The 40550-nt window shown below is 56.7% G+C and carries 29 protein-coding genes and 1 pseudogene (1 of these 30 cut by a window edge); 22 read left to right on the forward strand and 8 right to left on the reverse strand.

The window, feature by feature from the left end:
• The 4 genes and pseudogenes from ABH944_RS30760 to ABH944_RS30775 form a co-directional block, all read right to left on the reverse strand.
• Positions 1–617, reverse strand: the beginning of a protein-coding gene (locus ABH944_RS30760; RefSeq protein WP_404610975.1) for an efflux RND transporter permease subunit. 2575 nt of this gene lie to the left of the window's left edge; only the first 617 of its 3192 coding nucleotides appear in the window; the start codon lies at positions 615–617; its stop codon lies beyond the left edge, outside the window.
• A 562-nt stretch (positions 618–1179) separates the two neighbouring features.
• Positions 1180–1349 (reverse strand): annotated as a pseudogene (locus ABH944_RS30765) (transposase); the annotation flags it as partial.
• Between the two features lie 575 nt (positions 1350–1924).
• Positions 1925–3250, reverse strand: coding sequence for an ABC transporter substrate-binding protein (locus ABH944_RS30770; protein WP_404610974.1), 1326 nt, complete (start codon positions 3248–3250; stop codon positions 1925–1927).
• Between the two features lie 259 nt (positions 3251–3509).
• On the reverse strand, positions 3510–4337 hold the full coding sequence (locus ABH944_RS30775) for an alpha/beta hydrolase (RefSeq protein WP_404659593.1): 828 nt from the start codon (positions 4335–4337) through the stop codon (positions 3510–3512).
• Positions 4338–4534: 197 nt separating this feature from the next.
• Here ABH944_RS30775 and ABH944_RS30780 point away from each other — a divergent pair, with 197 nt between their 5' ends.
• From ABH944_RS30780 to ABH944_RS30820, 9 genes are all read left to right on the forward strand, one after another.
• Positions 4535–5428 (forward strand): LysR family transcriptional regulator, encoded by an 894-nt coding sequence (locus ABH944_RS30780; RefSeq protein WP_404610972.1) that lies wholly within the window; start codon positions 4535–4537, stop codon positions 5426–5428.
• 26 nt (positions 5429–5454) lie between these two features.
• Positions 5455–5868 carry a DUF488 domain-containing protein gene (locus ABH944_RS30785; protein WP_404610971.1) on the forward strand — a complete coding sequence of 138 codons (414 nt, stop codon included), beginning with the start codon at positions 5455–5457 and terminating at the stop codon, positions 5866–5868.
• Between the two features lie 363 nt (positions 5869–6231).
• Complete coding sequence (locus ABH944_RS30790; protein ID WP_404610970.1) at positions 6232–7266, forward strand: TauD/TfdA family dioxygenase; 1035 nt, start codon at positions 6232–6234, stop codon at positions 7264–7266.
• Between the two features lie 239 nt (positions 7267–7505).
• Entirely contained in the window at positions 7506–9242 is a 1737-nt protein-coding gene (locus tag ABH944_RS30795) for an ABC transporter substrate-binding protein (protein ID WP_404610969.1), read from the forward strand.
• A gap of 2 nt (positions 9243–9244) precedes the next feature.
• Entirely contained in the window at positions 9245–10252 is a 1008-nt protein-coding gene (locus ABH944_RS30800; protein WP_404610968.1) for an ABC transporter permease, read from the forward strand.
• A gap of 2 nt (positions 10253–10254) precedes the next feature.
• Entirely contained in the window at positions 10255–11127 is an 873-nt protein-coding gene (locus ABH944_RS30805) for an ABC transporter permease (RefSeq protein WP_404610967.1), read from the forward strand.
• Positions 11128–11141: 14 nt separating this feature from the next.
• Positions 11142–12173, forward strand: a complete 1032-nt coding sequence (locus tag ABH944_RS30810; protein WP_404610966.1) for an ABC transporter ATP-binding protein — start codon at positions 11142–11144, stop codon at positions 12171–12173.
• Positions 12170–13189 carry an ABC transporter ATP-binding protein gene (locus tag ABH944_RS30815; protein ID WP_404610965.1) on the forward strand — a complete coding sequence of 340 codons (1020 nt, stop codon included), beginning with the start codon at positions 12170–12172 and terminating at the stop codon, positions 13187–13189. Before ABH944_RS30810 ends, ABH944_RS30815 begins: the two co-directional genes overlap by 4 nt.
• 100 nt (positions 13190–13289) lie before the next feature.
• Complete coding sequence (locus ABH944_RS30820; RefSeq protein WP_404610964.1) at positions 13290–14378, forward strand: porin; 1089 nt, start codon at positions 13290–13292, stop codon at positions 14376–14378.
• 32 nt (positions 14379–14410) lie between these two features.
• On the opposite strand, the gene ABH944_RS30825 is transcribed toward ABH944_RS30820, so the two are convergent.
• Positions 14411–15307: a LysR family transcriptional regulator gene (locus tag ABH944_RS30825; RefSeq protein ID WP_404610963.1), complete on the reverse strand. Its 897-nt coding sequence runs from the start codon at positions 15305–15307 to the stop codon at positions 14411–14413.
• A 180-nt stretch (positions 15308–15487) separates the two neighbouring features.
• Between ABH944_RS30825 and ABH944_RS30830 the strand changes: the two genes are divergently transcribed.
• The 6 genes from ABH944_RS30830 to ABH944_RS30855 all read left to right on the forward strand — a co-directional run bounded on the left by ABH944_RS30830 (position 15488) and on the right by ABH944_RS30855 (position 22148).
• A complete protein-coding gene (locus tag ABH944_RS30830; protein WP_404610962.1) occupies positions 15488–16585 on the forward strand; it encodes a TauD/TfdA family dioxygenase in 1098 nt (365 codons plus the stop codon).
• Positions 16586–16621: 36 nt separating this feature from the next.
• On the forward strand, positions 16622–17968 hold the full coding sequence (locus ABH944_RS30835; protein WP_404610961.1) for a metal-dependent hydrolase family protein: 1347 nt from the start codon (positions 16622–16624) through the stop codon (positions 17966–17968).
• 47 nt (positions 17969–18015) lie between these two features.
• A complete protein-coding gene (locus tag ABH944_RS30840; RefSeq protein WP_404610960.1) occupies positions 18016–18840 on the forward strand; it encodes an alpha/beta hydrolase in 825 nt (274 codons plus the stop codon).
• 22 nt (positions 18841–18862) lie between these two features.
• Positions 18863–19273, forward strand: coding sequence for a RidA family protein (locus ABH944_RS30845; protein WP_404610959.1), 411 nt, complete (start codon positions 18863–18865; stop codon positions 19271–19273).
• Between the two features lie 302 nt (positions 19274–19575).
• The gene (locus ABH944_RS30850) at positions 19576–20028 is read left to right on the forward strand and encodes a (2Fe-2S)-binding protein (protein ID WP_404659595.1); all 453 of its coding nucleotides are present in this window, start codon (positions 19576–19578) and stop codon (positions 20026–20028) included.
• A complete protein-coding gene (locus tag ABH944_RS30855; protein ID WP_404610957.1) occupies positions 20028–22148 on the forward strand; it encodes a xanthine dehydrogenase family protein molybdopterin-binding subunit in 2121 nt (706 codons plus the stop codon). The genes ABH944_RS30850 and ABH944_RS30855 overlap by 1 nt, the downstream gene beginning before the upstream one ends.
• A gap of 790 nt (positions 22149–22938) precedes the next feature.
• Here the strand turns inward: ABH944_RS30855 and ABH944_RS30860 are convergent.
• Complete coding sequence (locus ABH944_RS30860) at positions 22939–23643, reverse strand: hypothetical protein (RefSeq protein ID WP_404610956.1); 705 nt, start codon at positions 23641–23643, stop codon at positions 22939–22941.
• Positions 23644–24182: 539 nt separating this feature from the next.
• Between ABH944_RS30860 and ABH944_RS30865 the strand changes: the two genes are divergently transcribed.
• The 7 genes from ABH944_RS30865 (at position 24183) to ABH944_RS30895 (ending at position 37593) form a co-directional block, all read left to right on the forward strand.
• Entirely contained in the window at positions 24183–28589 is a 4407-nt protein-coding gene (locus ABH944_RS30865; protein WP_404610955.1) for a hypothetical protein, read from the forward strand.
• A 794-nt stretch (positions 28590–29383) separates the two neighbouring features.
• Positions 29384–30202: a DNA adenine methylase gene (locus ABH944_RS30870; RefSeq protein ID WP_404610954.1), complete on the forward strand. Its 819-nt coding sequence runs from the start codon at positions 29384–29386 to the stop codon at positions 30200–30202.
• Positions 30199–31386, forward strand: coding sequence for a metallophosphoesterase family protein (locus tag ABH944_RS30875; protein ID WP_404610953.1), 1188 nt, complete (start codon positions 30199–30201; stop codon positions 31384–31386). The genes ABH944_RS30870 and ABH944_RS30875 overlap by 4 nt, the downstream gene beginning before the upstream one ends.
• An 11-nt stretch (positions 31387–31397) precedes the next feature.
• Positions 31398–33278 carry an ORC-CDC6 family AAA ATPase gene (locus ABH944_RS30880; RefSeq protein WP_404610952.1) on the forward strand — a complete coding sequence of 627 codons (1881 nt, stop codon included), beginning with the start codon at positions 31398–31400 and terminating at the stop codon, positions 33276–33278.
• The gene (locus tag ABH944_RS30885; RefSeq protein ID WP_404610951.1) at positions 33271–34200 is read left to right on the forward strand and encodes a hypothetical protein; all 930 of its coding nucleotides are present in this window, start codon (positions 33271–33273) and stop codon (positions 34198–34200) included. Before ABH944_RS30880 ends, ABH944_RS30885 begins: the two co-directional genes overlap by 8 nt.
• A gap of 790 nt (positions 34201–34990) precedes the next feature.
• On the forward strand, positions 34991–35404 hold the full coding sequence (locus tag ABH944_RS30890; protein ID WP_404610950.1) for a hypothetical protein: 414 nt from the start codon (positions 34991–34993) through the stop codon (positions 35402–35404).
• 86 nt (positions 35405–35490) lie between these two features.
• Positions 35491–37593, forward strand: a complete 2103-nt coding sequence (locus ABH944_RS30895) for a hypothetical protein (protein ID WP_404610949.1) — start codon at positions 35491–35493, stop codon at positions 37591–37593.
• Positions 37594–38111: 518 nt separating this feature from the next.
• On the opposite strand, the gene ABH944_RS30900 is transcribed toward ABH944_RS30895, so the two are convergent.
• Together ABH944_RS30900 and ABH944_RS30905 are read right to left on the reverse strand one after the other, a co-directional pair.
• Positions 38112–39281 (reverse strand): IS91 family transposase, encoded by a 1170-nt coding sequence (locus ABH944_RS30900; protein WP_404610948.1) that lies wholly within the window; start codon positions 39279–39281, stop codon positions 38112–38114.
• A 16-nt stretch (positions 39282–39297) separates the two neighbouring features.
• The gene (locus ABH944_RS30905) at positions 39298–40173 is read right to left on the reverse strand and encodes a tyrosine-type recombinase/integrase (protein WP_404610947.1); all 876 of its coding nucleotides are present in this window, start codon (positions 40171–40173) and stop codon (positions 39298–39300) included.
• Positions 40174–40550: the final 377 nt, after the last annotated feature.

Consider the following 40550-nt stretch of genomic DNA (forward strand, 5'->3'; position numbering starts at 1 on the left):
GCAACGTCTTGAGCAGACAGGTCGCGCGCTTGCAAGGCCTTCGGGTCGATGTCGATCTGTATCTGGCGAGACTTGCCGCCGAAAGGATAAGGGATCGACGCGCCGGCAACCGTCACCAGGGCTGGACGCAACTGATTCAGCCCAAGGTCGCCCAGGTTTTGTTCGGAGAGATCCTTGCCCGAGAGCGCGAGCTGGATGATCGGCACAGTCGACGCGTTGTAGTTCAGGATCAGCGGCGGCGTGGTGCCCGGCGGCAATTGACGCAATTGCGTCTGCGCGACGGCGGTCACCTGTGCGTTCGCGTTACTGATGTTCACGCCCGGTTGAAAGAAGATCTTGATAATGCCGAAGCCATTTACCGATTCAGCTTCGATGTGCTGTATGTCGTTGACCGTCGTGGTCAGCGAGCGCTCGAACGGCGACGTGATTCGTCCGACCATCTGGTCCGGCGGCAAGCCCGTGTATTGCCATACGACGCTGATCACGGGAATGCGGATATCGGGGAAGATATCGGTCGGCGTTCTGATCGCGGAAAGCGGTCCGATGATCAAGATGAGGATCGCCAGGACGACAAAAGTGTATGGCCGTCGGAGAGCGATACGTACTAGGCCGAGCATGAGAGTTCCAGGACTTGAGGTTAAACTGAACGGTGCTTTGATGCTGTCAGGCGCGGCAGTCGGCGACGTTCGGCTTTGAATTTGATAGACGCGTTGTTCATCGTCACCTATTGGCAATCCTCCGTTAGCGCTTTGCAAACGCCTTGTCAAGAATCGGAAGAAGCATGACGGTCGAGTGTGCACAGTTGAATGGTCGCCCGTCGCAAGCCCCCTAAAATCATGTCTTTGCGGTGTCGTAGCCTTAACGGGTAGGCTACGCATCAGACTCTCCGCGCATCTTGTTGGAAAAGTTGTCAAAAATTAACGTTGCTTCCATCTTGAGTGTTCACATGCCGGATTAGAACTATCGCGATGGCATACCTAAAATAACACCAGTGCATAGCAATCGAGAACGGTTAGGTCTTTGCCGTTGGAGCATGTCATTAGCCCGCCCCTGCTTTTTTGCTAGGGAAGGTCTGAACAACTCATTTTCAGCCTGACTGTGCACCACATCCGAAATTGGTGGGTCTCGGAAGTCGTTTTCGCGTTGGGAACCGAATGAAAACGAGCCAGAAATTGAGCTCTATATTTGCTTGTGACGTAGCATCCAGAAATTGCACAGCGCGAAAAGCGTTGTCAGTTGCGCCGTGTTTTTCTCCAAACCACGATAGTGTGGCTTCGTGAAGCCAACCGCAGTTTGATCACCCGAAACGGGTGCTCTACCCTGGCTCGTACGCTTGCTTTAGGGTATTCGATTTCATTGATGATGCGATCAATCGCGTCGTTTTTGTCCCGCGCTGCGCGCTTGCCCAGAAACATCGCAATCATCCATTGCACCGCCTTTGCATTCGTACGTTCTTGTGCCGTACGCTAGCCCTCATCACCGTACACAACAAATACGGCAGCGGTTAGTCGTTTCATGACGGTTGTTCCTTGGAGGTCAATTGAATCGGTTTGCTCCTCAACAGCAAATCCAGACTCATATTTTGAGCGCTCGATAGTGGCTTTATACTGACGCCCCGATGACAAGTGTGCCATCTACGACGCATATGCCAACGTTTTACTCGCTACGCCAACGAGCTGAAAGCGCAGTTAGCGAAAAGGTAGGCTGATTGGGATCTCTGACATGCATGTAGGTGAGATCGAACTGGATTTTTCGAACACCCTGCGTCAGTTCCATAATCGCTGGCACTACTGGCTCCGTGACCATCCAGCGCTCAGCTATGCTCACTGGCATCACGAGGCACAAGAAAAGGCGCTGCGTTACACGGCGACTCCTTTGTGCGAACGCGTTTAAACGGAAAGGCTCGCCGGCAGATGCGGCGTATTCAATGTTTGACCACGTTGAAAACGCGCGTGCGGCGCATCGGCCACGAAGCGACGCCTTCAAGTCGATTGCTGACGATTCGCAGATCCGGCGTGTCATACAGAACGATCATCGGCACATCGGCGATCATCATTTTATGCAACTGCTCAAACGTCTGTCTGCGCACAGACTCATCAGTCACGCCGCGCAGGCTGTGCAGAAGTTTGAGTGCTTCTGGATTGTCCCACTGTGCCATCGGGGTCTTGGCCTTGTCGCCCAATACATCGCTGAACATCATCGCCGGGTCGGTTCTTGCCGAGTAAGCGAACGACATGATCTGAAAATGACCGGCACGAAAATCGGCAACCTGTTTGCCCCAGTCGACCACCTCGAGTTCTGTCGAGATGCCAGCTTGTTTCAGCAGCGACTGAACGTACACCGCCAGTGAAAACATAAACGGAAAGCGGCGATTCGTCTCGATCTTCAGCGTCTGTCCACGATAACCCGCTTCTGCCAGCAACCGCTTCGCCTCCGCGATATTCTGTGAGTATCCGGCCTGGTCGCCCGGCCCGAACACACTACTTGTCTCCGGTACCAGTGATGGACTGTAGTGCGCGCGGCCATCGGTAACGGCATTCACAATGCCGGGAAGATCCAGTGCAAGCGCGATTGCACGACGAACCCGCACGTCTGCAAGCGTTGGGTCCTGGCTTTGCATCAGCAACTCGGCGGGATCGGCACTGGGGCCCAGGACGACATGCCACCCGGGATCGCTATCGACGGTCCCGTCTCCGCTCACCGACATCATGTCGATATCCCCTGCGACGATCGCGACCTTTTGTGCCGCCTCGTCCGGGATGACGACAAATCGGGCGTCATCGTGCGCGACTTTCGCGCCCGCAAGACCACTTGGTGGTTCGCCTCTCGGGCGATATTGCGCAAATCGCTTCAGCAGAATATATTGCCCGCGTCTCCAGTCCGCGAATATGAACGGACCCGTTGCGATGGGGCGAATCCATTGTCCAGAGCTGTCGACGCTTGATGGGCTAAGGATTGCCAACGGACAGTGCGTATCGACCATGTCTTTGAGGAACAGTTCATTCGCTCTGTCCAGTTCGAACACCACGGTATAGGCATCAGGCGTCCGCACGCTTACGACCTTGGCACCTCGATGCCCGTCGTAGTTGCCACGGCACATGAATCCGTTTTCCGGCCTCATCAGGAAGTCGAAGCTCCACTTGACCGCACTTGACGTGAATGGTGAGCCGTCGTGAAACAACACGCCATGCCGGAGATGAAACGTGTAAATCCGAGCATCTGAGGAGATGTCCCAACTGTCCGCGAGCATCGGGCCAATGCTGAGATCACCGCGTAGCGCTACCAGCGACTCGACAACGTTGGCCAGAACATTGTCAGTCGCGGTATTGCGCGCGATATTGCCAGGCATGGAGGTAGGTGTGTCGGCGCCTTCCGCGACGCGGATTTCAGGTATCCCGATCGCGGTCGACGAAAGCGTGCGCTGCGTTTCCGATTTCGCGAAATCGGGAACTGCAATGGCGATGACGACGGCCCCGATTCGACAAAGAGTTGTCAGTCTGGACATAAGGTCAGGCAATTGACCCGGGATAACATCCCCGCTTGCTGGCGAGTACGCGCGCGAAGAATGCCTGGACTGTCGGAATCACCTCCGCGGATCGATGCGTGGTGTTCTCGACTTCTTCCAGCGCAACGTTGATCCCATGTGACTCAAAGCTGTTCTTGAGCGACTTCAGTCTCTCGGGACGCGTACGGCCCGCGTCGTTCGCGCCGGGCATGTAGTGCGCGCCACCCGGTTGATGGGCAATCTCCCAGGTCTCGAGATCGGCTTTTCCGACGACCATGTGAATGGGGACCTTTCTCAACGCCTCCACATCGAGCTTTTTTCCGAATTGGGACTCGACGTCTCGCGTGCCAATCCACCAGTCGCGGGTCGGGTCAAGCAGGGTAACCGAGCCGGGCGCGCCAATCGATGCTGCCCACAACCTCTTGGGATGCAACAGGCAAAACCGGTTGGTAAACTGGCCGCCACCCGAAAATCCGAAAAGCCCAAACGTTTCCCATCTGCGTTGATACCTTTTCTCGATCTCGGCGACCATGTCCAGCAACAACTGGTCGTAACGGATCGTTCCTTCGCGCAGCTGCTTGTAGCCGTCACGATTGTCGTCGCCACAAACGTTGGCGGGAAAGAGAGGACTCAGGATGACGCAGTTGTGCCATTTCGCGAACTCAGAAAAGCGATCCCTGAAACCCTCCATTCTGCGGTTCGATCCATGGACGACGACGATGAGGTCAATGACAGACTCAGGATCGAGAATGCTCCTCGGCACGTAAAGGGTATAGGCGAAGCGCGGATCCTTCGTATGCGAATAGACGGTGGTGTTCCCGAAGTTATACATGCGATCCGAGCGCGATGCGGACGCAGAAGTTTTAGTTGTCTCAGAGGTATCCATGGCGTTTCCCTTTTGCAGATGCGGAGAGTATCGTATTGGCCAAACCTAAAGAAAAGCTAAATTTGCTTTCTACGGATTAAACGATTTCTTTTAAATCGGGCATTGCCGAAAACGCGGAGTCCGTTGATCGAAAGGAGATACCCATGAGCACATTGAGGTTCCTCAGGACCTTCGTTGCGATTGCCGAACATGGCAGCTTCGCTGCCGCGGCTGAGCGCGTCGCGTTGACGCACGCCGCTGTCGGTCAGCAGATGCGTGCGCTGGAGAGCGAAATCGGCCGGCCCTTATTCAATCGGGAGAAGCGCTCAGTCACGCTGCGACCCGAGGCTTACCGCCTGCTTCCACAAGTCAGGCAGTTGCTGGCTGACTATGAAGGCATCATCGCAGGCGACGAAACTGAAAACAATGTTGCCGGGCACGTTTCGATAGGCGCGATCATCTCTGGGATGGGGTTGCTTTCGAAGTGCCTGGTCGAGGTTGCGCAGGTTCATCCTGCACTCGAGGTGACTTTGGTAACCGGACGATCGAGCGATCTCATCGCTCGGGTGGGGTCGGGCGAACTGGACGCCGCGGTTGTCATTGAAGACAGTCGCAGGCCCTTTTGCGGTATCGGATGGACTCGCTTGTATGATGAGCCGCTTGTCCTGCTGGCAAATCGTGGGCAGGTCCGTCGCAAGGACGACTTTGATAGCCTGTTGGAAACATCCCCGTTCATTCGGTATGACAGGGCTACGGCAACCGGCGCGCAGATAGAGCGACTATTGCGTCGGGTGGGCACAAGACCACGGCAGATTCTGGAGTTGGACTCGATTCTGGGGATCAGCGAACTGGTCAGGCAGGGAGTGGGTGTTGCCATCGTACCGCTGCTCGCATACTCCGGTTGGCATAAAGACCCCGTGCTCCGCGTGTTCCCTGCGCCCGAGGGCACCTATTTCCGTCGGGTTGGAATGCTCGAGCCGAGTCGCAAAGGGCGCATCATCGAAATCATTCGGCAGCATCTGGTGGGCATCATGGTTAATCCATGCGGCGCTATTTGAACCCGAGCCCTTCATAAGAGGTCACTATGACACTGCGCATCATACGGCTCGGTGAAGCACGGCAAGCGGGGGAGGGGCTGCGGCTGGGTACGGTGCGCCGGCCGCCGCGGGGAGTCCCTCGAAGCGAGTTCGCCAGTAGAAACTACTATGACATCTGGTTGCCGCTGCTGTCGCCAAGCGCAGACCTCGTGAAGCTGGCGCAAGCCGCGCAGACAGATGGAGATGAGAAATCCTGGCGTGCCTTTGCGCGGCGTTTTCGTGCCGAGATGCGCAAGGGCGATGCACCTCGAGTACTCGATATGCTGGCCGCGCTTTCTCACCAGACCGATCTGTCAGTCGGTTGCTATTGTGAGGACGAGGCACATTGCCACCGCTCCGTGCTGCGCGTGCTACTGGAAGAAAGGGGGGGCCGGATTGCTGGCACGGACACCGGCAATTGACCCTGGCGCGAATTGCATTTCCGGTAGAAATTCGCTCGGACAGTTCCGGCTTGATGCAAGCTGAGCGACGTTGCGAGATGAGAGTCCAATGTATCACCCGACCGCGCAAAAAGTATTGGAGATAGTAATTTGTCTTCATCAGAATGTCTCGGACAGGTTCAGCATCCGGTGCCGGATTTCCAGAGAGATATAGCCTGGCTGATTCAGGAATTCAGCTATTTGAAAGTCAACTGGCGAGGCTTCTGCGGCGGCGCAGCACTCGCAGAGTCGCATGATTTGTGCCGATCGATCTTTCCGTTTTTTTATGTGACGTAAATAAAATAATTTCGCATTACTTGTCATGTAACTATCGAAGGAGACAAAATGACGACGTTGGTAAGAAATGAATCCGCTTGGAAAGGTGCATCGTATCGAAACAGAACCGATTGGATTGTCGAGTTTACGAAAGAGGATCTGAGTGAACTCGACGCGGCGCTGTCCGTGGTCCAGTGTGAGGGCCTCGCGCTGGCGGACATTGGCACGCTCGCATTCCCGCTACCCACGCTGCGCGAAAAGTTGGCCGCGTACATTGAGGAAGTTCGCGTTGGTCGCGGCTTCCTCGTATTGCGAGGCATCCCGGTTGAGCAATACACGAATGAAGAAGTAGGCGTTATTTTCTGGGGATTAGGTGCCTATCTGGGTGTGCCAGTGATGCAAACGCCGAAGGGCGATCTGCTCGGTCATGTGAAAAATTACGGACGTACTCCGGGCCAACTCGATGTGCGCGGCTACGAGACCAACGCGCATCTGCATTTCCACACCGATTCGGCCGACGTGATCGGTTTGATGTGTCTGCGAAAAGCCAAATCCGGCGGGATGAGCAGCATCGTCAGTTCGATGTCGATTTACAACACGATCGTCGAGAATCGTCCAGAGTATCTACCGATACTGCGTCGCGGCTTCCAATATATTCGCCGGGAGGCTGCATTCAGCGATGCACCGGTTTCGCCGCACCGCCTACCGATTTTTGGGGAGGCAGACGGTATTGTTAGTTGCCGCTACCTGCGCACTCAGATCGAAGCTGCATGCGTAAGAATGGAGAAGCCGTTGACGCCGGAGGAGACGGAGGTACTCGATTACTTCGATTCAATTGCGGTACACCCTGACTATCGCCTTGATATGTCTCTCGAGGTGGGCGACATTCAGCTAATCAACAACTACACCACACTGCATTCGCGTACTGCTTTCGAAGACTACGACGAGCCAGACAGGAAGCGCCACATGTTGCGCCTTTGGTTGATGCTGCGGGAACGCCGGCCTCTGCCTCCAGAGTTCCCTCCCCACAGCGGTTATGGTCCCGGTCAGAACGTCGAAGTGGCGTTGGCGGATAGCAATGAGATGCCAAGGCATACCGCCTGAATCCAGGCATGGTGTCCAACATGTCTGGCGACGCTGGGCCAACGACGTGGGCGTCGCCAAGTGCAATCGATGAGAATAACACTTGAAATCGATGACCCATTCGGTATGTTCGGTGTGCCTCTGCACGTCTTGAACACCCAGGCCTGCGCGCGTTTTGAACATGTTCCTCAGGTGTGAGTGCGCGATGTGCAGCGCGCTTTGCATTGCATCTTGTGTTGCGTCGACAAAAAAGGGTTGTCATGAAAGCTGGAGAAGTTCCGGTGGCCGCATTGTCTCGCCGCCGCTTTCTGGGTCTCCTGGTTGCGGCCGCCGGCGCGCCGGGCCTCGCCGCCGCCGGGACGGGGCGGAAGACCTTGGTGGGGGCGCTCGAAGAAGATCCTTCCACCCTCAACACAGCTGTTAGTACGCGCCTGTCATCAACCGCAGGCGCTGCTCCGGTCTATAACGCGCTGACACATATTCCTCGCGAAGGCGTCGTGGAGCCGGAACTCGCTGAGTCCTGGATGATCTCGCCTGACGGCAAGACCTACACGTTTCATTTACGCCGTGACGTGAAGTGGCATGACGGGCAGCCCTTCACCTCGGCGGACGTCAAATTCACGATCGAAAACGTCACAAGAAAGTATCACTCTTGGGGCAAAACTGCTTACAAGGTGCTGGATTATATTGAGACGCCGGATGACTATACGGCTATATACCACTTGAAACAGCCGTCCGCTTCGTTGCTGCTTTGCACGGATATTGCAGTAGGCGTTATTCTGCCGAAGCATTTGTGGGAGGGGACGGATATCCTCAAAAACCCGCACAACCAGAATCCGATCGGAACCGGCCCTTACAAACTCGTGGAATACACGCGCGGGAGTCATTTGCGTTATGAGCGGAATCAGGATTATTTCGTTCAAGATGGATCTCATTTCGACGAAATCATCTTTCGCATCATTCCTGACGCCACGTCGCGGCTCGCAGCATTTGAGCAAGGCGAGATTCAGATGCTGTACTCGAATGCTTTGCCGCAAGCCGAGACCCCGCTACTGCGCAATGATCCCAATGTCGTGCTGAAGAAGTGCAAGAACCGTGGTGGCGCTGTTGTGGCCATCTTCAACACGCGCTTGCCTGAACTTGCCGATGCACGGGTGCGACGTGCGCTCGCGCATGCGATCGATCGCGCGTTTATCCGCGCGAATGTGAATGGTGGTACGACTTCTACGCCTATGGTCGGGCCGCTTTGGCCGTCATCTGCGCTGTACAACACATCGCTTATCGACTATGCCTTCTCGCCGCACATTGCGAATGAACTGCTTGATCAGGCCGGCTTTCCCCGGCAAGCGGACGGTACCCGTTTTACGCTCGATATCCTGTGGCCATCCTATGATATGAGCGACGGAAAGATCGCTGACATCATGCAGCGCAATCTGGCCGCCGTCGGTGTTGCGGCGCACCTCAAGCCCCTAGACCGAGCGACGCTCAACCAAGTTGCATATGTGGCAAATAAATTTAGTGTGGCGCTCGAGGGGTTCGCGCTCGGGCCCGATCCGGATATTGGCACGGAGCGCCTGTATGACTCTCGCAATATCATCAACGTGGCATTCGCAAACAATAGTGGCTACGCTAATCCGAAACTCGATGCCTTGTTCGATCAGCAGCGTGTTCAGATGGATCCGGCCAAACGCAAAGTGATCTACGACGAGATCCAGCAGATAATTTGGCGCGATTTGCCGGTGCTATCGCTCTATGCCTATGAACCGAATAACGCGTACAGCGCCCTTGCTGTCCGTGGTGGGTTGTTTGAGGAGACCAGCGGCGCATTCGAAAGCTTTGTGCATACCAAACCGGGCATTGAGCTGGCTAACAAGACGGTCGCCAGCGGCTCCGGCAGCGTTGGTAGTTTTATGGCTGGGGCGGCAAGCATGCTGGCGGTCGGGGCGGGCGTAGCGCTGTGGCGGCGGTCACGCGCCACTGAGGCGGAGGAGTTTTAACCATGACTACCTTGCTAAAACGGGCCCGGCAAAATAGGCGAAACGGCACGCTCGCCGGACTCGTGTTACGTCGACTGGTTGCCTCTATTCCGTTGATCATCCTGGTGATCGTGGCGACGTTCCTGCTCATCCGCCTCGCACCCGGAGATCCCGCGACGCTTCTCGCCGGTGATTCGCCGGCACCCGAGATGGTCGCGAAGATTCGTACCGAGTATGGCCTGGACAAGCCATTAGCGACGCAGCTCGGCCTCTACGTTAAAAACTCGATGACGCTGAATTTCGGTACCTCGATTTATTATCAGGCGCCCGTGATTGACGTCATTTTCGAGCGCGTGCCCGCCACCATGCTACTGACGGGAACGGCGATGCTCATGGCATCCCTGTTGGGCATCGTGCTCGGTGTCTCGGCGGCCCGTCACAAAGGCCGGCGCGAGGACATGATGATCGGTGCCGCGTCAATGCTGGGCTACTCTCTGCCGGCGTTCTGGATCGGACAGCTATTGATTCTGCTGTTCGCCGTGAGCTGGCAACTCCTGCCCGCCGGCGGCATGAACTCGGCGACTAACGGATTAACCGGTCTCGCCTACCTGAGCGATCTGGCGGTCCATCTCATCTTGCCTGCGATCACGCTGATGACGTTCGAACTCGGTCTGATCACGCGTTTCACGCGCACGGCGATGATCGAGGCGCTCGATAAGGAATACGTCCTGGTCGCCCGCGCGAAGGGAGCCTCAATGGATCACGTGGTGTGGACGCATGCCTTTCCGAACGCGGTAGTGACCACCATCACCATCATGGGGCTCGAATTCGGGGTGTTGCTGGCTGGTGCGGTCGTCACTGAAACCGTTTTCTCGTGGCCGGGACTCGGGCGTCTTTTTTACGACGCAATCACGCAACGTGATTTCCCGCTCCTGAACGGCTGCTTCATCTTTGCCTCCGTCATGGTGATTGCCGTTAATTTATTGACCGACGTCGCCACTGCTGCGTTGGACCCCCGAGTGAGGAGGTAGCCATGAGTGCACCGACCCAAACCCGGCAGTCCCCAGCACGCGTGGGTGCCAGATCCCGTGCGTTGATGGGGTCGCTATCCTCATCGACCAAGCTGGCCCTGGCCTGCCTGCTCGTGATCGTTCTGTGTGCCGTGCTCGGACCCCTGCTGTGGCCGCTTGAACCCCTCGCTCTGACCTCGGATGTGTTTCGTGCGCCGTCGCTTGCGCACCCGCTTGGAACCGACGACCTCGGGCGCGACATGTTCGCCCGGGTGCTGTCAGGCGCCCGCGTGACGTTGCTGGTGGGCACGGTGAGCGCGTTGATCTCGGCCGTCATCGGCACCGTCATTGGCGCCATCGCGGCGTATGCGGGCGGCGTCGTCGACGATGTGCTGATGCGTTTTACCGAGCTGTTCCAGGTGATTCCGCGCTTCCTGCTTGCCATCGTCATCGTCGCTATTTTCGGCGGCGGCGAAGTGGTGATCGTGCCGGTGATCGGCTTGCTCAGCTGGATTGGCACGGCACGGATCGTCCGCTCCCGGATCATGGTTCTGAAGAACGAGGAGTTCGTGCTGGCCGCCATCATGGGGGGCGCGAGCGCGTGGCGAGTCGTCACGCGCCACATCTTGCCGAACGTCGCCTCTTATCTGATTGTGAGCGTGTGTCTGCAAATGGGAGCCGCTATCCTGATCGAGTCATCCCTGAGTTTCGTGGGCTTGGGTGACCCGCTCAAACCCAGCTGGGGGCTACTGCTGCAGCAAGCACAGATCTATCTGCAAACCGCGTGGTGGTTGACGGTGTTTCCAGGTTTGGCGCTATCCAGCACGATCCTGTGCCTCAACGTGCTCGGTGACGGGCTGAGTGCGGGCAATGATTTGTCCCGCGCGCGACATTGATCCGAAGGGCCGACATGATGAATGACGTGAGTCGTATCCCGCTGTTATCCGTATCCGGGCTGACCGTTCAATTCGAGACGGCGGATGGACCGTTTCAGGCAGTCGAAGATCTGACATTTGAGATGCACGAGCGGGAACGGGTTGCCGTGGTCGGCGAATCCGGCTCGGGCAAGTCCATGACCATGCGTTCGATTCTGCGCCTCGTGCCGCGGCCGGGACGCATCGTCAGCGGCGATATTCACTTTGCCGGGAAGGATGTATTGCGCATGCGCGCCAAACAGATGATGGCGCTGCGCGGCAGCGAGATCGCGCTGATCTTCCAGGATCCGATGTCATCGTGGAATCCGGTGAGGACCATTGGGGCACAAATTCGGGAGGCGATGACCCTGCACAGCAAGGTCAAGCCACAGGCGATCAGGGCTCGTGCGATCGAGCTGCTGAAGCATGTCGGCATCTCCTCACCGGAAAAGCGTGTCGACGCGTATCCGCACGAGTTCTCGGGTGGCATGCGTCAGCGCGGCATGATCGGCATGGGACTCGCCAATCATCCGCGCCTGCTGATCGCCGATGAACCTACCACAGCACTCGACGTCACCGTCCAGGACCAGGTGATTCGATTACTGCGCGACGTGAACTCCGTGCACGGCACGGCGCTGCTGGTGGTGACGCATAACCTGGCGCTGGTCGCCAGTCTGTGTGACCGCGTGATCGTGATGTATGCGGGAAGGGTGGTGGAACAGGGTACGACCGAACAGATATTCAACGACCCGCAGCATCCCTACACCTGGGGTTTGCTCAAATCGGTTCCGCGCATGGACCATGCGGCGGGAGAACTGCTGTATGGCATTCCGGGGCAACCGATCGATCCGTCACTTCGATTGCAAGGCTGCCGCTTTCAGCCACGTTGCGCATTTAGGGAACCGCGCTGCGAGAAAGAAGAGCCGGCGCTCGAGGCTGTTGGCGAGAATCATCTGGCCCGTTGCTGGGTCACCATGAAGTGCGTGGACCGGGCGGCGGCCGTTATCGTTGAGCAGGCGACATCATGAAAGATATTCTTCTTGAGGTCATCTCATTGACGAAACGCTACCCAGCAAGCGGAGGGGGATTCCGCGCACAAACCGTGAAGGCGGTGGAAAGCGTCAATTTCCAGCTTCAGCGCGGTGAGACGCTGGGACTCATCGGCGAGTCGGGTTGCGGGAAATCAACTTTGGGCCGCGTACTCGGTCAGCTTGCCCCGGCGACATCGGGTCAAATCCGCTTCGACGGCCGTGACATCTCAAAAAGTAGCCGTCGCGAATTGCGGGAGTTGCGCCAGCAGATCCAGATCATCTTCCAGGATCCGTATGGTTCACTCAATCCGCGGATGACGATACGCGACATCGTGGTTGAGCCCTTGCGCAATTTCGGCATTGCGCGCGGCGTTGAAGCAGAAAATATCGCGGTGCGTATGCTCAATTTGTGCGGTCTCGGTCGTAGCGTGCTGGACCGGTATCCGCGCGAGTTCTCGGGTGGGCAGCGTCAACGGATTGGCATTGCGCGGGCGTTGGTACTGAAGCCGAAATTCGTGGTGGCCGACGAGCCGGTCTCTGCGCTGGACGTTTCGATTCAGGCGCAGGTGATCAATCTACTCAAGGACCTGCAGCGCGAATTGGGTATGACGTATCTTTTCATCGGTCACGATATGGCGGTAGTCAAGCACGTGTCGGATCGAGTCGCGGTCATGTATCTTGGGCGTGTTGTCGAAATCGGGACGATGCAGCAGGTTTATGGCAATCCACGCCATCCTTACACCAAGGTGCTGCTGTCTTCCGTGCCGATACCGGACCCGGAGCAGGAGCGGCAGCGGACGTCGATCACGCTTAAGGGGGCGCTACCTTCTCCGCTGTCGCCGCCCAGTGGTTGTCCGTTCCATACTCGATGCCCGTGGGCGCAGCTTCCGCTTTGCAGTACGGTCGAGCCCGCTTCGATTGATGTGGGTGAGGGGCATCTCTCATCCTGTCACTTTGCGGTAGAGGGTGTCACGACTACGCAGCACAAGCCGCCGTTTCCCGTAACCAAGTAGTAGAACGACACTACATCAAGGTAGCCGCGAGGACGACGTAGCAAAAATTTAACTTAGAAGTCCTATTAAATTTAATTTTCTAACAATAAGGGTTCTCAGCATGAAAAAATTACTTCTGTGCCTGCTTTCGTGCGGGATCTGCAGCTATGCGAATGCGCAAAGTAGTGTCACGCTATATGGACTCCTCGACGTCGGAATAACCTACGCCAATAATACGGGAGGTCATTCAAAACTGTATGAGGATGCCGGAGTTCTGAACGGTAACCGATGGGGCTTGCGCGGTGTCGAGGATCTGGGCGGCGGTCTAAAGACGATTTTTGTTTTAGAGAACGGTTTTAACATCTCGACCGGAGCATTGGGGAACGGCGGCACTTTATTCGGACGGCAGGGATATGTGGGATTGAGCTCTCCCACTTGGGGTACGCTCACCCTCGGGCGACGCCCCGATTTGATGATCAACTTGTTCTATTACGCTAATACCGGATACGCCGGGTTCTACGCGGTGCATGCTCTCGATATGGATCGGCTTTCGGGTGAACAAGCGAATAACGCGGTCGAATACGATACCCCCACTTATCGCGGCGTTTCCTTTTCTGCGATGTACGGTTTTAGTGATGTAGCGGGAGCCTTCGCGGGCGATAGCGGATCAGCCCGAGTGATCAGCTTCAGCGGAAAATTTGAGGGAAATGGTCCGCTCTCTCTGATGGGTACCTACACTGACATCAACGGAACCGGCGGTTCCGGGACACAGACTGTCGCAGAAAATATCCTCGGCGCGACCGATATCCGGTCCTATGGGTTTGGCGCGCGGTATACGTTTAAAGATGTTGGGCAGGTGTATAGCAGCGTCACCAGTAATCGGGCAACAGGTGAAGCAGGGGGGAAATCGACTTCAGGCGTGTTTGTTGACGCCGGTGTCAGCTATCCGGTTACGCCGGCATTTTTCGTCAACCCGAGCGTTACCTGGGGACGCGTTGCGGATGCGCGTTACGGGCAGATGAACATGGTGCTCGATTACTTCCTTTCGAAGCGAACCGACGTCTATGTTGGCGGTTATTATCAAAAGTCGATGACCGCTGGACAAGGAGCGGGTCTGCCCGACATCGCAAGTTTTGTGACGCTGAACACCGGCGATTCGACAACGGACAAACAATTAGCGTTGCGTATAGGCATTCGAAGCAAGTTCTGAAGAGCTGAAAGGCACCGGCCATTGAGCACTCGTCATCTGCTACCGCTGACGGCGAGCTCCCATAACTGCAGAACGGCCGGCGCATCATTCTCCTCTCGTCTGGCGACGGCGATGTCGTAAGTCAGAGAGGTTCCTTCCACCGAAACGACGTCGATGAATGCAACGTTCTCGACCATGATTTTGCACATTGGTTGGGGGATAAGAGCGACGCCTACGCCGGCCGAGACCAGTGCTAACTTGGTAAGCAAGTCGGTATCCGGTTGATTGACGCTTGGATAAACGTGCGCTTGATGAAAGGCGGCAAGCATTGCCGCTGAATATCCGAGACTCGCTTCGAAAGGATAAAGCGCGACGAGAATGTCCTTTTGGATTTCAGACAGTTGCACACAACTCTGGCGCGCGAGCTTGTGTTGCTTCGATACCGCAAGGCAAAACATTTCATTGCGGATGATTCTGATCTCAAGGCCCTCAATTTTGCTTGTTGCCGGGACAATGAGCGCCAGGTCGATCGTGCCGTTTTGCAGTGCGATGGCCGAGCCATGACTACTGCTGCTGCTAAGTACGAGACGCACATTAGGGCAGACGGCTCTGAAGTCGCCCAAGAGAGAAGGTAGCAATTTAAACGCCGCGCTTGCTATGCTTGCTATCCGCAAAATGCCGTTGGTTCCTTTTGCCGTAGCCTGAGCAATGTCAATGGACAACTCGACATGGGACAACAGATGTTGCGTTTCCCGTAGAAAAGCCGCCCCCGCAGCCGTGAGCGAAACATGAGTTCGTGAACGTTGCAGTAATTGAACGCCCACTATTTCCTCAAGCCGTTTAATAGCAGCAGAAAGCGGTGGCTGTGTCATGTTCAACCGCTCTGCCGCACGTCGGAAGTTAAGTTCCTCGGCTAGCACCTGAAATTGTTTTAGTTGACGTAGGTCCATAAAAATTATGGTTTGATCCGAGCTGATGAGCGTTTGGAAATGACGGTTTAATGTATCACACGGCCGCGCGAAAAGTATTGGAGATATCGCTGCGTCATGGTCAAAATGTGCCGGATAGAGCAGGTCAGGAAGCGGCTTGCCTCTTGACCCTCACCAGCCTTACCCAACCTTGGACACATTATGACTATTCTCTGCAAAAAGATAGGCGGGCACGCCGCTTGGAAAGGTCCGGAAATCGACTGGAAGCATGATGGACTGCATATATTTACCGATGAAGAGCTTGACGATATCGATCAGGCTCTTCAAAGTTTGAAGGCACGAGGAAGCCTGGATTTTTTGGCAATCACGCGGGAAACTTTTCCGCTGCAAGTGACTGTTTCGACTTTGGAAGTGGTTGGCAGACGGCTTCGCAATGGCAGAGGGTTCGTAATGCTACGGGGGCTGCCGCGTCAAAAGTATAGCGCTGATGATATGGCGCGAATCTACTTCGGACTAGGGTGTTACCTGGGTCAGGCGATGGTCCAATCTTACAAGGGAGAATATCTTGGGCATGTGATGGACCATACCGGTTTGGAGAAGGCACCTCGCGCTTACCATTCCGGTGGACATTTAGGTATGCATACGGATTCATGCGAAATCGTTGGACTCATGTGCCTTAAGTCGGCGATTTCCGGTGGGACAAGCCGTATCGCCAGCGCAGTGGCAATTCACGATTTTCTCGCCGATCACCACCCCGATATTCTCGATATTCTGTACCGGGGGTTCTATTATCGAAAAATGGAATTGGATGCGCAATACGGGTCGGGACGGATGACAAGCAATTCCAGGATCCCGGTTTTCACACAATATGAGACGCCGCAGGATGGGCATTCGATTGATTGCTATTTTCTGGGTGCGTACGCCAAGCGTGCAGCTATGCAGGGAGATTTTCCGCTGTCGTCTAAGGAACTCGAAGCGATCGATTATGTTGAGAAGCTGGCTGGGTCGGAAGACTATTATCTGGATATGAGCTTTGCCAACGGCGACATCCAGTTTCTTAACAATCGGAAGATCCTGCATGGTCGGACAGACTATGTGGATTCTGAGGTCCTTGACGAACGGCGCCATCTTTTGCGGCTGTGGCTGCACGTGCCTACCTGGCCAGCATTACCCGCCAAGCAGGTTTTTCATACCGCTGAGGACCGGTCGAGATGGCTTTTGCAGCGTCGTCCGTTTATGGAATTTCCGTCTCTCTATTTCGAAGATCTAAAGCGCACAGCAGATACGAAGACTTCGTGAGCATCCAACCCAACCGAGTGTGAAGAGGCGGGAATCATGCAAACTATTTTGGATATTGTCGGCGGTACGTTGATCGACGGCACTGGCGCACAGCCGGTCGCGCAAGCTGGCATTCGCATCGTCGGAGAACGGATCACCGACGTTTGGAGTAGTGTCCGTCCTGCACATCTCACGATGCCGCCGACCGGCACCATTGATGCTACCGGTAAGACGGTGATGCCCGGCCTGATCGATGCGCACGTGCACCTGAGCTACGGCGAAGGCCGCACCGCGGAAGAAGTCGACGTCTATGCCGGTCCGGAATGGTCGGCGATTCGCGCTGTATGGAACGCGCAGAAAGTGCTCAACGCAGGCGTCACAACGATCGTCGATCCGGGCGGTACGTACTACGTTTCCGTAGCGGCGCGCGACGCGATCGCGACCGGCATGTTCAGCGGTCCGCGAAACTATTGCTCAGGCCGCCATATCAGCGCGGATGGTGGATTCGCTGACTATTTCCCGAGCTGGATCGGGCTGCCGCCATCGGCAGAAGGGGTGTTGTGCGGCACCAAGGATGAGATGCTGCGCGAGATTCGGCGTCAGATCAAAAGCCGTGTTGACTTCATCAAGCTGAGCGGGGACTCGCAGGCGCAGGAAAAGAACATGGATTGTGGTCCCTGTTTTACCGACGAAGAGTTCCAGGCGATGATCGCGATGGCGCATCAGCTCTCTCGAAAGGTTGCCATTCACGCGCGTCATGCCGAGACGATTCACAAGGCAACGAAATACGGTATCGACTGGATCTATCACGCGAGCCATGTACGCGATGCGGATTTTGAGATGTTGAAGCAAGCGGGTGTGTCCTTGTGTCCCACGCTGACGTTTGGCATGAACATCATCACTTTCGGCAAGGAATGCGGCTCGACTCCAGGGCACATCGATTTGTGCAAGCGCGAAGTTGACGCCATGGTCCGCACCTGCATCAAAGCCCGGGAATATGGCATTCCGATCATGGCCGGTACTGAAAGCGGCTTTGCAGTGTGCCCTTACGGGGATTGGCACGCGCGCGAAATGGAGTTGCTGGTCGATCTGTGCGGGTTCTCTCCCATGGAGGCGATCACCTCGTCCACTTACACGAACGCTTGCGCAATCGGCGCGGCAGCGGACGTTGGATCGCTGCAACCGGGACGCTATGGCGATCTGCTGATCGTCGACGGTGATCCGCTCAAAAAAATCGGTTTGTTGCAAGACCAGAAGAACATCGAGATGGTGATCAAGGGTGGCGCGGAGGTCGAACGGCATGTAGTGCCGCCGCGCCGCCGCATGGGACACGAATCGGGCTTCGCAGTGTCCACCATGATTCTCAGAAAGGGACCGGAGGGCGTTTTCGCCGCGCTGCCATGAATCAATTCAAACACGGTTTGCCCTTCTCTTCGCAGAGGTATTGCGGCATGAGCCGCGATGAAATCGATCACGCCTATGACGGCAGCACGGTGTTTCCCGATGTGCCGCAATGGCGCACGCGCTGGCTCGAGCGCAATGCCGCGTTGACGTTATCACCGGCAGTCCAGCTCGATGTGGCGTATGGCAGCGAGGAGCGTCAGAAGGTCGACATCTTTCCGGTGGGTGATCCGAATGCGCCGACGCTGCTGTTTTTTCACGGCGGTTTCTGGTCGCGCAATGGCAAGGAAACCTTCCACTTTCTCATCGATGCGTTTCATCGCGCCGGGTTCAACGCGGTTTTCGCCAACTATAGGCTTGCCCCCGTAGCGGACTTCGGCATGATCGTCGCAGATGCGTTGCAGGTGAGCCGCTGGCTTGCGCAGAACCTGCAGGCATTGGGTTTCGCAGAGCGCAAGCTAGGTGTAGTCGGTTGGTCGTCAGGGGCACATCTGGCGGTGCTGCTGGAAGAGTCACCCGTGGTCGGAGCGATTCTTGGTATCAGCGGCATCTACGATCTCGAACCGATGCGGATCAGCAGTATGAATGATCTTCTCGGCCTCGATGAAGAGGCTGTCGCACACCATTCGCCGACACGCCTCCAGCCGGGCGTCGCCGCGAATGTGGCGCCCACGACGATTGCGTACGGCGGGCGCGAGTTGCGCGAGTTTCAGCTGCAGTCGCATGATTTTTATGAAGCGCGCCGCTCACAGGGTTGCAATGTCGTGGTGATGCCCATTGACGATCACCACCACCATAGCGTGCTCGAGGCACTCTATGAACCCGCTGGCGTACTGAATCCGGTTCTCGTACAAATGAGAGCCTTTATCCGCTGAAGCAGATTGCGAGGAATTTTTGATGTCGATCAATCGCCAAAACAGGCAGCCGCCGGACTTGCCTCTTCGCAAGGTAAACGGGCATACGCTTTATTCACATGTCGTGTCCGTTGAGGGCGGCCGGCATATTCATATCTCCGGACAACTGTCCCGTGATTCAAGCGGCAACGTCGTTGGTGCTGGCGATATGGCCGCACAGATCGAGCAGGTCGGCAAGAACGTGCTGGCCTGTCTCGTAGACGCCGGAGCAGAGTTGACCGATCTCGTGAGAACCACAACGTACACGACCGACATCGATGAATTTTTCAAGCATGTGGATGTACGCATGAAGTATTTTGGACCGGGAATGCCAACCAGCACGACCGTCGAAGTTCGTCGCCTTTCACATCCTGATTTTCTCGTCGAGGTTGAAGCCTACGCTGTCATTGCCTAGTAGGGGCCCATTGCTGATGAGATCGTTCCGTCGTCTGGGGCCGGGGTCCCATTGGTGCCGCCCAATATGAACCGACGGACGAGTCAACTTGATCCAATGCTGCACTGAGGGCCTGGCCCACTGATACGTGGCATAGTCGGCCGACATTGGGAAGACTCACAAAAAGGCAATTTTCTTCAACCCGTCCATTAGCTACTCACCGATGATAGTGCATCGCTATGCGATGCGGTACTACGCAACGGAATTGCGAAAATTCAATTTTTTTGATCCATCGGGCAGGACAGTATTTTACCAGGCACCGAATGATAAAGCTGACTGTGAATGGCCAATTGCGGGATGTGATGGCGCTTGACGACACGCCCTTGCTTGACGTACTACGATCGGAGCTAAATCTCAAGGGTTCCAGGTTCGGATGTGGTCTCGCTCAATGCGGAGCGTGCATGGTGCTGCTTGATGGGTATCCGGTACCTTCTTGCGACACGCCGCTATGGTCAGCAGCCGGTAAGCAGGTGGTGACAGTGGAAGGCCTTGGAACCCCGACCTGCCCGCACCGTCTTCAGGCGTCGTTCATCAAGCACCAGGCGGGACAATGCGGATACTGTTTATCCGGCATCCTGATCCGTGCGGCGGCCCTGCTGCATAAGAACCCGAAGCCGAGCGAGGCCGACGTTCGGCAAGCATTGGACGGTAATCTTTGTCGTTGCGGGGCTCACAATAGGATGGTTCGTGCGATCCTTGATGTATCGGAGCAGTGATGAGTTCGCAAGAAAGCACCCGCGCGTACCTCCCGAGCCTGGAGGCCAACCCAAGACTCGGTGATTGGCTGCGATTCCGCCGGGAAGGGTTCGTTGAGATGTATTCTGGAAAGGTCGAGATTGGGCAGGGGGTGCTCACCGCGCTGACTCAGATCGTAGCGAGCGGATTGGAAATACCGTTCGATCGGGTGCATGCGATCGCAGCGTCGACGGAGCGTAGCCCCGACGAAGGGGTGACATCCGGAAGCTTGTCGATACAGCATTCCGGCGCTGCTTTGCGTCAGGTTAGCTACGAGGCGAAGTCCATTTATTTACTTGCGGCAGCTCAGCATCTCAAGGTGCCGGTCGACGCGGTGACAATCCAGGATGGATGCTTTCGAGCCGCTAAGCAGCAGGTCTCATACTGGGAGCTTGCGGACGATGAGCTTTTGAATCGAACGGTCGCCGGCGCTGGCGCCCCGTTCACAAATGAAGGCACATTTGCCGAGCGGATCGATCTGCCGGACAAGATTTTTGGGCTACCGAGATTCATACATGACCTAGCGATGCCAGGTATGTTGCACGGTCGCATACTTCGGCCGCCCACGGCTTCCGCGACGCTAGAGTCATGCGACGATCAGAAAGTGCTTGCCTGCGACGGTGTCGTGGCAGTATTGCGTGACGGAGGGCTCATTGGCGTGCTCACTGTGACTGAACGACAGGTGGACCTGGCCCTTACAGTCCTTCGACGTTGTGCCATATGGCGGTCGGTCGACGAAACCCTGCCTGATGAAGATCAACTGGACGACTGGTTGCGATCGCGAAGCATTGACAGCAAAGTGGTCTCGACGCGTGCACCGAACGAATCGGAGAACAGCCGATCGCCTGTTCGAACTTTGAAAGCAAGCTTCAGCAAGCCTTTTCTGGCTCATGCTTCGATTGCGCCTTCCTGTGCGCTGAGTTTGTTTCAGGAAGATAAGCTTGAAGTCTGGACCCACAGTCAAAGCATCTACAACCTGCGAAAAGATCTCTCCCTGGCTTTACGAATGACCGCCGACAGCATTGTAGTTCGGCATGTTGAAGGGGCCGGTTGCTACGGGCACAATCCCGCCGACGACGTCGCATTCGATGCGGCGTGGTTGGCGCGATCGGTTCCAGGACGAGTCGTGCGCGTCAGGTGGACCCGGGCGGACGAACTCACCTGGGCGCCGTTCAGTCCTGCCATGGCGATCGATCTTGAAGCCGATGTGGACGAACACGGTTCAGTCCTTGAATGGCGACATACTGTGTGGAGCAATGGACACAGTACCCGGCCGGGCCGCTCGGATAGTCCAGCGCTCCTTGGCAGTTGGTATCTCGATCCCCCGTTTGAACGGCAAGCGGCAATCAACGTGGCTCTGTCGGCCGGTGGGGGTGCCGACAGAAATGCAGTCCCTTCATACGATTTTCGTGCGTGGAATGTGATCAATAACCGTCTGCTTGATATGCCAATCCGAACGTCCGCAATGCGAGCGCTCGGTGCTCTCGGCAACATCTTTGCGGTTGAGCAATTCATGGAAGAGCTGGCTGAGGCTGCGGGCGCTGACCCCGTCGAATATCGTTTGAGGCACACGACAGATGTGCGTGCACGCGGCGTCATCTTAGAGGCGATCGAAAGATCTGAGTGGAATCACGACCTGCCGGAAGGCTGGGGCCGTGGAGTTGCATTTGCCCGTTACAAAAATACGGGTGCATATTGCGCCGCAGTTGCGGAGATCGAAGCGTTGGAAAACATCAAGGTTCGGCGCCTGACTCTTGTTGTGGACGTAGGGATCGCTATTAGTGGAGATGGGGTCGTCAATCAGATCGAGGGAGGCGCTATTCAGGCAGCAAGTTGGGTGCTAAAAGAAGCACTTCGATTTGACCGGCAGAGGGTAACCAATGAGGACTGGGAAAGTTATCCGATCCTTAAATTTACGGAGGTACCGTCGATCGATGTTCATATCGTCTCGTCGACGGCATCCTCGCTTGGCGCTGGAGAATGCTCCGTCGGTCCCACGGCGGCAGCAATAGCAAACGCTGTATCGAACGCTCTAGGCGTACGAATCCGGCGTATGCCAATCACTCCAGACCGGATTGTTGCGGCGTTCGACCAGATCTAATCTACAAAGAAAGGGAGGCTTCAATGTCATTATGCCATTGTCAGGCTGTTCGGTCGGTCACGTAAGATGGTGCGATGAAGAAATCGAAATCGCTCTGTCATGGTCACCGTTTCCCGGCTGGTGTAATTGGAACGCGAGAACCCTGCCGTGGATGTAAAGGGAAATGACAATGGCAGGCACCATGAGGAAGAGTACCGATGCCACGGCAAGGGGCGGAGCTACTCGTAGTAGTGTTGAAGCCGTAGTAATGGCGGTGAAGCGAAGGGGTAGCGTTATCCCATTGACGAAAGTCGCCAACCTGCTTTGCGGGGTTGAGTGACGTGACATCAACAAAACTTACCGCATTGCGAAGCGTACAGTGCGGGAGGCGTACCAGCTGGTGAGGGCCAACCGCGGCGCTGCTGGAGTGGACGATGAAACCATGGCCATGTTCGAGCAGAATCTGTCGGAAATCTTTACAAGCTGTGGAACCGGCTGTCGTCGGGGTCGTACTTCCCGCCACCGGTAGCAGGTTGAGGTGCGCAGCGAACTCATTCTTGAGCCACTTGTCGTTATCGAACAGCTCGCGCATAAGGGCATCGGGTTTCGTTGCGTGAAATAATGTGCCGGGAAGAAGCGCCCCTTGCGATAACTCCAGTTATCAGATGTGGCGATTTTTAAGCAAAAGGGAAAACGACGGTTTTCTCGCTCACACAGCTAAAGTTGTAGCTACTGACCTGCACCGCCCAGAACGTGCTTCGTTGGTCCGCGGCTGGTCTCGAACCGTCGCCGTCCCACGGGCCTCAAACGCTCAGATGGCGGGCCTTTTCATACTGGCCAGTGGGATCTCGTGCGGCTGGTCGAAGTAGTCCAGGCATGCCCGGGGCAATTTCGCGGGCGCAAATGTCTCGAAGAGGCACAGCGTCGCGGCCTCCTTGGATTCTTCGACGGCTTGATGGAACCGATCGCAGGCGTCGCCCAGACCCCGCTGGTGGACCTGCGCCTGTGCTGCGTCAGACAAGACCCCGCTCTTCAGAACTCGATGGACGAATTCCCACGCCACGAGCGCGCCGTCATCAGGAAGCATCGGGTCCGTGAGCAATGCTCCCATGCGCGCTTCCCAGTAGCGCCGTTCACTTCTGTACCGTGCCAGTTCTCGCGGCACGATAAACAGATGCTCGATCTGGTTGTCCAGGCGGGCAAATAGGCGAGGTGTCCGCGCGTCGTCGTCGTCCTCGAATTCGTGCTCATCGTCGCAGTAGATCAACTTCGGCACGCCATCGACAAAATACCGCTTCAGATGCAGCAGCTCGTGGAACACCGACGCCCCGCGGGGAGGGCCGGTGTCAGGTATCAGAATGCGTGCCGTCCGTTTGCCAAACTCGCACGCCATGGTCTGCTGGTCCGACACCTCCACTTCTATGCGCAGATCCGCATGGCTTTCAATTTTCGCGACCAGTTTTCGCAGCTGGATCGGCAGGTCGGTGAATAGCTCGGTGAAGTATGGAATTGACATAACCTGCGGCCCAGATGATTGACGTCGTCATTGCGACGACCGCTACGACACAAGATTAGTTGAAGTCGCAGATCGGGCTACAGATTTAGTTGAGATCTGAGAACCGATCGACATAACTTTAGTTGAAATGGAAGTCGGCCTCGGAAGCCCGTCTCGTCTGGCTTAGCGGGGAATTTTTGCGAAGCGGAGGAGGGTTACAACTTTGGTTGTGTGGGCGATGCGAAAAAGCTCCATTCGTCACTGTGAGGGATGAGCCGGCAGCACGCTCAGGACAGCCTAGAACCGGGTACCGCCGCTGGCGCGCACGACTTCGTGAGGCTATGATCAGACGACTCGCAGGGGCGCGAGCAGAACGAGATGGAAATCGAGAGAGACCACCATGCCAGAATTTGTCACAGCGCGGCCTCGGGCACTCGGCCTCGTTTCCGACGCAGTGCGGATGCCAAGGTTCCCTAGGCAATGTGCCGAGGTACGCCCGTCGGCTCAGCGCCGGTCGTGCGGCCATAATGCGGTCGCATCGTGATTAGGCACTGGCCAGAATGCAACCGATCCAACTGAATCGCCGGTTCTTCGAGTGGCGTGATGGGCTCAGCGTCGCCACTGTGTACGGATGGCGGCTCGGTCTATCCGGTGACCTGTTATCGTGGAGCGATCTGCTCACCCGTCGACGTGTTGTCATCCTCGCGGAAGCGGGGAGCGGCAAGTCCGTTGAGCTCGAGTATCAGGCGCAGCAGCTGTCCGCCGCAGGCAAGTTTGCCTTCCATGCCACTGTGCAAGACGTGGCACGCAATGGACTGGATGGGGCGTTGCGTGCCGCCGATCGGCAGCGCCTCTGCGAGTGGCGCTCGGCCAGTGATCCCGGATGGTTCTTCATCGACTCGGTTGACGAAGCCAAGCTCGACAACATTCGCCTCGACAAGGCGCTGCGGCAGCTCGCCAGCGACATCGTCGCGCATGAAGGCCGCGCCTTTGTCGTGCTGTCTGGACGGCACACGGACTGGGAGTTCGCACGGGACGCACGACGGCTTCAGGATGAACTGCCGATCCCTGCTGACGAACCGGTGGATCCGCCATCCCTCGGGAATCTAATCCGCTGGTTGCTCAATTACGAAAAGCGTCCCACTGAAACTCCCCAAGAAACCCCCCAAGAAACCCCGCTGATCGTCCTGATGGCCGCGCTTGATGATGACCAGATGCGGCTGTATGCGAGTTCGAAGGGGGTTGAAGACGTAGACGAATTTCTCGCCGCGCTCCGTTCGGGCAATCTGGAAGAGATAGCGCGACGGCCACTGGATCTCGACTGGCTCGCCAGGTACTGGCGGAGCCAGGGCCACTTGGGCACGTTCGCGGCCATCGTCGAAGCAAGCCTTCGCGAGCGACTCTCCGAGCCAGACCCGGATCGGAGCCGGCAGGACAGGCTGAGTCCCGAGGCGGCCATGCAATGGCTCGAGCGGATTGGTGCGTCGCTCGTTTTTGGGCGCAAGGCTACGATCGCAATTCTAGACGCGGATGCACCGGTACCGACTGATCAGGACGTGCTCACGATCGAATCGGTCCTATCGGACCGGTCCAGCAGCGAACGGCAGCTGCTATTGAGCAGACCTGCGTTCGACCCCGCGACGTTCGGGCGGGCACGTCTGCACAACGACAACGAAGGCGTGGTCCGTGCCTATCTGGCTGCGCGCTGGTTGCGCCGGCTCCGGGGGGCTAACCTTTCGGAGCGGCGGCTGCACGACCTGCTGTTCACACAAAATTATGGAATCGAGCTCGCTCGGCCCTCTGTTCTCGAGACGGCAGCGTGGGTTTGCATTTGGGATGAAAGCGTCGCGCGAGAAGTCGTGCGGCGCGCGCCGTTCGCGCTGTTCACGGCGGGGGATCCGTCGAGCCTGCCAGCGACAGTTCGCGCGGCTGCGGTTCAGGCGCTCGCAGCGAGAATGCGGGAAGGCGAAGAAGTCCCATTGCTGGACCTGAGCACCCTGACGCGTTTTGCACGGGCGGACATCGTGCCGACCTTGCGAAGCCTCTGGGAATCAGACGCATCCCATGCGGCGATCCGTGTTTTCGTGCTCCGGCTCATCTGGCTTGGCGCATTGCGCGACTGCGCAGATCTCGCGACCAGTGCGGCGTACGGGCAATACGAAGACCGCAGTATACAGATCGTGGCTGGGAGGGCGGTGATCGCGACGGCGGATCTTGGACAGAAGCAGGCGTACGCCGGGCACATTATGCGCAACAGCGCCACGTTGCCGTCATCTGTCCTTTGGGACGCCGTGGAAGACCTGTTTCCGACGGAAGTTGGGGTGGACGGCCTGATCGCCATTTGCGGGGTCGTCAGTCTGCGCAATGAGACAGGAAGCGGATTCAATATCGAATGGGACGGCGCACGCCTCGCGCGAAAGCTGTCTGATCCTTTAGCACTGGCCCGATTGATCTACGGCCTGATGGAGATCGGCGGCGCCGAACTCGCTCAATTCGAAAACGTGGACACTGAGACCCGGCGCACGTTCTTGCCACTTCTGGCTGCTGCCGCCGAAAGGCTACTCGAACTCTCGCGTCCCGACACGACCCCCGACGCTGCAATCGACGCTGTTCTCTACGTCGGTGATCGTCGCCTCGATCGCACTGGCAGACACGGTGGAGTGACGCAAGTTGCGATCGCAAGGTTGCACGAATCCGCGGTTCGCCGCCGTGCGGCATTCTGGCGCGCGGCGGAACGCCTATCGACCAGCGCGACGCTGAACGGCAGGGCCTTGCAGGCCGTCTTCCAGATGGAGTTCCTCGGTTGGTCGCCCGGACTCGTTCTGGACGATCTCGAATGGTTGCTCGCTGACGGGTCGTCGCGCAACTTAGCGGACGAACAGCGTCTCGCAACCAATGCGGCGCTTGATCTGTGGGAGCGAGTCGGAAGACCCGGACCAGTCCTCGCACGCATTGAGGCTGCCCTCGCTGCGAGCCCCGCGATGCTCGAATTGATCCGCCATTGGCTGCAACCCGCTCCGAAATCGGCCGAGCTTCTGCGCAGCGAAGCCGAACTTGAGGCCGCAGTTGCGGAGAATGAAAAACATCGCGCGGAAGTAGAGCAATCATGGGTCGACCTGATTGAATCGATCCGAAATGAAGCGGAGCCTCTGAGCAACGTTGTACAAACCTCATCCCAAGGCGTCGACGGCCGCCTATACGACCTGTGGCAACTGCTGCGCGAAGCGAACGGAGGGAAGTCTCACTACGCGCTAGATAGTGTTGCTCCTCTGACTGAACTTGTCGGACCCAAGGCGGCAGAGGCATTCGCAATCGCGATGCGACAAATGTGGCGAGCGTGGCGGCCGACCTTGCGGAGCTCGAGGCCGCCCAAAGAGCGCAACCAGATCGCCGACTTTGACTGTATGGGCGTCGCAGCAGTATCACTCGAGGCAGCAGGCGTGCCCTCGTGGGCAACAAGGCTTACCGAAGAGGAAGCTGCTCGGGCGGGCGAGTACGCGACGCTTGAAATCAATGGGCTTCCGGGCTGGATCGCAGATTTGGTGAACGTTTGGCCCGCAGCAGTCCAGCGCGTCCTGTTGACCGAAGTGATCTCCGATCTGGATAGTCCTGAGGTGAACGCGCACCTCCCGTCTCTCGACTATATCGAGCATGCCGACGACGATGTCACAGGACTGATGGCAGCTCCGATTTGGCACGAAGTCGAATCTCGCGACGATCTGAGTGTGCGCGCGCTCAGACCCATGCTGTCGATCGCGGGGAAGGGGCTTGCTCAGGATAGGCACCTACCGGCACTTGAGATGGCGATTGCGCGCTTTCACGCCGCGACTGACCCACAAACCGCGGCGTTGTATCTCGGCTTTGCCTGCGCGATTGATGGCCAAGTTGCAACCGACGCACTGCTGACAAAACTAGATCGACTCGCCGAGGCCGGGCAAACCGCGCTAGTCCTTCAGGTGTTACCTCAGATTTTCCAGTCACGGTTTTCGTTGCTACCTGGTCGCGCGGTGAGTCTGGATCTCGCAACTATCGAACGCATCGTGGTTCTGGCCTATAGGACCGTGCGGGTCGAGGACGATCACGACCGGACCAATGGGGGCGCGTACTCACCGGATGAGCGCGACGATGCCCAGGACGCTCGCTCAGCCGCATTCAAACAGCTCGTTGAAACCCCGGGACGCCAAGCATTTGACGCGATATTGCGATTGTTAGATATCCCCGGTTTTCCAGTATCGCCATCGCGACTGCGAGCGCTGGCGCACGAACGTGCATCGACGGATTCCGAACTGACGGCATGGACGGGGGAGGATGCTTTGCGCTTCGAGCAGCGATTTGAGCGTGCGCCCACTACGGGCCGTGAGCTCCAAATGCTTGCGATCCAACGCATCGAGGATCTTCAGCATGATCTTCTGCACGGCGATTTTGCCCAGGGCACCACGCTCAGCAACCTACCGAACGAACTGGCAGTGCAGGCCTGGATCGCCGATCGGATGCGCCTTAGCCAAGGAAATTCCTATTCGGTCGAGCGCGAACCGGAAACCGTGGGAGCGAAAAAGCCGGACATGGTCTTCACTGCGCGCGCTGCGGATGCCAAGGTCCCTGCAGAGATAAAGGTCGCGGAAAGCTGGAGCATCGGCGAACTCGAGGACGCCCTCGAGCGTCAGTTGTGCGGGCAATATCTGCGCGCCCGTGATTGCCGCGAAGGTCTATTGATTGTCGTACATCAACAGGCGCGTTCGAAAGGTTGGGCACTGCCGGATGGCCAGTTCCTTTCGTTCGTTGAACTTGTGCAGCGACTCCGCGGATTGACAGCGCAGATTCGGCATCGGTCGCCTGAAGGTCCGCAGCCTGAGCTGACCGTAATCGATGTGTCCAGCTGCGACGCCGGCACGCCGAAGCGGCGCAACAACAGTACAAGAAAAGCGGCCAAACTCCTGAGAAAACCTTCCAGGATTGAAACGAGGTAGGCAATTGAAACACGCCGGATCGACAACCATCTCGGCATTGGCCTTGGATCTTGAGGCGGTCCGCTTGGGATCGGCACGTCCGAGTTGGCTTGTTGATTTCCAGTCGTTCCTGGAAAGACGCTCTTTCGGGGTCACCTAGACCAGCGTCGCGATAGACGGGATGCCTTCAGGATTCGGAAAATATTGCACGATAGCCGCAATGCGCAGTCAATAAAATCAATCAGCCATTCGTCTTCAAAGCAAGGAGGCCGATCGTTGCGAGGCATGATGTGCGCCAAGGCTTATGCAGCAAGGCTTTCCCGTATGCTGGCGTACGTAAAATTCCGAATCTAGAAGGCACCCCTTCAACAGGGCGATCTACGGCAGCAAGTGGGCGCTCTGGCCGGCAATCTGGCTTCAGTTGAGGCCTCACATGCGAGCGACGCCGCCGAATTGGCGCGCACACGCGAGCAACTGGCCGCGTTGCTGGCAAGCGCTCAAACGAGGCGCGAGGCACGGGTAACGAAACAGGTTTCCAACAAACGCAAAAGTGCCTCGCAGGTGCGCAAATCCGCTCGCGGTCCGCGATCTTGACGGGGCGTGCCGGTTCCCGGCATCAGCTAAAAATGATTTGTGGCTCGCTGAAGGTGACGTGTCGAAGCTGTCGTCGCCTCCGTGAAATCTACAAACTGGACGAAACAAGTAAATGCTACCATCCGAACGAGCGAGATTTTGCCGTCAAGTTGGCCAGCAATCAGTCGACTTCAGTCTGACGCGGTCGCCTTCCACCATTCCAACAAATTGAAGAACTCCCGGTGAACGACATCAGCCTGAAGCGCCCAACGATATTGCGCTGGTCGGGTAGTAAAGCGAAACTGGTACCAGATCTACGGCGACTTTCTCCGCGAACGTTCAATCGTTATGTCGAGCCCTTCGCAGGCTCGGCATGCCTGTTTTTTTCGATGGGACCAGCGAGGGCGATACTTGGTGACGTAAATCCAATGGTCATTGACGTCTATCGAGCCATCACGCGTGATTTTCACGCTGTGGCCGATGTTCTAGATACGATTCCGATGACCGGAGATGCTTTTTATACGCTGCGCGCCATCGACCCAGCGACGTTGGATCTAACATATCGTGCTGCGCGTCTGATTTTCCTAATGAAGGCGTGCTTCAACGGCGTGTACCGCACGAACAGGTCTGGAAAGTTCAACGTGCCGATGGGCAGCCGCGTCTATGCGCTCCCAACTCGTGAGGAGCTAAGCCGTGCTGCAGCAATGCTGGGCGGTGCCACGCTTATTGCCGGAGATTTCCAAACAACGATCGCCGAAAGCACCGCAGGCGACTGGGTATATATGGATCCGCCATATCGTCAAGCAGGTCGCTACCGCGGCGAATATGGATACGGGGCGAAATTTGACGATGAAGCTTTTGAACAATTTGTCGTGGTGGCAGAGAAGCTCGCGGCACGAGGCGTTCAAGTTATGGTCTCGTATCAATATGACGAGCGCCTCATCGACGCCCTAAAGGGATGGTGCGTGCATTCGGTAACAGCAGCCAGGACGGTGGCGAGCAAGACGGCCTCGCGCGTGCACGCACGAGAAATGATAATGACGAGTTACCCCTCTAAATGATCGATCTCGAAGCACCATTGGTTCGCCTAGCCGTTATTAGCGACTTGCACGCGTTTGCGTCGCCTGAAAAATCCAAAGACTCGGTCATGGATTTAACTGGCTCTAATAACAACGTGGCAAATCCGTTGATCGACTTGATTGACGCGGTGACTGAACGAGGGCTAACGGCCGACGTGCTTGTTTGCGCTGGAGACATATGTAATCAAGCGGATCTACCAGGGCTCCAGCGGGCATGGGAGAAAATCCATGTCTTGAGTCATGCTCTGCGAGCAAGTCAGACAATCTCAACATGCGGAAATCACGATTTGGATTCGCGGTACCTATCAAAAGAGAGCGACCCAGATCCTAAGGGATTTCTTCTGTCATTGAACCCACCCTTTCCGTTCGAAGACGAACCGTTAAACGATCGATATTGGGCTCGCAATTATGCGATGGCAACGCTCTCAAATGGAGTGGTCATTGTTTCGCTGAACTCGAGCGCCTTCCACGGTGGTAAACCAGAAGAAATTGACCATGGTCGCGTTAGCCGTAGAACTATCGACGCTTTGTGTGCTGAGCTAAGAGGCAAACGGACAGCATCCGCTCACATTCTTCTGTGTCATCACCATCCTGCGCCACAATCGGGCTGGCAAGGCCGAGCGGACATCGAATACATTGCCAACGGGCCAGTTTTGTTAGACAAACTCACGAAGGCGACTGACAGCTCTTGGTTGGTCATCCACGGGCACCGCCACGTTCCTAGGCTGATACATGGTGCCTCTCCGTCCAATCGCGTCCCATTTATTTTTGGTGCCGGAAGTCTGGGCGCACGCATTCCCGGGGTGGCCAACCAGTTTCATATGGTCGACATACACCAATCGGCTGCGTCTGATCACACATCGATAGTCGGTGCAGTCCGGACGTGGTCGTGGACGGACTCTGCGAAATGGACATCGTCCACCGGACCTGCCGGCTTACCAGCAGCATGCGGCTTTGGCTATCAAGGGCAAACCAAGGCCTTGGCCTCTCAAATAGACGCACTGGTCGGTCAGAGCTTCGCCCCGTGGACACAAGTCCGTTCTAGTGTGCCATCCGTAGACCTGTTGCTACCAGACTCGTTATCCCAGTTGGTGCGAGATTTGGAGAGCCTCGGTATTCAAATAAATTATGCGAAGGATGGTCAACCTTCGCAAGTTGGACGTTAAAAGGAATCGACATGGACCCAGCCATCGGATTCTTTTCTAGTTTTAATGCAAGGCATTTAGACGCCGAACAAGTCGCTAAGTCGTTCGTCCCGAGTAAGAAGTTCAATGGACTCCTAGCCGTTCAGAACTCGCTTCTCGTCGGTGCGCGTGGCAGCGGCAAGACGCACATGCTAAAGATGCTGCAGCCCAAAGCACTCAATGCTTGGGATCACGCAGAAGCAGAAGCTATTCGAGAGAAGATTCCTTACTGGGGGATCTTCGTGCCCGCGGATGAGGCTTGGCGACAACAGATAGAATTTGCGGCAGCAGATCTCGCCGGCGACGTCCAAGAGCGGTTCCGGTTGGCCGTTTTTTCAACGCACGTTGAAAGATCACTCATAGACTGTTTTTTGCAGCTCACACACGATCGGCCTAGTCAAGATAGGGGTTTCGCGAAAGTCAACCTTGATTCAAATGTGGAGTCGGAAATTTGCCGAACAATAGCGCAAAGCTGGAAGCTGAAGCCTCGAATTCACTCTCTGCAGGGTTTGCGACAAGCTTTGGTCGATAGAGCGGCCGATCTTTACGAGAGTGCCGAATTGCCGTTCGGACTTGACGAGCTATTAGACAACTGTCAAACGCAATGTATTCAAGCTGTTTTGCGCGCTGTGAATGCTTTCGACTCTGCAATCGGACGGTTCGAAGGCCGTTGGTGTCTAATGTTCGATGAACTCGAGATCGCGCCTCCGGAAGTGCAAAAATTGCTTTTCCGGAGTCTGCGGTCCACGGATCAACGGCTCTTGTTCAAGCTTGCACTTAGCCCATCGACCGAGGCGTCAAGCGTCTTGAATGATGTTCTTGGGCCATCGTCCGGCAACGATTTCGAAGAGATATCGCTGTACACAGACCCCAAGGAGTCCGCTGCGTTTTGTCAAAGCCTATGGGAACATCTTTCCCGGGGAACGACTGCAGAACACCTCCCTCCAACCGCGGTGCTTCGGCACTCGGCATTTCATGAACCCGACAGTTCGAAACCTTATGGGAAGGGCGGGCGATGGCAGGAAGCTTCGACCAGGCTTGCTTTGAAGGATCCGTCTTACGTATCTTTTCTTAAGCAATACGACCTAGATCCGAACAGATTAGAACTCGCCAGCCCAGCATTGAAGAATTCTGTAGTGCGCAAAATCGGTCCGGTCGTTGGCTTTCGTGACTTTATGCTTAAGGCGGATCCAGCAACGAGCGTATCCGGGCGGTCGAATATTCGAAATGATAAGAGCCGCCCCTCGAGGCTCTACTCCGGTTGGGAGGTACTTTGTCTTGTTACTGAAGGCAATCCAAGGTGGTTCACGGGTATCGCGAGAAGTTTGCTTATTCATAGGCAAGGGAGCGCTTCTGGTCGGGAATTATCAGTGGAACAACAATACGAAGTATTTTTGTCCGCTGCGCGAAAATTTATGTCCTATGTCGCCACGATTCCAAGCGCAGCACCCAGCGTTACGGATGGAGGGGAGGGCGGTCTAAAAACACTCGTCGATCGATTAGTCGATGCCTTCCGTACGGAAGTGCTTGCAGGCGATTTCGTTCTCGATCCTGTTCTATCTTTTCAGGTAGATAAAGGGATCTCTGAGGACACCAAGCAGGCGATATTTGATGGACTCTACGCCGGCGCATTCATCCCTGTGGGGGACGTTGATCGGCAGTTCGCGTTCTCTCGTAATCTTGAAGGTCAGCGCCTTAGACTGACTTACTTAATCTCACCCCTGATGTTTCTTCCACTGCGCACGGGGAAAGATAGAAAATTGTCTACGTTGCTGCGGCCTGGCGCTCAACGCCTAGGATTACGGAAGCATGGGATTCGAAGGAACATACGCTTACATCCTGATCTCAAACAAGTGAGCCTGTTCAATGAATGACGAAACTCCGAGTAATCTGTCGGCAGCCGAGCTTGAGGCGGAGAGATATGACCTACTCATCTGCGCAGGAGGATTCGAAACCCGTGCTACGTTTATCGCGAACGAGCTTCATGGTCGTTTTGAACGAGCTGTAGCGATTGGCTTTGATCACAATCAATGTCTTTCCTACGAGCCTAATTGCGCATGGTTTCGCGCCCACGGCATCGAAATAGTCGAAAGTGTGCGTAAGAACGAATTCCCTTCGGTTTTGGGCCGCCTTCTAGCGCCAGTGAACGATGCTATGTCGCGACGCATAGCAATAGATATTTCTTGTTTCGATCGCTACAGGTTGGCGGAGCTTGTTTCGGCAACGCAAAAGCTCAGTAGAGAACGCAGCTTAACGATCGACTTCTGGTACAGCGTCGCAAAATTCGAGGCACCGCATCCCGTAGCGGGGCGGAACGAAATTGCCGGGCCCATAAACCGCACTTTCGCTGGCCGATTTGTTGATCCGAGTCGACCGCTCGCGCTCGTTGCCGGTCTAGGCTATGAGGCGGGAAAAGTAGTCGGTGCTGCGGAGTTTCTGCAGGCAACCAGAGTCATCTCGTTTTTTCCGGAATCACCGGTTGCTGGTTTCGCCCCGGAGGTGCAGAAGGCGAACCATTCGCTGCTAGTGGAAATTGCTCCGCATGATAGTCTGAGATACGAAGTCGATGATCCGCGCAGGACGATCGCGATGCTTGATTCGGTCGTTCGTGGACTAAGTATTGAGTATAACGTAGTATTGCTTCCAGGCGGACCGAAGATTTTCGTGCTGGCGTGCTTACTCGTGCAGCGAATGCATCCACTTATCTCGGTCTGGCGCGTGAGTTCTGGCGCGTCCCTCAATGTAAGAGATGCCATTCCCAGCGGGTGTGTCGTTGGTTTGCGTTGGATGCCGTGATTGACTAGCTAGCGTATTGAGAGACCGCCTTCCGACGCATTTAAGTGATACGTTGTTTGGGCGAGCGCGAGAAGTGACATAGCAAGAGCGTCAGTTGAGTAGCGCGTCCGTGTCGGGGCGACGGGTTCGCCATATAGAAGGACAGTGCGTCGCTGAAACAAGTGCTGACGTAACAAAGCATTGAGGCTTCGAAATCGGTTTCGCCCATCGAAATTTTGGTGCTGACCCGACGGGGGTCGATCAGCATTTGGGGACGGACCAATCCTTGAGATAGGACTCGCGGTGTTAAGGATGGAATACTCGTTGGGAAAGTGAAACGCTGAGGGGGGAGTTCAGCGCACTGTACGAGATTGCGGCCGTGATGAAGTAGGCCGACGATGAACAGCAAGCCGTGAAGAAGAAGGCGGATTCTGTCAAGAAAAAGGGACTGCACCGGTGTCGGCAGCACCACGAGGCGAGCCCACTGAACTACTTTGCTCGCGCTTTGCAGAGCAAAGGACATAAGGACCAAGCACTGTGTTCTTTGTCGACCGGCAAGGAATAAGCGACGCCATCGCTGATATTGGCTGTGACTTGCGATAGTTCATATTTTTGGCAGTACCTTGATGAGACCAAGGCCAATGTACAGCGTTACACAAGCTGAACGCTCCTGTCGAAGCAGGGATCCGACTGATCTTCATTAATTTGGCATGCTAGCTGCAGAGCATCAACAGTAAGCCAACCAGGCCGCCTGTTCTAATTCGACAAGGTCTTGGTTTTTGCGCGCACTCACACATATTCGAACTAACCTATGAAAAAGCAAGGAATTGCGGCAGCCGCTCAGCGCTGGCCCCTCTGGTCAAAGGTTATAGGTGCGGTGACGTTTCTCGGCGGCATTGCCTCCATCGTCGGCGTAGTGGTGGGAATGCCTGCTGCGCTCGTGTCCGCCAGGGACATTGTCTTCGGCCATACTACCAGTCAAGTGGCTGCAGATAGCACGGCTTCGAGTCGACAGGCCAGTGAGACGATTATTAGAGCAGCGCGAGCCGCCGCCGGTCCCACTGCGACAAAACAGGCCGACGTGATTGTCAACAACGACAACCGCAGACAGAACACAGAGATTAACAGGATTGATACCTACGGCGATAACGCACCAATCAATTTGACCTTCGGTGACTCTTCCACGCAAAAAGGGTCTGTGACCGGCGTGGGAGACACGAAGTGAACAATTGGCGGACGGCAATCTTCGCTGGACTGTTGTGCTTGTGCAGGTTGGCGTCGGCCGATAGCACCGTTGACATTGGAAGCATCATGACGCAAGGGTCTCATAGCCCCGTACACATGGGCCTCTCGAACACCACGGTCAACATGACTCTCTCAAATTCTACCGTCAATATGTATGGCACAGTTGTAGTTGTCGAAGTCGTTCGCCAATTCGCCAATAGTAGGGACGAGAAATTGAGAATGCTCTCAAAGCAGATCGCGGCCGGCAACACTGCAGCCGCTCTCTCAACGCTCGTCGTAACCGAAGCGGAATACGGGAAGAACGTCAAAGTACTGGCACAGCTTTATTACACAGAGAGTCATCTGCGCTTGCTCGCGGGTGACCTGCTCGGTGCTTCGGAGAAAGCGCAATTGGCGAGCACGCTTGAGCCGAAAAACTGCCGCTATCGGTCTTCAATCGCCTTGCTGCATCTGAGCACCTATCGCTTCCTGGACGCAGGAGAGGAAACTCGATCTGGCAACGTGATCGTAGATGAATGTACGAGCGGAACGGACGCGATCAGTATCGTAATGATCCGTTTTGTTCGCGCCGCACTCGCGGCAAACGATCGAAACGAGCAAATTGCAAAAGCGGAAATGGACGCTCTTGATCGGGACCTGAATGCCGTGAATGACGTAGCCTTGAAGAAAGATCAATACTACTCGCTTTTTCTAACGTGTATCTTTTCGAGCGCCGCTAGGTCTTGGTGGCAGGATAGCGCGAAGCGCTACTGGCCGGCCGCAGAGCAAAGATGCCTCGATGTCGGAGCACGCGTGGAGAAGAATGCTGTTGGTGCTTCCGTTCTCGCTAAATACGTCGGCACCGATTGGGATCCACTCATGCGCGACAGCACAGGGCACCTTCGTGCAGATCGGCTCTCAGAGCAGATTCGAACGTGGTCGAACACGTCAACGATTCCCGCATTAGGTATCGACGACGCAACGAGAGACTCTATCCTTGGATCTCTCTATGTGCAGCGAGGGTTTACCGAGGTTTGGGAGACGTACGATGTGCCGCGCGCGATGGAGGACTACAGGGTGGCATTCGGGTTGCTTCAGCCGCCGGCCGAGGCGCTACGTCCTGGCGCAATGATAGCGTTTGCAGACTTATACTTCAAAACGACCAACCTTGAAAATCTGTCTGAGAGAGTGATTGTCCCAGACATTCAAAAAGTGATGACTTTATGGGTGGAAAAGGTAGCAAGTTCTGAGCTGGAGGGTGTCGATCCAGACAATTGTAATGCGCTCGGTGGTGCGGCGTCGGTCGCTTACGTTATGCGGAGTCCCCGGGTCTCAGCGATCGACGCAAAGCTCAAGACCTGCTCACGGGTGTTCATCGCGGATACAGTAGGAGATTTGCAGTTTCGCGCGATGCAGGACGGCAGACGAGGAAGTTATTATTTGTCTATCGGAGATCAAACCAACGCGCTAGCCGCCTTGAACGATGAGATCACGACTCGAGAAAAGATGTCGGGATTTCCGTTTCCAATAAAGCAGACGAGCTCGCTTGAGGAGGCTCTTCTGAATCGTGCAATCGTTGAAAGCCTGAAAGGAGATGTGGAGCTGGCTGTTCGAGATTCTGACAGCGCGGGCGAACTTGCCTTTGCTAGGGGTGACTTGGCGCATTCTGGTAAGGCCTGGTCTCAAAACGCGTACTATTTGAATCTTTCTCGAGCGAAGGCCGGCCCGGCTCAGGCAACGATGGATAGGGCTGTCGAGCAGCTACGTGTCTTCTACGTAGGGCCGGAAATGCCTGACGATACGTGTTTGAAATTGAGTATGTACGTCACTGGATTGCAGGTCGATGTGAGACTCAGCATCGTTCAGCAACGATGGCAAGATGCCTCACGGAAAATTAGTGCAGCACGCAGACTAGTGGAGGCAAACTACAAGACGTGTTCGGAACGAACTTATGGAAGAGAGGGGATGGGCCAAATGCTATTTAGTGTCATGGTGCAGCATTTTGATCTGCTAAGTGCCGATAAGATGGTTCGCAAGCTAGCGGAAGGACAGGATCTGAAGGCGATAGGTGTCGACAATTTGATTGAGCGTGCACATCAAGCATGGCCTACGACGGAAGCGCTTGAAACAGCGATGCCCATTGTTAGCGAAATTAATCGAGTACTCGAATCAAAAAGCGGGGGTCTTTAGCATCGAAACGGTATCGTACGTTTTCATCCGAATCTTGAGCGCACCCCAACTAAGACGATCCACGCACAAAGGTCAGTTGTCGTGGCGGAGCAGACGAATGTCCGTGTGAACTCGTGGGCCAACGTCCGTAGTTGGGCCGGCGCCCGACGCGATCGGCCTTATCCGTTTAGGGTTGTTCGATGCCTGCCATCGTCCGCAGGAATGTGAGTGCGCCACCGCGCGTGCCGGCAGGCGTCGAACGAGCCTCGATGGAGGAAACCGCGGCGTGCCCCGATGCGCTCGGAGTCTTTGAGGCTATGGCGATTGATAGGCCGGGATGCCTGGCAATGTTGATGGATGCGTGGTCAGGCGGGATGCTGGATGGGCGCTTACGCAGTGATGAAGCGGTGCAGTGACGCAGTTGTGATGGCGAAGCGGACCTGCGAGGGACTGCGCGAAGCGACAGGCGCAAACGTCCGCTCGTGGGCCGCGTTGCCGCAGTGCCGACGGTCGGGTTGTACGTGCAGGGAGCGTTGCGCTCATGTCTCACCTCGGCGCATGGGTGGTGCGCGAATGGGCGCAGTGCGTTCCAGTATCTCAATGACGATCATTGGCGCACCGCAGTGCCGGCAGACAAAGACCGGAGCGACAGCAACCTCGGTTTGGTTGGGCCGGATGGGGACCTCGGGCACGACGTCCAGCAACTCACGCACCTTCGCGAGGTTGGCGCGGCGAACCGGGTTGGCAAGCAGCCCGTAATGACGGATGCGATGGAAGCCGCCGGGCAGCACATGCAGCAGGACGCGGCGCATGAACTCGCCGGCCTCCAGCGTCATGGTCTTGTAACGGGTGCGTCCCTTCGCACGGTAGTCCTTCCAGCGGAAGGTCACGCCGCGCTCATCGAATGCGACTAGGCGTTGATTGGAGATCGCTACGCGGTGCGTATAGCGTGAGAGGTACTCGAGCACGGCTGCCGGTCCTGCAAACGGGCGCTTGGCGTACACGACCCACTCGCAGGCACGTAGCGGCGCAAGCCACAGAGCAAAGGCGGCTGGATCCGCGAGCCCCACATACTCGCCAAAGAACTGCAGCTGGCCGCGTCGGTGTGCGTCTGCGAGTGCTTCGAGGAAGCGCCTTCGGAACAGGCGGGAGAGCACGCGCACCGGCAGAAAGAAGCCGGGCCGGCAGGCGATCCACCTCTGAGCATCGGGCGACAGGCCGCCACCGGGAACGATACCGTGCACGTGCGGATGATGCGTGAGCGCCGAGCCCCAGGTGTGCAGCACAAGCGTGGCGCCAATCTGTGCGCCCAGGTGCTTCGGATCGGCCGCGATGGTACGCAGTGTTTCGGCGGCGATGTCGAACAGCAGCCCGTAGATCACCGTCTTGTTGTACCAGGCGATCGCGCTGATCGGCGCGGGTAGTGTGAACACTACGTGGTAGTACTCCACGGGCAGCAGATCGGCCTGGCGCGCTTCGAGCCAGCGGTGTGCGGCACTGGCCTGGCACTTCATGCAGTGGCGGTTGCGACAGGAGTTGTAAGCCACCTCGATGTGCTCGCACCCTGAACAGCGCAGCACATGCCCGCCCAGCGCCGCGGTGCGGCACTGTTCGATGGCCGACATGACCTTCAGCTGCCCCAGGCTCAGGTGTGCCGTTGCTCGCCACGCTGGCCCGTGGCTGCGGAAGACGTCCGCAACCTCCAGCATGAGCGCTACAGCGAGCTTACTCGGGCGGCAAGCGGTCCAGCGGACTGGTGACCTCGTGCAGCAGGTCGGTGGCCACCTGGACGTAGAGCGCGGTGTTCTCAAGCTTTACGTGCCCGAGCAGCACCTGGATCACGCGGATGTCCACCTTCTGCTCGAGCAGGTGTGTCGCAAAACTGTGCCTCAAGGTATGCATGGATACGCGCTTGTCGATGTGTGCGGCCTCGGCGGCGGCATGGATGGCGCGGTTCAGCTGTCGCGTGCTGAGCGGGTCGACGGGATCGAGCCCGGGAAAGACCCACCCGCCATCGAGCATCTTGCCCTGGGCGCGCGCCACGTGCCACCAGACGCGTAGGCGCTCGAGCAGCACCGGCGAGAGCATGGCGTAGCGGTCGCGGCGGCCCTTGCCCTGCTCAATGCGCATCGTCATACGCTGGCTGTCGATGTCGGTGACCTTCAGGGCCACCACTTCGCTCGCGCGCAGTCCTGCGCCGTAGGCGACCGACAGCGCGGTCTGGTGCTTCAGGTTGCCGGCCGCCTCGATGAGGCGGCGCACTTCATCGGGACTAAGCACGACGGGCAATATGCGTGGAACGCGCACCGGCTGCATCCTGACCATCAGCTCGGGCCGATCGAGCGTGACTTGGAAGAAGAACTTCAGGCCGGTAATCGCGTGGTTCAGTGACACGGGCGATGTGCCGTGATCGACCAGGTGTAACTGGTAGCGCCGCAGGTCCTCGACGGTGGCCGTGTCAGGTGAGCGTCCGAGAAATCGGGCAAATTCGCGCACGATGCGCAGATAGGTGTCCTGCGTCTTCGGCGAAAGCTGGCGCATGCGCATGTCGTCGATCATGCGTTGGCGCAGTGGACTGGCGTTTGCCTGTAAGGAGGTCATGATTGGGCTCCTGCTGGAGAACGAGGCGGATTGCCTCATTCGCCAACATACGGAACCGTGCGGCGGACCTCCCAAGAACCGCACGCGCTGGCCGGAGCCCCTACCGCGCGAGCGGTTTCGTTCTTCGGCCCGTCCTAGCCCATCGGCGGGCCACCGGCCGACGGCTTCTTTTAAGGTGCAACCGCCGCTCGCTGAATCATGGCGACCGGCCTGTGATCGGCCATAGGGGAAGCTTTCCGCAAGCCCGAGAAGCTGGCCAGAGGAACCGTCGGTTAGAATAACGTAAGCGGTGTTTTCTCCACACTACGGAAGAAGCATGAAGGACGGGGCTGCCCTAGAACGGCATATCGTCGAAATGCGGCGTGGCTAATGACCGT

This window comes from Caballeronia udeis (assembly GCF_044909315.1).
Classification (GTDB): Bacteria; Pseudomonadota; Gammaproteobacteria; order Burkholderiales; family Burkholderiaceae; genus Caballeronia; species Caballeronia udeis_A.

Coding starts and splice junctions, on each gene's coding strand:
- ABH944_RS30835 (WP_404610961.1), top strand. CDS start 16,622: ATGCAAACTATTTTGGATATTGTCGGCGGTACGTTGATCGACGGCACT.
- ABH944_RS30865 (WP_404610955.1), top strand. CDS start 24,183: ATGCAACCGATCCAACTGAATCGCCGGTTCTTCGAGTGGCGTGATGGG.
- ABH944_RS30840 (WP_404610960.1), top strand. CDS start 18,016: ATGAGCCGCGATGAAATCGATCACGCCTATGACGGCAGCACGGTGTTT.
- ABH944_RS30805 (WP_404610967.1), top strand. CDS start 10,255: ATGAGTGCACCGACCCAAACCCGGCAGTCCCCAGCACGCGTGGGTGCC.
- ABH944_RS30890 (WP_404610950.1), top strand. CDS start 34,991: ATGAAAAAGCAAGGAATTGCGGCAGCCGCTCAGCGCTGGCCCCTCTGG.
- ABH944_RS30885 (WP_404610951.1), top strand. CDS start 33,271: ATGAATGACGAAACTCCGAGTAATCTGTCGGCAGCCGAGCTTGAGGCG.
- ABH944_RS30815 (WP_404610965.1), top strand. CDS start 12,170: ATGAAAGATATTCTTCTTGAGGTCATCTCATTGACGAAACGCTACCCA.
- ABH944_RS30780 (WP_404610972.1), top strand. CDS start 4,535: ATGAGCACATTGAGGTTCCTCAGGACCTTCGTTGCGATTGCCGAACAT.
- ABH944_RS30875 (WP_404610953.1), top strand. CDS start 30,199: ATGATCGATCTCGAAGCACCATTGGTTCGCCTAGCCGTTATTAGCGAC.
- ABH944_RS30900 (WP_404610948.1), bottom strand. CDS start 39,281: ATGCTGGAGGTTGCGGACGTCTTCCGCAGCCACGGGCCAGCGTGGCGA.
- ABH944_RS30895 (WP_404610949.1), top strand. CDS start 35,491: ATGACGCAAGGGTCTCATAGCCCCGTACACATGGGCCTCTCGAACACC.
- ABH944_RS30845 (WP_404610959.1), top strand. CDS start 18,863: ATGTCGATCAATCGCCAAAACAGGCAGCCGCCGGACTTGCCTCTTCGC.
- ABH944_RS30880 (WP_404610952.1), top strand. CDS start 31,398: ATGGACCCAGCCATCGGATTCTTTTCTAGTTTTAATGCAAGGCATTTA.
- ABH944_RS30790 (WP_404610970.1), top strand. CDS start 6,232: ATGACGACGTTGGTAAGAAATGAATCCGCTTGGAAAGGTGCATCGTAT.
- ABH944_RS30850 (WP_404659595.1), top strand. CDS start 19,576: ATGATAAAGCTGACTGTGAATGGCCAATTGCGGGATGTGATGGCGCTT.
- ABH944_RS30905 (WP_404610947.1), bottom strand. CDS start 40,173: ATGACCTCCTTACAGGCAAACGCCAGTCCACTGCGCCAACGCATGATC.
- ABH944_RS30830 (WP_404610962.1), top strand. CDS start 15,488: ATGACTATTCTCTGCAAAAAGATAGGCGGGCACGCCGCTTGGAAAGGT.
- ABH944_RS30785 (WP_404610971.1), top strand. CDS start 5,455: ATGACACTGCGCATCATACGGCTCGGTGAAGCACGGCAAGCGGGGGAG.
- ABH944_RS30860 (WP_404610956.1), bottom strand. CDS start 23,643: ATGTCAATTCCATACTTCACCGAGCTATTCACCGACCTGCCGATCCAG.
- ABH944_RS30795 (WP_404610969.1), top strand. CDS start 7,506: ATGAAAGCTGGAGAAGTTCCGGTGGCCGCATTGTCTCGCCGCCGCTTT.
- ABH944_RS30820 (WP_404610964.1), top strand. CDS start 13,290: ATGAAAAAATTACTTCTGTGCCTGCTTTCGTGCGGGATCTGCAGCTAT.
- ABH944_RS30855 (WP_404610957.1), top strand. CDS start 20,028: ATGAGTTCGCAAGAAAGCACCCGCGCGTACCTCCCGAGCCTGGAGGCC.
- ABH944_RS30770 (WP_404610974.1), bottom strand. CDS start 3,250: ATGCTCGCGGACAGTTGGGACATCTCCTCAGATGCTCGGATTTACACG.
- ABH944_RS30825 (WP_404610963.1), bottom strand. CDS start 15,307: ATGGACCTACGTCAACTAAAACAATTTCAGGTGCTAGCCGAGGAACTT.
- ABH944_RS30800 (WP_404610968.1), top strand. CDS start 9,245: ATGACTACCTTGCTAAAACGGGCCCGGCAAAATAGGCGAAACGGCACG.
- ABH944_RS30810 (WP_404610966.1), top strand. CDS start 11,142: ATGATGAATGACGTGAGTCGTATCCCGCTGTTATCCGTATCCGGGCTG.
- ABH944_RS30775 (WP_404659593.1), bottom strand. CDS start 4,337: ATGTATAACTTCGGGAACACCACCGTCTATTCGCATACGAAGGATCCG.